Source organism: Streptomyces sp. NPDC056231 (assembly GCF_048270745.1).
In the GTDB taxonomy this organism is placed as follows: Bacteria; Actinomycetota; Actinomycetes; order Streptomycetales; family Streptomycetaceae; genus Streptomyces.
Genome location: NZ_JBLVKW010000010.1, coordinates 135217 through 176486 on the forward strand (window position 1 = coordinate 135217; position 41270 = coordinate 176486).

46 protein-coding genes and 1 tRNA gene (1 of these 47 running past the window's edge) are annotated in these 41270 nt (G+C 67.0%); 43 read left to right on the plus strand and 4 right to left on the minus strand.

Annotated features, from left to right (window positions below; genetic code table 11):
• Positions 1-619 carry the 5' portion of a pyridoxal phosphate-dependent aminotransferase gene (locus tag ACNPQM_RS11600; protein ID WP_358856892.1) on the minus strand. The gene continues 608 nt to the left of window position 1, outside the view, so only the first 619 of its 1227 coding nucleotides appear in the window; the start codon lies at positions 617-619; its stop codon lies beyond the left edge, outside the window.
• A 225-nt stretch (positions 620-844) separates the two neighbouring features.
• Between ACNPQM_RS11600 and ACNPQM_RS11605 the strand changes: the two genes are divergently transcribed.
• The 14 genes from ACNPQM_RS11605 to tuf all read left to right on the plus strand — a co-directional run bounded on the left by ACNPQM_RS11605 (position 845) and on the right by tuf (position 18384).
• Positions 845-917 (plus strand) — tRNA-Trp (locus ACNPQM_RS11605).
• A 106-nt stretch (positions 918-1023) separates the two neighbouring features.
• The gene (secE, locus tag ACNPQM_RS11610) at positions 1024-1311 is read left to right on the plus strand and encodes a preprotein translocase subunit SecE (protein WP_358856893.1); all 288 of its coding nucleotides are present in this window, start codon (positions 1024-1026) and stop codon (positions 1309-1311) included.
• Between the two features lie 73 nt (positions 1312-1384).
• On the plus strand, positions 1385-2236 hold the full coding sequence (gene nusG / locus ACNPQM_RS11615; RefSeq protein WP_358856894.1) for a transcription termination/antitermination protein NusG: 852 nt from the start codon (positions 1385-1387) through the stop codon (positions 2234-2236).
• 230 nt (positions 2237-2466) lie between these two features.
• A complete protein-coding gene (gene rplK / locus ACNPQM_RS11620) occupies positions 2467-2901 on the plus strand; it encodes a 50S ribosomal protein L11 (protein WP_358856895.1) in 435 nt (144 codons plus the stop codon).
• Positions 2902-2981: 80 nt separating this feature from the next.
• The gene (rplA, locus tag ACNPQM_RS11625; protein WP_358856896.1) at positions 2982-3704 is read left to right on the plus strand and encodes a 50S ribosomal protein L1; all 723 of its coding nucleotides are present in this window, start codon (positions 2982-2984) and stop codon (positions 3702-3704) included.
• Positions 3705-4268: 564 nt separating this feature from the next.
• The gene (gene rplJ / locus ACNPQM_RS11630) at positions 4269-4799 is read left to right on the plus strand and encodes a 50S ribosomal protein L10 (protein WP_328310989.1); all 531 of its coding nucleotides are present in this window, start codon (positions 4269-4271) and stop codon (positions 4797-4799) included.
• A gap of 111 nt (positions 4800-4910) precedes the next feature.
• Positions 4911-5294, plus strand: a complete 384-nt coding sequence (gene rplL, locus ACNPQM_RS11635) for a 50S ribosomal protein L7/L12 (protein ID WP_358856897.1) — start codon at positions 4911-4913, stop codon at positions 5292-5294.
• Between the two features lie 139 nt (positions 5295-5433).
• Positions 5434-5652, plus strand: a complete 219-nt coding sequence (locus tag ACNPQM_RS11640) for a hypothetical protein (protein ID WP_358856898.1) — start codon at positions 5434-5436, stop codon at positions 5650-5652.
• Between the two features lie 240 nt (positions 5653-5892).
• Positions 5893-9378 carry a DNA-directed RNA polymerase subunit beta gene (rpoB, locus tag ACNPQM_RS11645; protein WP_358856899.1) on the plus strand — a complete coding sequence of 1162 codons (3486 nt, stop codon included), beginning with the start codon at positions 5893-5895 and terminating at the stop codon, positions 9376-9378.
• Between the two features lie 98 nt (positions 9379-9476).
• Positions 9477-13376, plus strand: a complete 3900-nt coding sequence (locus ACNPQM_RS11650) for a DNA-directed RNA polymerase subunit beta' (RefSeq protein ID WP_358856900.1) — start codon at positions 9477-9479, stop codon at positions 13374-13376.
• A gap of 644 nt (positions 13377-14020) precedes the next feature.
• Positions 14021-14392: a 30S ribosomal protein S12 gene (gene rpsL, locus ACNPQM_RS11655; protein ID WP_003948652.1), complete on the plus strand. Its 372-nt coding sequence runs from the start codon at positions 14021-14023 to the stop codon at positions 14390-14392.
• A gap of 2 nt (positions 14393-14394) precedes the next feature.
• Positions 14395-14865 carry a 30S ribosomal protein S7 gene (gene rpsG, locus ACNPQM_RS11660; protein WP_030977935.1) on the plus strand — a complete coding sequence of 157 codons (471 nt, stop codon included), beginning with the start codon at positions 14395-14397 and terminating at the stop codon, positions 14863-14865.
• A gap of 38 nt (positions 14866-14903) precedes the next feature.
• Positions 14904-17030: an elongation factor G gene (fusA, locus tag ACNPQM_RS11665; protein ID WP_358856901.1), complete on the plus strand. Its 2127-nt coding sequence runs from the start codon at positions 14904-14906 to the stop codon at positions 17028-17030.
• A gap of 160 nt (positions 17031-17190) precedes the next feature.
• The gene (tuf, locus tag ACNPQM_RS11670) at positions 17191-18384 is read left to right on the plus strand and encodes an elongation factor Tu (protein ID WP_266358734.1); all 1194 of its coding nucleotides are present in this window, start codon (positions 17191-17193) and stop codon (positions 18382-18384) included.
• Positions 18385-18489: 105 nt separating this feature from the next.
• On the opposite strand, the gene ACNPQM_RS11675 is transcribed toward tuf, so the two are convergent.
• The 3 genes from ACNPQM_RS11675 to ACNPQM_RS11685 form a co-directional block, all read right to left on the minus strand.
• Positions 18490-20469 carry a PIG-L family deacetylase gene (locus ACNPQM_RS11675; RefSeq protein ID WP_358856924.1) on the minus strand — a complete coding sequence of 660 codons (1980 nt, stop codon included), beginning with the start codon at positions 20467-20469 and terminating at the stop codon, positions 18490-18492.
• A gap of 415 nt (positions 20470-20884) precedes the next feature.
• On the minus strand, positions 20885-23692 hold the full coding sequence (locus tag ACNPQM_RS11680) for a poly(A) polymerase (RefSeq protein WP_418083934.1): 2808 nt from the start codon (positions 23690-23692) through the stop codon (positions 20885-20887).
• Between the two features lie 2 nt (positions 23693-23694).
• Positions 23695-25347, minus strand: a complete 1653-nt coding sequence (locus ACNPQM_RS11685) for an RNA ligase family protein (protein ID WP_418083936.1) — start codon at positions 25345-25347, stop codon at positions 23695-23697.
• A gap of 537 nt (positions 25348-25884) precedes the next feature.
• Here ACNPQM_RS11685 and rpsJ point away from each other — a divergent pair.
• The 29 genes from rpsJ (at position 25885) to rpsD (ending at position 41074) form a co-directional block, all read left to right on the plus strand.
• A complete protein-coding gene (gene rpsJ, locus ACNPQM_RS11690; RefSeq protein ID WP_003948644.1) occupies positions 25885-26193 on the plus strand; it encodes a 30S ribosomal protein S10 in 309 nt (102 codons plus the stop codon).
• 13 nt (positions 26194-26206) lie between these two features.
• Positions 26207-26851, plus strand: coding sequence for a 50S ribosomal protein L3 (gene rplC / locus ACNPQM_RS11695; RefSeq protein WP_030914132.1), 645 nt, complete (start codon positions 26207-26209; stop codon positions 26849-26851).
• A 4-nt stretch (positions 26852-26855) separates the two neighbouring features.
• Complete coding sequence (rplD, locus tag ACNPQM_RS11700; RefSeq protein ID WP_358856903.1) at positions 26856-27506, plus strand: 50S ribosomal protein L4; 651 nt, start codon at positions 26856-26858, stop codon at positions 27504-27506.
• The gene (gene rplW / locus ACNPQM_RS11705; protein WP_037688005.1) at positions 27506-27829 is read left to right on the plus strand and encodes a 50S ribosomal protein L23; all 324 of its coding nucleotides are present in this window, start codon (positions 27506-27508) and stop codon (positions 27827-27829) included. The genes rplD and rplW overlap by 1 nt, the downstream gene beginning before the upstream one ends.
• 39 nt (positions 27830-27868) lie before the next feature.
• Entirely contained in the window at positions 27869-28705 is an 837-nt protein-coding gene (rplB, locus tag ACNPQM_RS11710; protein WP_266982598.1) for a 50S ribosomal protein L2, read from the plus strand.
• Between the two features lie 12 nt (positions 28706-28717).
• Positions 28718-28999 carry a 30S ribosomal protein S19 gene (rpsS, locus tag ACNPQM_RS11715; RefSeq protein ID WP_003966956.1) on the plus strand — a complete coding sequence of 94 codons (282 nt, stop codon included), beginning with the start codon at positions 28718-28720 and terminating at the stop codon, positions 28997-28999.
• Between the two features lie 42 nt (positions 29000-29041).
• The gene (gene rplV / locus ACNPQM_RS11720) at positions 29042-29389 is read left to right on the plus strand and encodes a 50S ribosomal protein L22 (RefSeq protein ID WP_004571827.1); all 348 of its coding nucleotides are present in this window, start codon (positions 29042-29044) and stop codon (positions 29387-29389) included.
• Complete coding sequence (gene rpsC / locus ACNPQM_RS11725; protein ID WP_037688007.1) at positions 29389-30225, plus strand: 30S ribosomal protein S3; 837 nt, start codon at positions 29389-29391, stop codon at positions 30223-30225. Before rplV ends, rpsC begins: the two co-directional genes overlap by 1 nt.
• A gap of 5 nt (positions 30226-30230) precedes the next feature.
• Complete coding sequence (gene rplP, locus ACNPQM_RS11730; protein ID WP_072485538.1) at positions 30231-30650, plus strand: 50S ribosomal protein L16; 420 nt, start codon at positions 30231-30233, stop codon at positions 30648-30650.
• Complete coding sequence (gene rpmC, locus ACNPQM_RS11735) at positions 30650-30874, plus strand: 50S ribosomal protein L29 (RefSeq protein ID WP_014047786.1); 225 nt, start codon at positions 30650-30652, stop codon at positions 30872-30874. Before rplP ends, rpmC begins: the two co-directional genes overlap by 1 nt.
• On the plus strand, positions 30874-31158 hold the full coding sequence (gene rpsQ / locus ACNPQM_RS11740) for a 30S ribosomal protein S17 (RefSeq protein ID WP_030977953.1): 285 nt from the start codon (positions 30874-30876) through the stop codon (positions 31156-31158). Before rpmC ends, rpsQ begins: the two co-directional genes overlap by 1 nt.
• A 106-nt stretch (positions 31159-31264) precedes the next feature.
• Positions 31265-31633 carry a 50S ribosomal protein L14 gene (gene rplN, locus ACNPQM_RS11745; protein WP_003966950.1) on the plus strand — a complete coding sequence of 123 codons (369 nt, stop codon included), beginning with the start codon at positions 31265-31267 and terminating at the stop codon, positions 31631-31633.
• Positions 31634-31635: 2 nt separating this feature from the next.
• On the plus strand, positions 31636-31959 hold the full coding sequence (gene rplX / locus ACNPQM_RS11750; protein ID WP_073786786.1) for a 50S ribosomal protein L24: 324 nt from the start codon (positions 31636-31638) through the stop codon (positions 31957-31959).
• A complete protein-coding gene (rplE, locus tag ACNPQM_RS11755; RefSeq protein WP_037688009.1) occupies positions 31959-32516 on the plus strand; it encodes a 50S ribosomal protein L5 in 558 nt (185 codons plus the stop codon). Before rplX ends, rplE begins: the two co-directional genes overlap by 1 nt.
• A gap of 2 nt (positions 32517-32518) precedes the next feature.
• Entirely contained in the window at positions 32519-32704 is a 186-nt protein-coding gene (locus ACNPQM_RS11760) for a type Z 30S ribosomal protein S14 (protein WP_003948630.1), read from the plus strand.
• A 224-nt stretch (positions 32705-32928) separates the two neighbouring features.
• The gene (rpsH, locus tag ACNPQM_RS11765; RefSeq protein ID WP_005313538.1) at positions 32929-33327 is read left to right on the plus strand and encodes a 30S ribosomal protein S8; all 399 of its coding nucleotides are present in this window, start codon (positions 32929-32931) and stop codon (positions 33325-33327) included.
• A 21-nt stretch (positions 33328-33348) separates the two neighbouring features.
• On the plus strand, positions 33349-33888 hold the full coding sequence (rplF, locus tag ACNPQM_RS11770) for a 50S ribosomal protein L6 (RefSeq protein ID WP_093897252.1): 540 nt from the start codon (positions 33349-33351) through the stop codon (positions 33886-33888).
• A 2-nt stretch (positions 33889-33890) separates the two neighbouring features.
• Positions 33891-34274, plus strand: a complete 384-nt coding sequence (gene rplR / locus ACNPQM_RS11775) for a 50S ribosomal protein L18 (protein WP_030914149.1) — start codon at positions 33891-33893, stop codon at positions 34272-34274.
• 47 nt (positions 34275-34321) lie between these two features.
• Complete coding sequence (gene rpsE / locus ACNPQM_RS11780) at positions 34322-34927, plus strand: 30S ribosomal protein S5 (protein ID WP_030914151.1); 606 nt, start codon at positions 34322-34324, stop codon at positions 34925-34927.
• Positions 34927-35109, plus strand: coding sequence for a 50S ribosomal protein L30 (gene rpmD / locus ACNPQM_RS11785; protein ID WP_358856904.1), 183 nt, complete (start codon positions 34927-34929; stop codon positions 35107-35109). The genes rpsE and rpmD overlap by 1 nt, the downstream gene beginning before the upstream one ends.
• A 1-nt stretch (position 35110) precedes the next feature.
• Positions 35111-35566, plus strand: coding sequence for a 50S ribosomal protein L15 (gene rplO, locus ACNPQM_RS11790; protein WP_037688017.1), 456 nt, complete (start codon positions 35111-35113; stop codon positions 35564-35566).
• Between the two features lie 223 nt (positions 35567-35789).
• The gene (gene secY, locus ACNPQM_RS11795; RefSeq protein WP_358856905.1) at positions 35790-37109 is read left to right on the plus strand and encodes a preprotein translocase subunit SecY; all 1320 of its coding nucleotides are present in this window, start codon (positions 35790-35792) and stop codon (positions 37107-37109) included.
• Positions 37109-37768 carry an adenylate kinase gene (locus ACNPQM_RS11800; protein WP_358856906.1) on the plus strand — a complete coding sequence of 220 codons (660 nt, stop codon included), beginning with the start codon at positions 37109-37111 and terminating at the stop codon, positions 37766-37768. The genes secY and ACNPQM_RS11800 overlap by 1 nt, the downstream gene beginning before the upstream one ends.
• 123 nt (positions 37769-37891) lie before the next feature.
• On the plus strand, positions 37892-38728 hold the full coding sequence (map, locus tag ACNPQM_RS11805; RefSeq protein WP_358856907.1) for a type I methionyl aminopeptidase: 837 nt from the start codon (positions 37892-37894) through the stop codon (positions 38726-38728).
• Positions 38729-38933: 205 nt separating this feature from the next.
• A complete protein-coding gene (infA, locus tag ACNPQM_RS11810) occupies positions 38934-39155 on the plus strand; it encodes a translation initiation factor IF-1 (RefSeq protein WP_003956442.1) in 222 nt (73 codons plus the stop codon).
• A 60-nt stretch (positions 39156-39215) separates the two neighbouring features.
• Positions 39216-39329 carry a 50S ribosomal protein L36 gene (gene rpmJ / locus ACNPQM_RS11815; protein WP_003956441.1) on the plus strand — a complete coding sequence of 38 codons (114 nt, stop codon included), beginning with the start codon at positions 39216-39218 and terminating at the stop codon, positions 39327-39329.
• A 198-nt stretch (positions 39330-39527) separates the two neighbouring features.
• Complete coding sequence (gene rpsM, locus ACNPQM_RS11820) at positions 39528-39908, plus strand: 30S ribosomal protein S13 (RefSeq protein WP_018519286.1); 381 nt, start codon at positions 39528-39530, stop codon at positions 39906-39908.
• 105 nt (positions 39909-40013) lie between these two features.
• On the plus strand, positions 40014-40418 hold the full coding sequence (gene rpsK, locus ACNPQM_RS11825) for a 30S ribosomal protein S11 (protein ID WP_003956432.1): 405 nt from the start codon (positions 40014-40016) through the stop codon (positions 40416-40418).
• Between the two features lie 29 nt (positions 40419-40447).
• Entirely contained in the window at positions 40448-41074 is a 627-nt protein-coding gene (gene rpsD, locus ACNPQM_RS11830) for a 30S ribosomal protein S4 (protein ID WP_358856908.1), read from the plus strand.
• Positions 41075-41270: the final 196 nt, after the last annotated feature.

The window sequence follows — 41270 nt, forward strand, 5'->3', positions numbered from 1 at the left end:
GGCCGTGCTCGACGGCCCACTCGCCGATCGCCCTGGCGTCGGCCTCGCTGTACACCGCACCGGTCGGGTTCGACGGGGAGACGAACAGGACGACCTTCGTACGCTCGGTGCGCGCTGCCTCCAGCTGCTCGACGGAGACCCGGTAGCCGGTGGTCTCGTCGGCCACGACCTCCACCGGGACGCCGCCGGCGAGACGGATCGACTCGGGGTAGGTGGTCCAGTACGGCGCCGGGACGATGACCTCGTCGCCCGGGTCGAGGATCGCGGCGAACGCCTCGTAGATGGCCTGCTTGCCGCCGTTGGTCACCAGGATCTGGGAGGCGTCGACCTCGTAACCGGAGTCGCGCAGCGTCTTCTCCGCAATGGCGGCCTTGAGCTCGGGGAGCCCGCCGGCGGGGGTGTAGCGGTGGTACTTCGGGTTGCGGCAGGCCTCGACCGCGGCGTCGACGATGTAGCCGGGGGTCGGGAAGTCGGGCTCGCCGGCACCGAAGCCGATCACCGGACGGCCGGCGGCCTTGAGGGCCTTGGCCTTGGCGTCGACGGCGAGGGTGGCGGACTCGGAGATGGCACCGATGCGGGCGGAGACCCGGCGCTCGGAGGGAGGAGTTGCAGCGCTCATGGGGCCCATCGTCCCAGACCCCGATCCCTGTCGGCACACGGGTTTCAGGGACCGGACAGGACTCGGACAGCATGCGGACAACATGCGGCCACGAGTTGTCGGGAGCTGTCTGTTCGACGCCGGGCCGCTGAGCACGTACACTCACCTGTCGTTGGCCTTCACCAGCCACACCGTTGCTGCACCCGGGGTATCGGGAAAGATGCGGTAGGTTGGTGGAAACCACAAAGGGTCGTAGCTCAATTGGTAGAGCACTGGTCTCCAAAACCAGCGGTTGGGGGTTCAAGTCCCTCCGGCCCTGCTACACACTCCTTCGCCAGGATGTGTGCGCATGTACGTACTTCAATGCACCGCCGTGCGGCTCCACCGGGCGCGGCACGGCCACGACCCGGAATCAGGTGAGTAGCGTGACGGACGCCGTGGGCTCCATCGACATGCCTGATGCTGAGGATCAAGTCCCCGAGTCGAAGAAGAAGACTCGGAAGGGCGGCAAGCGCGGCAAGAAGGGCCCCCTGGGCCGCCTCGCGCTGTTCTACCGCCAGATCATCGCCGAGTTGCGCAAGGTTGTCTGGCCGACTCGTAACCAGCTCACGACGTACACATCCGTGGTGATCGTCTTCGTCGTCGTCATGATCGGTCTTGTGACCGTGATTGACTTCGGATTCCAGCGGGTCATCAAGTACGTCTTCGGCTGATCCCGCGGAGGGCGCCCCAAGGGCGCCCCTTTCGCATGTTCCACCCATTTGTATCCAGGAAGAAGCAGCCACCGTGTCTGACCCGAACCTGAACGACGCCGTCGACGCGACGGCGGGCGACGTCGAGTCCGCCGAGGACGAGTTCGAGATCGTCGAGGCGGCGGACGCTGTGGAGCCGGACCAGGCCGAAGCCGGCGACGCCGCCGCGGGCGAGCCCGCCGAGCAGGCCGCCCTGCACGCCGAGGACGAGACCGACTCCGAGGACGAGGACAGCGCGTCCGAGGAGGAGGCCGAGCCGGCCGCTCCCGTCGACGCCGTCACCGCGCTCCGTGACGAGCTCCGCGGTCTCCCCGGCGAGTGGTACGTCATCCACACATACGCCGGTTACGAGAAGCGTGTGAAGGCCAACCTGGAGCAGCGCGCCGTCTCGCTCAACGTCGAGGAGTTCATCTACCAGGCCGAGGTGCCCGAGGAAGAGATCGTCCAGATCAAGAACGGCGAGCGGAAGAACGTCCGTCAGAACAAGCTCCCGGGTTACGTCCTGGTGCGCATGGACCTGACGAACGAGTCCTGGGGCGTCGTCCGCAACACGCCCGGCGTCACCGGCTTCGTGGGCAACGCCTACGACCCGTACCCGCTGACCCTGGACGAGATCGTCAAGATGCTCGCCCCGGAGGCCGAGGAGAAGGCCGCCCGCGAGGCCGCGGAGGCCGAGGGCAAGCCGGTTCCGTCCCGCAAGGTCGAGGTCCAGGTGCTGGACTTCGAGGTGGGCGACTCGGTCACGGTCACCGACGGTCCGTTCGCGACACTGCAGGCGACGATCAACGAGATCAACGCCGACTCGAAGAAGGTCAAGGGTCTCGTCGAGATCTTCGGCCGCGAGACCCCGGTCGAGCTCAGCTTCGACCAGATCCAGAAGAACTAGTGCCCCTCCCGGCTAGCTTTGCCCCGTCGGGCGAAGCTTGCCGGTTCGGCATCGGCGGTTTCCGCCGACTCCTGGACATATGCCTACCGAGCAGGTCAGAGAGGCTTCGCGGCTCCTCTGACCTGCTTGGTTTTTGGTCGCGCAGCTATACCCGTTATCGTTGTGCGGTATGCCTGCATCCGGATGACCGGATGACGGCGAAAAACTCTCACTAGGACCCGGAGAGAGCAATGCCTCCCAAGAAGAAGAAGGTCACGGGGCTTATCAAGCTCCAGATCAACGCCGGTGCGGCCAACCCGGCCCCGCCGGTCGGCCCCGCGCTCGGCCAGCACGGCGTCAACATCATGGAGTTCTGCAAGGCCTACAACGCCGCGACCGAGTCGCAGCGTGGCATGGTCGTGCCGGTGGAGATCACGGTCTACGAGGACCGTTCCTTCACCTTCGTGACGAAGACCCCGCCGGCTGCCAAGCTCATCCTCAAGGCCGCAGGTGTGGACAAGGGCTCCGGCGAGCCGCACAAGACCAAGGTCGCGAAGCTCACGAGCGCCCAGGTCCGCGAGATCGCCACGGTCAAGCTGCCCGACCTGAACGCCAACGACCTGGACGCCGCGGAGAAGATCATCGCCGGCACTGCCCGTTCGATGGGCGTCACGGTCGAGGGCTGATCAGCCCCAGTAGTCCTTCAGTGGCAGGGCCAAGCGCTGGCCCGTACCACGCCTCCACACCTGAAACCACAGGAGCAGAAGTGAAGCGCAGCAAGAACCTCCGCGCTGCGGACGCCAAGGTCGACCGGGAGCGGAACTACGCCCCCCTCGAGGCCGTCCGTCTCGCCAAGGAAACCGCCACCACCAAGTTCGACGGCACCGTCGAGGTCGCGTTCTGCCTGGGTGTTGACCCTCGCAAGGCCGACCAGATGGTCCGTGGCACCGTGAACCTCCCGCACGGCACCGGCAAGACCGCCCGGGTCCTGGTCTTCGCGACCGGTGACCGTGCTGCGGCCGCGGAAGCCGCGGGCGCCGACATCGTCGGCGCCGACGAGCTCATCGACGAGGTGGCGAAGGGCCGTCTGGACTTCGACGCCGTCGTCGCCACCCCGGACCTCATGGGCAAGGTCGGCCGTCTCGGCCGCGTGCTCGGTCCGCGTGGTCTGATGCCGAACCCGAAGACCGGTACGGTCACCCCCGATGTCGCGAAGGCTGTCAACGACATCAAGGGCGGCAAGATCGAGTTCCGTGTCGACAAGCACTCGAACCTGCACTTCATCATCGGCAAGGTCTCCTTCGATGACACGAAGCTGGTCGAGAACTACGCCGCGGCGCTGGAGGAGATCCTCCGTCTGAAGCCGTCCGCCGCCAAGGGCCGCTACATCAAGAAGGCCACCCTGGCCACCACGATGGGCCCCGGCATCCCGCTGGACGCCAACCGCACCCGTAACCTCCTCGTCGAGGAGGACCCGGCCGCCGTCTGAGCCTCCGCGCTCGCACGAAAGCCGTGTCACGTGTGACATTGACGGGCCCCGCAACCTTTCGAGGTGCGGGGCCCGTCCTCGTATCCGCCAGGGGGCGTACGAGGCGTACGGGGTGTCGCCACCACGCCGCCGACGTCGCAGGCCTACTGCGAAGGACTCCCGGCTCGACGCCGGTACGGCACCCAGGTCACGGTCGAGGAGCCTCCGGCAGCCGGCACGGTGGGCTTCTAGAGGCTCGTGAAGCAGCCCCAGCCCCGTGACGCCGCCGGCCATGTACCGGTCGGTCTAAACCTCCCGCACCGCCCGAATCGCGGCGGATTTGCTAGGCGCGACCCCGGTCGCGTACTCTCCTCCAGAAGCCAAAGACCGCTGGTCGTTGCTGCGCTCTCGCAAGAGGGGGCAGTGACCGAAGGATCCGTTGAGTGCGGGCGACCTGCGCAGGTGACTGTGGAAAGCTCCCGGACTTCGTTCGGTCGAGCTACGCCCTGGCGCCTGCGCCGGGGCGTTTCGTCTTTCCCGGCCCCTTCTGAGCGGTCCTCATCACCCGGAAGGAGGCCGACGCTCATGGCAAGGCCCGACAAGGCTGCCGCGGTAGCCGAGCTCGCGGACCAGTTCCGCAGCTCGAACGCCGCCGTGCTGACCGAGTACCGGGGTCTCACCGTGGCGCAGCTCAAGACGCTGCGTCGTTCGCTCGGTGAGAACGCCCAGTACGCCGTGGTGAAGAACACGCTGACCAAGATTGCGGCCAACGAGGCCGGGATCACTTCGCTGGACGACCAGTTCACTGGTCCGACGGCGGTTGCCTTCATCACCGGTGACCCGGTGGAGTCGGCGAAGGGTCTTCGTGACTTCGCCAAGGAGAACCCGAACCTGATCATCAAGGGCGGTGTCCTTGACGGCAAGGCGCTGTCCGCCGATGAGATCAAGAAGCTTGCGGACCTCGAGTCCCGCGAGGTTCTGCTCAGCAAGCTGGCCGGTGCCTTCAAGGGCAAGCAGTCTCAGGCTGCCTCGCTCTTCCAGGCGCTGCCGTCGAAGTTCGTCCGCACCGCGGAAGCGCTTCGCGTCAAGCTCGCCGAGCAGGGCGGTGCCGAGTAATTCGGCTCGCGCATTGATCGTCGCCCGCCAGGGCGACGGTCGCAGCGGGCCGAACGTACGCCCGCCTACATGTACATCCGGCACCAGCCGAATTAGTGGAAGGACGCCATCATGGCGAAGCTGTCCCAGGACGACCTGCTTGCGCAGTTCGAAGAGATGACCCTCATCGAGCTCTCCGAGTTCGTGAAGGCCTTCGAGGAGAAGTTCGACGTCACCGCCGCCGCCGCGGTCGCCGTTGCCGCCCCGGGTGCCCCCGGTGCCGCCGCTGAGGCCGTCGAGGAGAAGGACGAGTTCGACGTCATCCTCACCGGCGCCGGCGAGAAGAAGATCCAGGTCATCAAGGTCGTGCGTGAGCTGACCTCGCTGGGTCTGAAGGAGGCCAAGGACCTCGTCGACGGCACCCCGAAGCCGGTCCTCGAGAAGGTCGCCAAGGAGGCCGCCGAGAAGGCTGCCGAGTCCCTCAAGGCCGCCGGCGCTTCCGTCGAGGTCAAGTGACTCAGGGAGTCTGCTGACTCCTTCTGACGGCCCGTGCCGCACGGCACGGACGTCACATCACGAAGGGCGACCACCCGTATGGGGGGTCGCCCTTCGGCGTACCCGAGGCGGTTGCCTTGCTCTTCCGCGGTTGACGAGTATGGTGATCATCGCCGTACGCCTCTCGGGGCCGTCGGCCGATGCCGAGGGGCGGCGGGTGACGGTCTCGGCGGCTCTGTCCTGGCAGGGGGGCCTTGACGAACCGCACGCGGCGCGCAATTCTCAGGACGCGTCGTCACATCGATCCGAATTCGAGGCATGGATCGATGACGAAGCGGGCAGTAAAGAAGAGCGCACACCGCGCGAGGGCGATTCATAGGTGTTGAGAACAGCTGTTGCGAGCTACGAGGGTCTCTGAGAACCCGGACTGGACATCAGTGTGCCGTTTGGCTACACTGACCCTTTGCGCTGCCTGTTAGCTGCCTCCTGCCCGTCACCAGGGGCATGCCCACGCTTGAGCACCGATGACCGAACGTCTCTGACCTGGGACTTCTGTCTCCGTGTCCAACTTGGGACCGGCACGCGCGTAGTGAGTCCGAGCCCTCGGAAGGACCCCCTCTTGGCCGCCTCGCGCAACGCCTCGACCGCGAATACGAACAACGGTGCCAGCACCGCCCCGCTGCGCATCTCTTTTGCAAAGATCAAGGAGCCCCTCGAGGTTCCGAACCTCCTCGCGCTGCAGACCGAGAGCTTTGACTGGCTCCTCGGCAATGCCGCCTGGAAGGCTCGCGTCGAGGCTGCTCTGGACAGTGGACAGGACGTCCCCACCAAGTCCGGCCTGGAGGAAATCTTCGAGGAGATTTCACCGATCGAGGACTTCTCCGGGTCGATGTCGCTTACGTTCCGCGACCATCGCTTCGAGCCCCCGAAGAACTCGATCGACGAGTGCAAGGAGCGCGACTTCACGTTCGCCGCCCCGCTCTTCGTCACGGCCGAGTTCACCAACAACGAGACCGGCGAGATCAAGTCCCAGACGGTCTTCATGGGCGACTTCCCGCTCATGACCAACAAGGGCACCTTCGTCATCAACGGCACCGAGCGTGTCGTCGTGTCGCAGCTCGTCCGCTCGCCGGGTGTCTACTTCGACTCCTCCATCGACAAGACGTCCGACAAGGACATCTTCTCCGCCAAGATCATCCCGTCCCGGGGTGCCTGGCTCGAGATGGAGATCGACAAGCGCGACATGGTCGGTGTCCGCATCGACCGCAAGCGCAAGCAGTCCGTGACCGTTCTCCTGAAGGCTCTCGGTTGGACCACCGAGCAGATCCTCGAGGAGTTCGGCGAGTACGAGTCCATGCGCGCCACCCTGGAGAAGGACCACACCCAGGGCCAGGACGACGCGCTGCTCGACATCTACCGCAAGCTGCGCCCGGGCGAGCCGCCCACCCGCGAGGCTGCTCAGACGCTGCTCGAGAACCTCTACTTCAACCCGAAGCGCTACGACCTCGCGAAGGTCGGACGCTACAAGGTGAACAAGAAGCTCGGCGCCGATGAGCCGCTGGACGCCGGGGTGCTCACCACCGACGACGTCATCGCGACCATCAAGTACCTGGTCAAGCTGCACGCCGGGGAGACCGAGACGGTCGGCGAGTCCGGCCGGACGATCGTCGTCGAGACCGACGACATCGACCACTTCGGCAACCGTCGTCTGCGCAACGTCGGCGAGCTCATCCAGAACCAGGTCCGTACGGGTCTCGCCCGTATGGAGCGCGTCGTGCGCGAGCGCATGACGACCCAGGACGTCGAGGCGATCACGCCGCAGACCCTGATCAACATCCGGCCGGTCGTCGCCTCCATCAAGGAGTTCTTCGGCACCAGCCAGCTGTCTCAGTTCATGGACCAGAACAACCCGCTGTCGGGTCTCACCCACAAGCGCCGTCTGTCGGCACTTGGCCCGGGTGGTCTCTCCCGTGAGCGGGCCGGCTTCGAGGTCCGTGACGTGCACCCGTCCCACTACGGACGCATGTGCCCGATCGAGACCCCTGAAGGCCCGAACATCGGTCTGATCGGTTCGCTCGCCTCGTACGGACGTGTCAACGCGTTCGGCTTCATCGAGACGCCGTACCGCAAGGTCGTCGAAGGCCAGGTCACCGACGAGGTCGACTACATCACCGCTGACGAGGAAGACCGCTTCGTCATCGCCCAGGCGAACGCGACCCTCTCCGAGGAGCTGCGCTTCACCGAGCCCCGCGTCCTGGTCCGCCGTCGTGGCGGAGAGGTCGACTACGTGCCGCCGGCCGAGGTCGACTACATGGACGTCTCGCCGCGCCAGATGGTGTCCGTCGCGACCGCGATGATCCCCTTCCTGGAGCACGACGACGCCAACCGTGCCCTCATGGGCGCGAACATGATGCGTCAGGCGGTGCCGCTGATTAAGTCGGAGGCTCCGCTCGTCGGCACGGGCATGGAGTACCGCTGCGCCACCGACGCCGGTGACGTCCTGAAGGCCGAGAAGGACGGTGTGGTCCAGGAGGTCTCCGCGGACTACGTCACCGTCACCAACGACGACGGCACGTACACCACGTACCGCATCGCCAAGTTCTCGCGCTCCAACCAGGGCACCTCGGTCAACCAGAAGGTCGTCGTCTCCGAGGGCGACCGGGTCATCGAGGGCCAGGTCCTCGCCGACGGGCCGGCCACCGAGAACGGTGAGATGGCGCTCGGCAAGAACCTGCTCGTGGCGTTCATGCCGTGGGAGGGTCACAACTACGAGGACGCGATCATCCTGTCGCAGCGCCTCGTGCAGGACGACGTCCTCTCCTCGATCCACATCGAGGAGCACGAGGTCGACGCCCGTGACACCAAGCTCGGCCCGGAGGAGATCACCCGGGACATCCCGAACGTCTCCGAAGAGGTCCTCGCCGACCTCGACGAGCGCGGCATCATCCGTATCGGTGCCGAGGTCGTCGCCGGTGACATCCTCGTCGGCAAGGTCACGCCCAAGGGTGAGACCGAGCTGACCCCCGAGGAGCGCCTGCTCCGCGCGATCTTCGGTGAGAAGGCGCGCGAGGTGCGCGACACCTCGCTGAAGGTGCCGCACGGTGAGATCGGCAAGGTCATCGGCGTCCGCGTCTTCGACCGCGAAGAGGGCGACGAGCTGCCGCCGGGCGTGAACCAGCTGGTCCGCGTCTACGTCGCGCAGAAGCGCAAGATCACCGATGGTGACAAGCTCGCCGGCCGTCACGGCAACAAGGGCGTCATCTCGAAGATCCTCCCGATCGAGGACATGCCGTTCCTGGAGGACGGCACCCCGGTCGACATCATCCTCAACCCGCTGGGTGTCCCGTCCCGAATGAACCCGGGACAGGTCCTGGAGATCCACCTCGGCTGGCTCGCCAGCCGCGGCTGGGACGTCTCCGGCCTCGGTGACGAGTGGGCCAAGCGCCTGCAGGCCATCGGCGCCGACCAGGTCGCCCCCGGCACCAATGTCGCCACCCCCGTCTTCGACGGTGCGCGCGAGGACGAGATCTCCGGCCTCTTCGAGGCCACGATCCCGAACCGCGACGGCGACCGCCTGGTCCAGCCCTCCGGCAAGGCCAAGCTGTTCGACGGCCGCTCCGGTGAGCCGTTCCCGGACCCGGTTTCGGTCGGGTACATGTACATCCTCAAGCTCCACCACCTCGTCGACGACAAGCTGCACGCTCGCTCGACGGGTCCGTACTCCATGATCACCCAGCAGCCGCTGGGTGGTAAGGCTCAGTTCGGTGGACAGCGCTTCGGTGAGATGGAGGTGTGGGCGCTGGAGGCATATGGCGCCGCTTACGCCCTCCAGGAGCTGCTGACGATCAAGTCCGACGACGTGACCGGCCGCGTGAAGGTCTACGAGGCCATCGTCAAGGGCGAGAACATCCCCGAGCCGGGCATCCCTGAGTCCTTCAAGGTGCTCATCAAGGAAATGCAGTCGCTCTGCCTCAACGTGGAGGTGCTCTCCTCGGACGGCATGTCCATCGAGATGCGCGACACGGACGAGGACGTCTTCCGCGCGGCGGAGGAGCTCGGTATCGACCTGTCCCGGCGCGAGCCGAGCAGCGTCGAAGAGGTCTGACGGGCCGGCCGGCCGCCCCGTCGAGGGGCGGCCGGCTCTCCCCGGACCCGTTCAGACCATTGATTGAGACTCGACCCCGAAAGAGGGATTGACGACAAGTGCTCGACGTCAACTTCTTCGACGAGCTGCGGATCGGCCTTGCCACCGCGGACGACATCCGGACCTGGTCGCACGGCGAAGTGAAGAAGCCGGAGACCATCAACTACCGCACGCTCAAGCCCGAAAAGGACGGACTCTTCTGCGAGAAGATCTTCGGTCCGACCCGGGACTGGGAGTGCTACTGCGGCAAGTACAAGCGTGTCCGCTTCAAGGGCATCATCTGTGAGCGCTGTGGCGTGGAGGTCACGCGCGCCAAGGTGCGTCGTGAGCGCATGGGCCACATCGAGCTTGCCGCTCCCGTCACTCACATCTGGTACTTCAAGGGCGTCCCGTCGCGCCTCGGCTACCTGCTCGATCTCGCGCCGAAGGACCTCGAGAAGGTCATCTACTTCGCCGCGTACATGATCACGTTCGTGGACGAGGAGCGCCGTACGCGTGACCTGCCCTCGCTGGAGGCGCACGTCTCCGTCGAGCGTCAGCAGGTCGAGAACCGTCGCGACTCCGACCTGGAGGCCCGCGCCAAGAAGCTCGAGGCCGACCTGGCCGAGCTCGAGGCCGAGGGCGCCAAGGCCGACGTACGCCGCAAGGTGCGCGAGGGTGCCGAGCGTGAGATGAAGCAGCTGCGCGACCGTGCGCAGCGCGAGATCGACCGTCTCGACGAGGTGTGGAACCGCTTCAAGAACCTCAAGGTCCAGGACCTCGAGGGCGACGAGCTGCTCTACCGCGAGCTGCGTGACCGCTTCGGCACGTACTTCGACGGCTCCATGGGTGCCGCTGCCCTGCAGAAGCGCCTGGAGTCCTTCGACCTCGACGAGGAGGCCGAGCGCCTCCGCGAGATCATCCGTACCGGCAAGGGCCAGAAGAAGACCCGTGCGCTCAAGCGCCTCAAGGTCGTCTCCGCGTTCCTGCAGACCAGCAACAGCCCCAAGGGCATGGTGCTCGACTGCGTGCCGGTCATCCCGCCGGACCTGCGTCCGATGGTGCAGCTGGACGGTGGCCGCTTCGCGACCTCCGACCTGAACGACCTGTACCGCCGTGTGATCAACCGCAACAACCGCCTGAAGCGTCTCCTTGACCTCGGTGCCCCCGAGATCATCGTGAACAACGAGAAGCGGATGCTGCAGGAGGCCGTCGACGCGCTGTTCGACAACGGCCGCCGTGGTCGCCCGGTCACCGGTCCGGGCAACCGCCCGCTGAAGTCCCTGAGCGACATGCTCAAGGGCAAGCAGGGTCGTTTCCGTCAGAACCTTCTCGGTAAGCGTGTGGACTACTCCGCGCGTTCCGTGATCGTCGTCGGTCCGCAGCTGAAGCTGCACCAGTGCGGTCTGCCGAAGGCGATGGCGCTGGAGCTCTTCAAGCCGTTCGTGATGAAGCGCCTGGTCGACCTGAACCACGCGCAGAACATCAAGTCGGCCAAGCGCATGGTCGAGCGCGGCCGCACCGTGGTGTACGACGTCCTCGAAGAGGTCATCGCCGAGCACCCGGTGCTGCTGAACCGTGCACCGACCCTGCACCGCCTCGGCATCCAGGCCTTCGAGCCGCAGCTGGTCGAGGGCAAGGCCATCCAGATCCACCCGCTCGTCTGCACCGCGTTCAACGCGGACTTCGACGGTGACCAGATGGCCGTGCACCTGCCGCTCTCCGCGGAGGCGCAGGCCGAGGCCCGCATTTTGATGCTGTCCTCGAACAACATCCTGAAGCCGGCCGACGGTCGTCCCGTCACCATGCCGACCCAGGACATGGTGCTGGGCCTGTTCTTCCTCACCACGGACGAGGAGGAGCGCAAGGTCATCGGTCAGGGCCGTTCCTTCGGTTCCACGGCCGAGGCGATCATGGCCTTCGACGCCGGCGAGCTGTCGCTCCAGGCACAGGTCGACATCCGCTTCCCGGTGGGCACCATCCCGCCGCGTGGCTGGGTGCCGCCGGTCGCCGAGGAGGGCGAGCAGGAGTACCAGCAGGGCGACACGTTCCGGCTGCGTACGTCCCTGGGTCGCGCGCTCTTCAACGAGCTGCTGCCCGAGGACTACCCGTTCGTCGACTACTCGGTGGGCAAGAAGCAGCTCTCCGAGATCGTCAACGACCTGGCCGAGCGCTACCCCAAGGTCATCGTGGCGGCGACGCTCGACAACCTGAAGGCGGCCGGTTTCCACTGGGCGACCCGCTCGGGTGTCACCGTGGCCATCTCCGACGTCGTCGTGCCCGAGGCCAAGAAGGCCATCGTCGCGGGTTACGAGGCTCAGGACGAGAAGGTCCAGAAGCAGTACGAGCGCGGTCTGATCACCAAGGACGAGCGCACGCAGGAGCTCATCGCGATCTGGACCAAGGCGACCAACGAGGTCGCCGAGGCGATGAACGCGAACTTCCCCAAGACGAACCCCATCTTCATGATGGTTGACTCGGGTGCCCGAGGAAACATGATGCAGATGCGTCAGATCGCCGGTATGCGTGGTCTGGTGTCCAACGCCAAGAACGAGACCATCCCGCGTCCGATCAAGGCGTCCTTCCGTGAGGGCCTCACCGTTCTGGAGTACTTCATCTCCACGCACGGTGCCCGTAAGGGTCTGGCGGACACCGCCCTGCGTACCGCCGACTCGGGTTACCTGACCCGTCGTCTGGTGGACGTCTCGCAGGACGTGATCATCCGCGAGGAGGACTGCGGCACCGACCGTGGCCTCAAGCTGAAGATCGCCGTCAAGGGTGCGGACGGTGTGCTCCGCAAGACGGAGGACGTCGAGACCTCGGTCTACGCCCGCATGCTCGCCGAGGACGTCGTCGTCGACGGCAAGGTCATCGCGCCTGCCAACGTCGACCTCGGTGACGTCCTGATCGACGCCCTGGTGGGCGCCGGCGTCGAGGAGGTCAAGACCCGTTCGGTCCTGACCTGTGAGTCCGCGGTCGGCACCTGTGCCTTCTGCTACGGACGCTCGCTCGCCACCGGCAAGCTGGTCGACATCGGTGAGGCGGTCGGCATCATCGCCGCCCAGTCCATCGGTGAGCCCGGTACCCAGCTGACGATGCGTACCTTCCACACCGGTGGTGTGGCCGGTGACGACATCACCCAGGGTCTGCCCCGTGTCGTCGAGCTCTTCGAAGCCCGTACGCCCAAGGGTGTCGCCCCGATCTCGGAGGCGGCCGGCCGCATCCGTATCGAGGAGACCGAGAAGACCAAGAAGATCGTCGTCACCCCGGACGACGGCAGCGACGAGACGGCGTTCCCGATCTCGAAGCGTGCCCGTCTGCTCGTGGGCGAGGGCGACCACGTCGAGGTGGGCCAGAAGCTCACCGTGGGTGCCACCAACCCGCACGACGTGCTGCGCATCCTCGGTCAGCGCGCGGTCCAGGTCCACCTGGTCGGCGAAGTCCAGAAGGTGTACAACTCGCAGGGCGTGTCGATCCACGACAAGCACATCGAGATCATCATCCGGCAGATGCTGCGCCGCGTGACGATCATCGAGTCCGGCGACGCGGAGCTGCTGCCGGGCGAGCTGGTCGAGCGGTCGAAGTTCGAGACCGAGAACCGTCGTGTGGTCACCGAGGGCGGTCACCCCGCCTCCGGCCGTCCGCAGCTGATGGGTATCACCAAGGCCTCGCTCGCCACCGAGTCGTGGCTCTCGGCGGCGTCCTTCCAGGAGACGACCAGGGTTCTGACCGACGCGGCGATCAACGCCAAGTCGGACTCCCTGATCGGTCTCAAGGAGAACGTCATCATCGGTAAGCTCATCCCGGCCGGTACGGGCCTGTCCCGCTACCGCAACATCCGGGTCGAGCCGACCGAGGAGGCCAAGGCCGCGATGTACTCGGCCGTCGGCTACGACGACATCGACTACTCGCCGTTCGGCACGGGCTCCGGCCAGGCCGTTCCGCTGGAGGACTACGACTACGGTCCGTACAACCAGTAAGCGAGTCGCCTGATCGACCGGAGGGCGGTCACCCCGTTGCGTACGGGGTGGCCGCCCTCCGGCGTGTGCGGGGTCGGCGTCCGGGCTGCGGCCCGGAATGCCGTGGCTCGCCGGACGCCGGCGGGGCCGTGCGCCCGGTCCAGCCGGTCCCCTGTACGGCCCCGCCCGGGCGTCCAGCGGCAGCTGTGGCGGCGCGGGGTTCTGCGGGGCCCACCCGGGAAGCAGCTGGTTCGGAACATGGCTCAGGCCCGCAGAGCGAGCGTCTTCGACCCCTCACGCTCGTAGCTCTCCGTCGCTGCCGGCCGGTGGGGCGAGAGGCTGATGAAAGTGACCGTGGCATGTGCGAGGAACGACTGGTTTGTGCCAGGTGGTGAACGGGACGCAACGCTCTGTCCCGCGCATCCCGGCGGACAGCATTTGTTTTGACCGGAGTCCGTGAGGTAGGTACGCTCAGACCTTGTGCCTGGGGTGTGCCTGGGCTCGTGTGCGTGTCCTCAACCGCACGGCGAGCCCGTCAGTGGCCACCGCGATCTGTGCCCCTTCTGCCCTCGGGCGGGAGTCCGCAGCATTCGACACACCCGACCGCGTGGGTCGGTGACGTTCCAGGTTAGTTTCACGAACGGCACACAGAAACCGGAGAAGTAGTGCCTACGATCCAGCAGCTGGTCCGGAAGGGCCGGCAGGACAAGGTCGAGAAGAACAAGACGCCCGCACTTGAGGGTTCGCCCCAGCGCCGCGGCGTCTGCACGCGTGTGTTCACGACCACCCCGAAGAAGCCGAACTCGGCCCTCCGTAAGGTCGCGCGTGTGCGTCTGACCTCCGGTATCGAGGTCACGGCCTACATCCCGGGTGAGGGACACAACCTGCAGGAGCACTCCATCGTGCTCGTGCGTGGTGGCCGTGTGAAGGACCTGCCGGGTGTTCGTTACAAGATCATCCGCGGCTCGCTTGACACCCAGGGTGTCAAGAACCGCAAGCAGGCCCGCAGCCGCTACGGCGCCAAGAAGGAGAAGTAAGAATGCCTCGTAAGGGCCCCGCCCCGAAGCGCCCGGTCATCATCGACCCGGTCTACGGTTCTCCTCTTGTCACCTCGCTGATCAACAAGATCCTGCTCAACGGCAAGCGTTCCACCGCCGAGCGGATCGTGTACGGCGCCATGGAAGGCCTCCGCGAGAAGACCGGCAACGACCCGGTCATCACGCTGAAGCGCGCGCTTGAGAACGTCAAGCCCTCGCTCGAGGTCAAGTCCCGCCGTGTCGGTGGCGCCACCTACCAGGTGCCGATCGAGGTCAAGCCCGGTCGCGCCGCCACCCTCGCGCTGCGCTGGGTCGTGGGTTACTCCCGCGCCCGCCGCGAGAAGACGATGACCGAGCGTCTCATGAACGAGCTGCTCGACGCCTCCAACGGTCTTGGCGCTGCTGTCAAGAAGCGCGAGGACACCCACAAGATGGCCGAGTCCAACAAGGCCTTCGCGCACTACCGCTGGTAGTCGCTACCCACATCGAGACCGAGAGAAGATTGAGCCTTATGGCCACCACTTCGCTTGACCTGGCCAAGGTCCGCAACATTGGGATCATGGCCCACATCGACGCGGGCAAGACGACCACCACTGAGCGGATCCTCTTCTACACCGGCGTTTCGTACAAGATCGGTGAAGTCCACGACGGCGCTGCCACGATGGACTGGATGGAGCAGGAGCAGGAGCGCGGCATCACGATCACGTCGGCCGCGACGACCTGCCACTGGGCGCTCAATGATGTTGACCACACCATCAACATCATCGACACCCCGGGTCACGTCGACTTCACCGTCGAGGTGGAGCGTTCGCTCCGCGTCCTCGACGGCGCTGTCACCGTGTTCGACGGTGTCGCCGGCGTCGAGCCGCAGTCCGAGACCGTCTGGCGTCAGGCGGACCGCTACGGCGTGCCGCGTATCTGCTTCGTCAACAAGCTCGACCGCACCGGTGCCGACTTCTTCCGCTGTGTCGACATGATCACGGACCGCCTCGGCGCGACCCCGATCGTGATGCAGCTCCCGATCGGTGCCGAGGCAGACTTCACTGGTGTCGTCGACCTCGTGACGATGAAGGCGTTCGTCTACCCGGTGGAAGCCACCAAGGGCGAGGCGTACGACATCGTCGACATCCCCGCGAACCTCGTGGAGAAGGCCGAGGAGTACCGCGCCAAGCTCCTCGAAGCCGCCGCGGAGAACGACGAAGCTCTCATGGAGCTCTACCTGGAGGGCGAAGAGCCTTCCGCGGAGCAGCTCTACGAGGGCATCCGTCGCATCACCATCAACTCGGGCAAGGGCGGCGAGACGACCGTCACCCCCGTGTTCTGCGGCACCGCGTTCAAGAACAAGGGCGTTCAGCCCCTGCTCGACGCCGTCGTGCGCTACCTCCCCTCCCCCCTGGACGTCGAGGCCATCGAGGGCCACAGCGTCAAGGACCCGGAGGAGGTCGTCAAGCGCAAGCCGTCCGAGGACGAGCCGCTCGCGGCCCTCGCGTTCAAGATCATGAGCGACCCGCACCTCGGCAAGCTCACCTTCGTCCGGGTCTACTCGGGCCGCCTGGAGTCCGGCACCTCGGTGCTGAACTCCGTCAAGGGCAAGAAGGAGCGCATCGGCAAGATCTACCGCATGCACGCGAACAAGCGTGAGGAGATCGAGTCGGTGGGCGCCGGCGACATCATCGCCGTCATGGGCCTGAAGCAGACCACCACCGGTGAGACGCTGTGCGACGACAAGAACCCGGTGATCCTGGAGTCCATGGACTTCCCGGCGCCGGTCATCCAGGTCGCCATCGAGCCCAAGTCCAAGGGTGACCAGGAGAAGCTGGGTGTCGCCATCCAGCGTCTCTCCGAGGAGGACCCGTCCTTCCAGGTGCACTCGGACGAGGAGACCGGCCAGACCATCATCGGTGGTATGGGCGAGCTTCACCTCGAGGTGCTCGTCGACCGGATGAAGCGCGAATTCCGCGTCGAGGCCAACGTCGGCAAGCCCCAGGTCGCGTACCGCGAGACGATCCGCAAGGCCGTCGAGCGCATCGACTACACCCACAAGAAGCAGACCGGTGGTACCGGTCAGTTCGCCAAGGTGCAGATCGCGATCGAGCCCATCGAGGGCGGCGAGGCCTCGTACGAGTTCGTCAACAAGGTCACCGGTGGCCGCATCCCCCGTGAGTACATCCCCTCGGTGGACGCGGGTGCTCAGGAAGCCATGCAGTTCGGCATCCTGGCCGGTTACGAGATGGTCGGCGTCCGCGTCATCCTTCTCGACGGTGGCTACCACGAGGTCGACTCCTCCGAGCTGGCGTTCAAGATTGCTGGTTCGCAGGCGTTCAAGGAGGGTGCCCGCAAGGCGTCCCCCGTGCTCCTCGAGCCGATGATGGCCATCGAGGTGACCACGCCCGAGGACTACATGGGCGATGTCATCGGTGACATCAACTCCCGCCGTGGCCAGATCCAGGCCATGGAGGAGCGCAGCGGCGCTCGCGTCGTGAAGGGCCTCGTGCCCCTTTCGGAGATGTTCGGCTACGTCGGAGACCTCCGCAGCAAGACCTCGGGTCGCGCAAGCTACTCGATGCAGTTCGACTCCTACGCCGAGGTTCCGCGGAACGTCGCCGAGGAGATCATCGCGAAGGCCAAGGGCGAGTAACTCTCCCGAGCTCACGCTTTAGGCTTGTCACCGGAGCCTGATGGGGCATTCGTCGCAGAGCGCAAGCAATGCGGTGAATGCCCCTGGCCCCGGCATCCCAGCAAAGATCACCTGGCGCCGATGAAGCAAGGCGTACAGAACCACTCCACAGGAGGACCCAGTGGCGAAGGCGAAGTTCGAGCGGACTAAGCCGCACGTCAACATCGGCACCATCGGTCACATTGACCACGGTAAGACGACCCTCACGGCCGCCATTACCAAGGTGCTGCACGACGCGTACCCGGACCTGAACGAGGCCTCGGCCTTCGACCAGATCGACAAGGCTCCCGAGGAGCGCCAGCGCGGTATCACGATCTCCATCGCGCACGTCGAGTACCAGACGGAGTCGCGTCACTACGCGCACGTCGACTGCCCGGGTCACGCGGACTACATCAAGAACATGATCACGGGTGCCGCGCAGATGGACGGCGCCATCCTCGTGGTCGCCGCCACCGACGGCCCGATGCCGCAGACCAAGGAGCACGTGCTCCTGGCCCGCCAGGTCGGCGTTCCGTACATCGTCGTCGCCCTGAACAAGGCCGACATGGTGGACGACGAGGAGATCCTGGAGCTCGTCGAGCTCGAGGTCCGTGAGCTCCTCTCCGAGTACGAGTTCCCGGGCGACGACCTGCCGGTCGTCAAGGTCTCGGCGCTCAAGGCTCTTGAGGGCGACAAGGAGTGGGGCCAGACCGTCCTCGACCTGATGAAGGCCGTCGACGAGTCGATCCCGCAGCCCGAGCGCGACGTCGACAAGCCGTTCCTGATGCCGATCGAGGACGTCTTCACGATCACCGGTCGTGGCACCGTCGTCACCGGTCGTATCGAGCGTGGTGTCCTGAAGGTCAACGAGACCGTCGACATCGTCGGTATCAAGCAGGAGAAGACCACCACCACGGTCACCGGCATCGAGATGTTCCGCAAGCTGCTCGACGAGGGCCAGGCCGGTGAGAACGTCGGTCTGCTCCTCCGTGGCATCAAGCGCGAGGACGTCGAGCGCGGCCAGGTCATCATCAAGCCCGGTTCGGTCACGCCGCACACCGAGTTCGAGGCCCAGGCCTACATCCTGTCGAAGGACGAGGGTGGCCGTCACACCCCGTTCTTCAACAACTACCGCCCGCAGTTCTACTTCCGTACCACGGACGTGACGGGCGTTGTGACCCTCCCCGAGGGCACCGAGATGGTCATGCCGGGCGACAACACCGTCATGAACGTCGTGCTGATCCAGCCGGTCGCCATGGAAGAGGGCCTGAAGTTCGCCATCCGTGAGGGTGGCCGGACCGTGGGCGCCGGCCAGGTCACCAAGATCGTCAAGTAATTACTTGATTGTCTGACCTGGTTGCTCCGCACAGAGCACCAAGAAGGGCCCCGGCCCGCCGCGCAAGCGGTGGACCGGGGCCCTTTGCCATGTCCCGGTGCGGTGTCACGGGCGCCAGAACCAGGGGCGGGCATCCGGCCCCAGCCCCACCACCGCCGGGCGCCGCATGCCCTCCGCGTACAGCGCGGGACCGTCGAGGGCCACTGGTCCCCGGGTGCGTACGGACAGTCCAGCGCCCGTACGGAGCTGGATCAAGCCCTTCTCGGTGCGGCCCAGCAGCACCTGCCCGAACGGCGAACCGGCCACGGTCACCGGCCCGTACCCGTCGAAGTCGGTGTGTTCCTCCGCCGCCCCCGCGCGGACGACCATCAGTGCGGCCCGCGCGGCCGCCCGGTACAGCAGCTCCACGGACCCGTCCGCGACGACCTGTGCGGCCGGCCCGTCGCCCGGCACCGGCGCCCCGTCGATCTGCGGACGGGCGGTCAGTTCGGCTCCGGGTGTCTCCTGAGTCCAGTGGTGCACCGCGTGATGCCCGGCGGCGAACACATGGACCAGGCCCTGTCCGTCCACCACGGCGCTCAGCCCGTCCTGGACCTCGCCCCCGCCCATGTCCCGCCACCCGCTCCACCGGCCGTCCGTGTCCCGTGCCCGCGTACTGAGGCCCTTCTCCGCGTTCCGTACGAAGAGATGGACCCGCCCGTTTGGCGCTGTCACCGCCACCGGGACGCCGATCCTGCGGCCGCGGTCCTGGTCCCGCTCCGGGTTGCCCAGCCCCCGCCAGGCGCGGAAGGCGCCGCCCGGGGAACTCTGTTCGAGGAGCACGATCTCCCGCTCGTCGGCTGCCCCGTGCCCGCCGAGCGCCGCGAAGCGCAGCCCGAACAGCAGCTGCCTGCCGTCCGCCGTCGTCGCCCCGCCGAGCACCGGGGCCAGCGGTCCGCCGCCGAGATCGTCGGGATCGCCCCAGACCCCGCTGCCGGGTGCCCTCTCGCGCCACCGCACCGCCCGCAGTCCGAGGACTCCGTACGCGGTGAGCCGCCCGTCCTTTCCGGTGGCGAGGGTGGGGCGGGGGCCCGGGTAGCGGTAATGGGTGGAGCGGACCCAGCCCTTGCGGTTGGTCAGCGGCCTGTTGCCGCCCACGTTGTAGTCCCCGCAGCCCGCCACGTTCCCGCACCGCCAGTCGGCTTCGCCCCCGTACGGGACGAGATGCGCCGCCTTCTCCTTCAGCACGCGGTACGGCAGGTTCTTCGGCCAGTGCCGGTTGTAGTAGCCGCGGTACGCCGTGGTGACGAAGCGCGGCACGGGCCCACCGTCCCCGGTGGCGCGGGCCACCCACCGGATCAGTGCCGCCCAGGTGAACGAGGCAGCCGCGGTGTGGTCGGGGTGGTCGGAGTAGCCGGGCTGCTCGCTGTCCCGGCGGCGGACGGCCTCGGTGCTGTGCTGGGTGTCCGGGTCCGGATCCATGGTGTGGACGAGGGTCGGCCGGTAGTGGGCGAGGAGCCCGACGAGGACGTTGATCATCGTGTCGTACGTGTACGAGCCCACCTGTTCCAGCGGTGAGCCCTCGGCTACGACGGTGGGCAGGCCGAGCTCCCGGTCGCGCCAGAGGCTGGGCAGCCCCAGGCGGCCGCGGCCGGTGTGCATCGCCGTGTTGAGGAAGATCAGCTCGACCCGGCGGCCGCCGTGCGTCAGGGTGTTGATCTCGGCCCGGAGCCCGCCCGCCAGCGCGGTGACGGACTTCTGCCAGGCGGTGAACATCGGCAGCCCGAGCTGGACCGCGTACGACTGGCGCAGCCCCTGGTGCCGGGCGGAGGAGTACGCCGCCTTGTCGGCGGCGGGCCGCGGCGCTCCGGGAATCCGGTTGAGGCCGACGGCCTCACCGGCGGTGAGGTACACACAGACCACCGGGGTCCCGGCGTCCAGAGCCTGCTGGGTGTCCGGGTTCATGAAGTACAGGTCGTCGTCCGGGTGGGCGAGGATCTGCATCAGCAGGGACTGCCGGGCATCGCCGATCACCATTCCGGGCGCCGGATTGGCCATGGTGTCACTGCGCCGGGGGGCCGGTACGGAACAGGCTCCGACGCCCATCAGGGCGGCTGCTGCGGCGGCTGCCACGACGCTGCGCCGCCGCACCCCGGCACGGCCCGGTTCCAGGCCGAATCGATCCTCCACGCCCCGTGCTCCGTCCGCTCACTCCGTGGAAGCAGCCGGTCAGTGCCGCTTCCCGCGGCAGGTTAGACGGGGATCGGAGCGGTCGCGTTGCTTGTCGCGGCTACACGCCGGAGCGGCGCACCGTAAGACCGACGGGCACATGGGAGGCGGCGTCGCGGGGCCGGTTGCGCACCTCTGCGGCGTTGTCGTCGGTCGACAACGCTCCGCGTTGCCTCCCTCCTCCGCCTTGCAGCCGCACGCACCCAGCCCCGTTCCTACTCCCACCCCCCATGTGCCCGTCGGTCTGAGACCGACCCGCACATGGGAGGCGGCGTCGCGGGGCTGGGTCCCGTCAGTGCAGGGTCGGCACGGCCCCGCCGTCGACGTGCGTGAGCGTGACCCCGGTGAGTCCCCGCAGCCGGCGCTCCGCGATCTCTTCGACCAGTGCGCGGTCCGGAGGGACCGGACCGAGACCGATCGCGTAGCGGACCGGGTCCGTGTCGAAGGGGCGGGGCCAGGCGTGGCACTCGGGGGCCATGTCCGACAGGTCGCCGATCAGGGCGCGCATCCGGCCGCACACTCGGCCCTCGTCCGGTCCCGGGGGTACGGCCACGACCGCCCAGGCCGCGTGGCGGCGGTGCAGCGGCGGCGGCGACAGCAGCCCGGGGGAGCCCGTCTCCAGCAGCTCCCAGGCGCGGAACAGCTCCTGGGTGAGCAGGTCGCGCATGCCCGGCGTGACCTGATCGGTGCAGGGGCGTACGGGCTCCGACGGAGTCGTGACCGTGACCGGCCCTTCCGGTGCCTGCGGTCCGGCCGTACCCACCGGCACGCGCCAGTCCCAGGCCGCCCAGGTCGCGAAGAAGTGCCGCAGCAGCGCGTCGGGCGACAGGTCATCCGCCCCGCGGACCGTACGGGCCGCCAGGACGGACCACGCCAGTCCGGGAAGTCCGCCGAAGGGTGCCGAGTCCAGGCCGCGTGCCTTCGCCCACGCCTTGACCTCCCGGGCCAGTCGCGCGAAAGCCTCCTGCCGGTCGCCCGCCAGGGCGAGCACCGCCTCCGCGTCGCTCACCGCGCTGAGCGCGACCGCCGCCGGCCCGCCCAACTCCGCTCGGTGCTCCACCGCATCGGCCGGGTCCATCGTTCCGGTGGGGACCACGACCAGGTCCACGCGCAGGCCGTCGACGTCCGTCCGCAGACCGGGGACCCGCGCTCCGGTCACCTCCCGGACGTCCGCCGCCTCCGGCAGGGCCGTCGCCAACCGGGCTCGTACAACGGTCAGTTCGGCTTCGCCCGGCAGCGCCGCCACCAGATCCAGATCGGCTCCGGGCAGGGCGCAGCCCATGCGCCGGGAGCCGACGACATGGACGACCCCGTCGGCCAGTGCCTCGCGGACCCGGCGTACGACACCGGTGGCGTCCGCGACCGGGTGGGCGCCACCCGGGGCCGGGCCGGGGTTCCCGTGGCCGGGCGCGGGGAGTTCGTCCGGCGACTGTGCGTCCGGTACCCAGCGCACCTCGCCCGTTCCCAGCGCCACCGTCGCCCGTACCCGCATCGGCTCGTCGCCGCGGCGCGACAGAAGCGCCAGCTCCCCGACCCGGACCGGCATCGGATCGAGCCGCCAACCGCACTCGGCGGCCAGGGCGTGCGGGTCCGTGGTCCGGCCCAGGCTGAGGTGCGGGGTGAAGCCCCCGTGGTGGCCGCGGCAGGCGGGGAACCGCCGCACCAGCTCCTCCCACAGGCCGGCCCACGGCTCCTCGCCCGCGGCCGCCGGGTCCAGCCACACCGTGGCCCCCTCGCGGTGCCCGAACCACTGCACACCTGCCAGCCGCGCATCGAAGGGCGCACACGCGGCGGCTGCGGCGGCGAGCAACGGGGCCGCCTGCTCGAAGGCGTACTCGGGGACGAAGCCGAAGAGCAGATTGACGTGCGGCGGCCAGCGGCGGATCTGCGGGTCGTGGTCCCGCCGGATCGCCTGCAGCGGCGGCCAGAGTTCCTGCGGCGGGATCCATGCCAGTGCTGTACGGGGCGTGGGCGGTACGTCCAGGACCTCGGCGCTCTCCGTGACCACAGCGGCCAGTTCGGCCAGCACGCCGTAGTGGTCGGAGATGTACAGGCCCTCGGCCGTGGGGACATCGCCGCGGAGTTCGGCGCGCCGCACCCGCAGCCCGTCCGCGCGCAGCAGCACCCGGTCCAGCCGGGACGCCCGCCCGCTCAGCGAGGAGACCGCGGCCAGCGGATTGACGCGCGGGTCGAACGTCGGCGTCGCGTCGTCCGGGCCGTGGGCCTCGCTCCACGCGTCGCGCATCCCGAGCACCGTGCCCGGCGCCTCGGTGCCGTCGTTGAAGTCGCCCATGAGGACGACGTCGCCGTCGAGGGTTGCCAGACCCTCGGCGATCCGGGCCAGTTCGGCGTCCCGCCGCTCTGCGCCGTTCTCCGAGTGGTTGCTGCTCAGATGGGTCGCGGCGACCGTGACCGGACCGGCGCCGGTCTCCACGACGAGGGCGACCACCGCCTTGTGCGGCCCGAGCGCGTGGTGTCCGGCCTCCCGCACGGGCAGTCTGCTCAGCAGCAGCACACCGCACTCGTCGACGTCCCGCGAGGCCGGCTCCGTCCCCAGGGTGTACGTCTCACGCACCCACTGCTCCTGGAGCAGCAGCGTGAGCAGCGAGGGCTCCACCTCCTGGAGCGCGACGATGTCGGCGTCGGCCTCGCGCAGTGCGGTCATCAGCAGCGGTCTGCGTACGGCGGTGCCGATGCGGTCGGCGTCGTAGCGGTCCCACAGGGCGTTCCAGGTCAGCACGCGCAGCCGTCCCGCGGGCCCGGCAGCCCGGGGTGTCCGCGCGGGGATCCAGTCGGCGCCGTCCCAGGCGTACGGCGTGCGGGCCGCGAAGAACGGCGCCCGCAGCCGGCGTGCGTTCCGCACCCTCCCGGCGTCCGTGTCGTCGATCCGGTCGACGCCCGTGGCCCGGCTCCATACGACCTCGCCGTCTGCCTCGAAGAACAGCACCCGGTGCCAGGGGATCTCGCCGCCCGGCACGAACGCGGGCAGCGGGATGCGCTCGGGCGGGGCGCCGCGCTGGTTGATCCCGACCACGAAACGGGCGGGGTCGAAGCGCGCGTCCCAGCACACCCGGTGGTAGATCTCTTCGCTGGTGCGCACGGCTACGCCTCCTCCTCGATGGTCCCACTCGCCCCGATGTACCAGGTGCGGTGCGCCTGGCCCGGGTACGGCGGGCCGAAGCGGTGCAGCTGGGCGGCGAGGACGCGGGTCGGTACCGGGTGCTCGCGTGCGGCGTTGCGCCGGGTCAGCTCGTCCTCGTCGACGAGCACCACGGTGTGGGTGACGAGTGCGTCCCGGCGCCGGGCGACGGAGTGCACCAGGGAACGCTGCTGCTGATTGAGTGAGGTCGCGTCCCACACCACGGTCCCGCCGGAGGCCAGCGCGGCGTCCAGCCGGTCGAGTCCGGTGCGCAGGATGTCCGCGTTGGCCTTCTGGTCGGCGCGGGAGCCGCGGGCCTCGCGCAGGTCGTCGAGGGAGACGAGGGCGTCCACCCCGGCCAGCTCCCGGGCGAACGTGCTCTTTCCGCTGCCCGACGGGCCGACCATCTGGATCAGCTTCGGGAAGGCGCCCGACCGCCACCGCCAGGTGGCCGCGACCGCTTCCCCGGCGGTGCGGATCCGTCCGAGCGCGTACGCCTCACGCGCCTCGGCCAGGCAGCGGGCCGAGGCGTCGGTGTCCAGCCCGGCGAACACCTCCCGCAGCCCCGCGAGCGGTCCGGCGTCCTGGGCGTGCAGCGCGGACCACTCCACCTGCTCGCGTGCCTCGTGGTCCCGGGCGGTCGCGCGCGCGACGGCATGGAGGACGCCCAGGTCGGCGGCGTACGACAGGCGCACCAGGCCGGCGCGCCGCTCCTCGTCCGGGTAGGGCCGGTGCAGGGCCGGATGCAGCCCGACGAGGTCGGCGACGCGCCTGGCCAACGGCATGCCCAGCGTCGGGGCGAGCGTCGGCGCGAGCCACGACCGCCGACTGCCGTGCAGCAGCGCGGCCAGTACGCCGGAGAGCCGGACGTCCCCCGACTGCCCGACGGCCTCCAGCCGCCCGAGGGCCTCCGCGTCCCCGCCGGGCACACCCAGCGCGGCGGCCAGAGCCTGCGCGTCGGCGGCGGCGCCCGCGCGCACCGCCCACAGTGGCGCGTGCCGGCCCAGACCGTTCTGGACGACGGCCGCGTGCATCCAGTGCGTACCGGTGCGTACGTGGTTGGGCCTGACCCACTTCGCGACCCGCCGCCCGAAGTCGTCGTCGGTGAATCCTTCGACGGTCCGGACGACGTATCCCTCCTGGCGGTCCTGGTCGACCCTGAGCGCCCGCAGCGCCCGCTCGTCGAACGTGCCCCGCCACAGCACCCTGGGCACGGGGATGCCGAGTGCGCGCAGACAGCTCACGGTCTCGTCCCAGCCGAGGCAGCGCCCGTCCGCCTCCCACACGGAGAAGCCGTAGAAGTAGCTGTCCAGGTCCTCGTACGCGATCGAGTGCCGGGCGTACATGTTCTCGCCGCACACCCGCCGGCCCGCGGGGATCGCGTGGCCGATCCGCCCCTGCAGGGCCTTGACCCAGGTCCTGGACGGGTGAGGCGCCGAATCCGGCGAACGTGCGTGCAGACCGTCGGCGTACAGGGTGGTGTTCTCGCCGTCGAGCTTCTCGGTGACGACGACCTCGCGGCCACGGAACCCGGACAGGCCGGTCACCCGTACATCGTCCGTGGTCGCCCCTGGAGACCACGGCAGATGCGGTGTGCGTGGATAGGGCGTACGCATGACGGTCGAGGCCCCCGTGTCGATGACGTGGTCAGCGTAGGAGGGCGGGGGAGCGGCGTTCCAGCGGATATTCCCCCTGCGCATCTTCCGGCGTCCGGACGCCGCGTCGCAGGGCGTCGGGTGAGGCACGGTTTGACACGCAACACCCGCGGGGTAATCTCTTCGGCCGGATTGGCCAGGCTCCCGCCGCGTATGGCACACTGACCAGGTTGCTCGGTTGAGTGTCAATGCTGCGCGCCTCCCGCCGGGAGGACCGGAAGCGAGTCCCACAGTACTCGTCGGCCCCATGTGGGCCGGACGTACGGGAATCTTTCGGGAAGCGTAAGTGGGGCGCCGACCAGGCACCCGGCGGGTGTTCCACCCCCGACGCTCTTAATTGAGCACAGCGCGGTCCACGGCCCGCACCCCCTTGGTTGGGAAATCCTTCGGGAGATCTGCGTAGAGGGGATGCGACACGCCCGACCGCGTGGGTCGGAGGAGGAGTCACGAGAACCCCCGGGTTCCAGAGCGTTACGAGAGACAGGACTACTAGTAGCCATGGCGGGACAGAAGATCCGCATCCGGCTCAAGGCCTACGACCACGAGGTCATCGACTCCTCGGCGAAGAAGATCGTCGAGACGGTGACCCGCACTGGTGCGTCGGTCGCGGGCCCGGTGCCGCTGCCCACTGAGAAGAACGTGTACTGCGTCATCAAGTCGCCGCACAAGTACAAGGACTCGCGCGAGCACTTCGAGATGCGCACGCACAAGCGCCTCATCGACATCCTCGACCCCACGCCGAAGACGGTTGACTCGCTGATGCGTCTCGACCTGCCGGCCGGCGTCGACATCGAGATCAAGCTCTGAGGTGACGCGCGAGATGGCTAAGAACATTAAGGGCGTCCTGGGCGAGAAGCTCGGCATGACCCAGGTCTGGGACGAGAACAACCGGGTCGTCCCGGTGACCGTCGTCAAGGCCGGGCCCTGCGTCGTCACCCAGGTCCGCACCAACGACAGCGACGGTTACGAGTCGGTCCAGATCGCCTTCGGCGAGATCGACCCGCGCAAGGTGAACAAGCCCCTCAAGGGTCACTTCGCCAAGGCCGACGTCACCCCGCGCCGCCACCTGGTGGAGCTCCGCACCCCTGACGCCAGCGAGTACACGCTGGGCCAGGAGGTCACTGCCGCAGTGTTCGAGTCCGGCGTCAAGGTTGACGTCACGGGCAAGAGCAAGGGCAAGGGCTTCGCCGGTGTGATGAAGCGTCACAACTTCAAGGGTGGCAAGGCGTCCCACGGTGCCCACCGTGTGCACCGTATGCCCGGCTCCATCGGTGGCTGCGCCACCCCCGGCCGTGTCTTCAAGGGCATGCGCATGGCGGGTCGCATGGGCAACGAGCGTGTCACCACCCAGAACCTGACCATCCACGCGGTTGACGCGGAGAAGGGTCTGCTCCTCATCAAGGGCGCAGTCCCCGGCCCGAACGGCGGCCTCGTCCTGGTCCGTACCGCGGCCAAGGGAGCTTGAGGTTATGAGCACCATTGACATCCTTTCGCCGGCAGGCGACAAGGCCGGTACCGTCGAGCTCCCCGCGGAGATCTTCGACGCGAAGACCAGCGTTCCGCTGATCCACCAGGTCGTTGTCGCTCAGCTGGCTGCTGCCCGGCAGGGCACGCACAAGACCAAGCGTCGCGGCGAAGTCCGTGGTGGTGGCCGCAAGCCGTACCGCCAGAAGGGCACCGGCCGCGCCCGCCAGGGTTCGACCCGCGCACCGCAGTTCGTCGGCGGTGGCGTCGTCCACGGTCCGCAGCCGCGTGACTACTCGCAGCGCACCCCGAAGAAGATGAAGGCCGCCGCCCTGCGCGGTGCCCTCTCCGACCGGGCACGCCACTCCCGTATCCACGTCGTCACCGGCGTGGTCGACGGTGCAGTCTCCACGAAGGCCGCGAAGACGCTGCTCGGCAAGATCTCGGAGCGCAAGAACCTGCTCCTGGTCGTCGACCGCGCCGACGAGGCCGCGTGGCTGTCCGCCCGCAACCTGCCCCAGGTGCACATCCTGGAGCCGGGCCAGCTCAACACGTACGACGTGATCGTCTCTGACGACGTGGTCTTCACTCAGGCCGCTTTCGAGTCCTTCGTGTCTGGCCCCAAGGCCGATGAGACCGAAGGGAGCGACGCCTGATGAGCGAGGCGACCGTAACCAGCAAGACCTTCACGGACCCGCGCGACGTTCTCGTCAAGCCGGTCGTTTCCGAGAAGAGCTACGCGCTGCTCGACGAGAACAAGTACACGTTCATCGTCGCGCCCGGCTCCAACAAGACCCAGATCAAGCAGGCCGTGGAAGCGGTCTTCTCGGTCAAGGTCACCGGGGTCAACACGATCAACCGGCAGGGTAAGCGCAAGCGCACCAAGACCGGTTTCGGCAAGCGCGCTGACACCAAGCGCGCCATCGTGACCCTCGCCGAGGGCGACCGTATCGACATCTTCGGCGGCCCGACCTCCTGACGGAGGTCGAGTCGTCCGGAATCGGACGAGGACTGAGAAATGGGTATCCGCAAGTACAAGCCGACGACCCCGGGCCGTCGTGGCTCCAGCGTCGCCGACTTTGTCGAGATCACGCGGTCCACGCCGGAGAAGTCGCTGGTCCGCCCCCTGCACAGCAAGGGCGGCCGTAACAACGCCGGTCGTGTGACCGTTCGCCACCAGGGCGGTGGCCACAAGCGCGCCTACCGAGTGATCGACTTCCGTCGTCACGACAAGGACGGCGTGCCGGCCAAGGTCGCGCACATCGAGTACGACCCCAACCGCACCGCGCGCATCGCGCTCCTGCACTACGCGGACGGCGAGAAGCGCTACATCATCGCGCCGCGTGGACTGACGCAGGGCGACCGGGTCGAGAACGGCCCGACGGCCGACATCAAGCCCGGTAACAACCTGGCGCTGCGCAACATCCCGGTCGGTACGACCATCCACGCCATCGAGCTGCGGCCCGGCGGCGGCGCGAAGTTCGCCCGTTCCGCGGGTGCCTCCGTGCAGCTGCTGGCGAAGGAGGGCACCATGGCCCACCTTCGTATGCCGTCGGGTGAGATCCGCCTGGTCGACGCCCGCTGCCGCGCCACGATCGGCGAGGTCGGCAACGCCGAGCAGTCGAACATCAACTGGGGCAAGGCCGGCCGTATGCGCTGGAAGGGCGTTCGCCCGACCGTCCGCGGTGTCGCGATGAACCCGGTTGACCACCCGCACGGTGGTGGTGAGGGCAAGACCTCCGGTGGTCGCCACCCGGTCTCGCCGTGGGGTCAGAAGGAGGGTCGTACTCGCTCGCCGAAGAAGGCATCGAGCAAGTACATCGTCCGCCGCCGCAAGACGAACAAGAAGCGCTAGGAGCGGGTTTAGATGCCGCGCAGTCTCAAGAAGGGGCCCTTCGTCGACGGCCACCTCATCAAGAAGGTGGACGTACAGAACGAGGCAGGCACCAAGAACGTCATCAAGACCTGGTCCCGTCGCTCGATGATCGTCCCGGCCATGCTGGGTCACACCATCGCGGTGCACAACGGCAAGATCCACGTCCCGGTGTTCGTCACCGAGTCGATGGTCGGCCACAAGCTCGGCGAGTTCTCGCCGACTCGCACCTTCCGCGGCCACGTCAAGGACGACCGGAAGTCGAAGCGCCGCTAACCGCGGAGTGGAACGACTATGACTTACACCGAAGGGACAACCATGGAAGCCAGGGCCCAGGCGCGGTACATCCGCGTCACGCCCATGAAGGCCCGCCGCGTGGTGGACCTCATCCGTGGCATGGATGCCACGGAGGCTCAGGCGGTCCTGCGTTTCGCCCCGCAGGCCGCGAGCGTGCCGGTTGGCAAGGTGCTGGACAGCGCCATTGCCAACGCTGCACACAACTACGACCACACCGACGCCTCTTCGCTGGTCATCAGCGAGGCGTACGTGGACGAGGGCCCGACCCTGAAGCGGTTCCGTCCGCGTGCTCAGGGCCGTGCCTACCGGATCCGTAAGCGGACCAGCCACATCACCGTGGTCGTCAGCAGCAAGGAAGGAACCCGGTAATGGGCCAGAAGGTAAACCCGCACGGGTTCCGACTCGGCATTACCACGGACTTCAAGTCCCGTTGGTACGCCGACAAGCTGTACAAGGACTACGTCAAGGAAGACGTCGCCATTCGTCGCATGATGACGAAGGGCATGGAGCGGGCCGGTATCTCGAAGGTTGAGATCGAGCGCACCCGCGACCGCGTCCGCGTTGACATCCACACCGCCCGCCCGGGCATCGTCATCGGTCGCCGTGGCGCCGAGGCCGACCGCATCCGTGGCGAGCTGGAGAAGCTGACCGGCAAGCAGGTCCAGCTGAACATCCTCGAGGTCAAGAACCCCGAGGTGGACGCTCAGCTGGTGGCCCAGGCCGTCGCCGAGCAGCTCTCCTCCCGCGTCTCCTTCCGTCGTGCGATGCGCAAGAGCATGCAGAGCTCGATGAAGGCCGGCGCCAAGGGCATCAAGATCCAGTGCGGTGGCCGCCTCGGCGGCGCCGAGATGTCCCGCTCGGAGTTCTACCGCGAGGGCCGCGTGCCCCTGCACACGCTCCGTGCGAACGTCGACTACGGCTTCTTCGAGGCCAAGACGACCTTCGGCCGCATCGGCGTGAAGGTCTGGATCTACAAGGGCGACGTCAAGAACATCGCCGAGGTCCGCGCCGAGAACGCTGCTGCCCGCGCAGGCAACCGCCCGGCCCGTGGCGGCGCTGACCGCCCGGCCGGCCGCGGTGGCCGCGGTGGCGAGCGTGGCGGTCGCGGCCGTAAGCCGCAGCAGTCCGCGCCGGCAGCCGAGGCCCCCAAGGCCGACGCTCCCGCCGCCGCTGCTCCGGCTGAGAGCACCGGAACGGAGGCCTGACCGAAATGCTGATCCCCCGTAGGGTCAAGCACCGCAAGCAGCACCACCCGAAGCGCAGCGGTATGTCCAAGGGTGGCACGCAGGTTGCGTTCGGCGAGTACGGCATCCAGGCGCTGACCCCGGCGTACGTGACGAACCGCCAGATCGAGGCAGCTCGTATCGCGATGACCCGCCACATCAAGCGTGGCGGCAAGGTCTGGATCAACATCTACCCGGACCGTCCCCTGACGAAGAAGCCCGCCGAGACCCGCATGGGTTCCGGTAAGGGTTCTCCCGAGTGGTGGATCGCGAACGTCAAGCCGGGTCGGGTGATGTTCGAGCTGTCCTACCCGAACGAGAAGATTGCTCGTGAGGCGCTCACCCGCGCTGCTCACAAGCTTCCGATGAAGTGCCGCATCGTTCGGCGCGAGGCAGGTGAGGCGTGATGTCGGCCGGAACCAAGGCGTCCGAGCTGCGCGAGCTGGGCAACGAGGAGCTGCTCAACAAGCTCCGCGAGGCCAAGGAAGAGCTGTTCAACCTCCGCTTCCAGGCGGCGACCGGACAGCTCGAGAACCACGGTCGGCTCAAGTCCGTCCGTAAGGACATCGCCCGGATCTACACCCTGATGCGCGAGCGCGAGCTGGGCATCGAGACGGTGGAGAGCGTCTGATGAGCGAGAAGACTGTGACTGAGACGAACACCGACCGCGGTTTCCGCAAGACCCGTGAGGGTCTCGTCGTCAGCGACAAGATGGACAAGACTGTCGTCGTCGCTGTCGAGGACCGCGTCAAGCACGCCCTGTACGGCAAGGTCATCCGCCGTACGAACAAGCTGAAGGCTCACGACGAGCAGAACGCTGCGGGCGTCGGCGACCGTGTCCTCCTCATGGAGACCCGGCCGCTGTCTGCGACGAAGCGCTGGCGCGTCGTCGAGATCCTCGAGAAGGCCAAGTAATTCCTGAGGGGCATTCCCCTCAGGCAAGTTCCGCCAGGCTCGGTGGGGTTCGACCCGTTCAGGGTTCGAACCCCACCGGGAACCGGCAGACGATCAGGAGATAGACGTGATCCAGCAGGAGTCGCGACTTCGCGTCGCCGACAACACGGGTGCGAAGGAAATCCTCACCATCCGTGTTCTCGGTGGTTCGGGTCGCCGCTACGCGGGCATCGGTGACGTCATCGTCGCCACCGTCAAGGACGCGATCCCCGGTGGCAACGTGAAGAAGGGTGACGTCGTCAAGGCCGTCATCGTTCGCACCGTCAAGGAGCGTCGTCGTCAGGATGGCTCGTACATCCGCTTCGACGAGAACGCCGCCGTCATTCTGAAGAACGACGGCGACCCCCGCGGCACCCGTATCTTCGGCCCGGTGGGCCGTGAGCTGCGCGAGAAGAAGTTCATGAAGATCATCTCGCTCGCGCCGGAGGTGCTGTAAGCATGAAGATCAAGAAGGGCGACCTGGTTCAGGTCATCACCGGTAAGGACAAGGGCAAGCAGGGCAAGGTCATCGTGGCCTACCCCGCTCAGGACCGCGTCCTCGTCGAGGGTGTCAACCGGGTCAAGAAGCACACCAAGGCCGGTCAGACGGCTCGCGGTTCGCAGACCGGCGGCATCGTCACCACCGAGGCCCCGATTCACGTCAGCAACGTTCAGCTGGTTGTGGAGAAGGACGGCAAGAAGGTCGTCACCCGCGTCGGCTACCGCTTTGACGACGAGGGCAACAAGATCCGCGTTGCCAAGCGGACCGGTGAGGACATCTGATGACTGCCACCACTGCGCCGCGTCTCAAGACGCGCTACCGCGAGGAAATCGCCGGCAAGCTGCGTGAGGAGTTCTCGTACGAGAACGTCATGCAGATCCCCGGCCTGGTCAAGATCGTGGTCAACATGGGTGTGGGCGACGCCGCCCGCGACTCCAAGCTGATCGATGGCGCCGTGCGCGACCTCACCACGATCACGGGCCAGAAGCCGGCCGTCACCAAGGCCCGCAAGTCCATCGCGCAGTTCAAGCTGCGCGAGGGTCAGCCGATCGGCTGCCACGTCACCCTCCGCGGTGACCGGATGTGGGAGTTCCTGGACCGTACGCTGTCGCTCGCGCTGCCGCGTATCCGTGACTTCCGTGGCCTGTCGCCGAAGCAGTTCGACGGCCGTGGCAACTACACCTTCGGTCTCACGGAGCAGGTCATGTTCCACGAGATCGACCAGGACAAGATCGACCGGGTCCGGGGCATGGACATCACCGTGGTCACCACGGCGACCAATGACGACGAGGGTCGTGCCCTCCTTCGTCACCTCGGCTTCCCGTTCAAGGAGAACTGACCGTGGCGAAGAAGGCTCTGATCGCTAAGGCCGCCCGTAAGCCGAAGTTCGGCGTCCGCGGGTACACCCGCTGCCAGCGCTGCGGCCGGCCCCACTCCGTCTACCGCAAGTTCGGCCTGTGCCGCGTGTGCCTTCGTGAGATGGCTCACCGTGGCGAGCTGCCGGGCGTGACCAAGAGTTCCTGGTAAATCTCCTTCGCCCTTTGGGCGTTGGAACTACCCGGAAGCTCTCGGTAAGCATCTGGTCGGCAGGAGTCCGGCTCTTCATGCCGTAGGCTTGAAGGGTTGGGCGCCTGCCGCCCTGGACCGACTTACTACGCCGTAGGTCCCCGCACCGCACCCGTCCCGCCAATGAGTGGGGAGAGGGATGGCGCATACAGGAAACCCCGGCGAGAGAGGCCGAAGGCCAATTCATGACCATGACTGATCCCATCGCAGACATGCTCACGCGTCTGCGTAACGCGAACTCGGCATACCACGACTCCGTCGTGATGCCGCACAGCAAGATCAAGTCGCACATCGCGGAGATCCTCCAGCAGGAGGGCTTCATCACCGGCTGGAAGGTCGAGGACGCCGAGGTCGGCAAGAACCTCGTCCTCGAGCTGAAGTTCGGCCCGAACCGCGAGCGTTCGATCGCCGGCATCAAGCGCATTTCGAAGCCGGGTCTGCGTGTATACGCAAAGTCCACCAACCTGCCGAAGGTCCTCGGCGGCCTGGGCGTGGCGATCATCTCCACGTCCCACGGTCTCCTGACCGGCCAGCAGGCTCAGAAGAAGGGCGTAGGTGGGGAAGTCCTCGCCTACGTCTGGTAGTCGGGAACGGAGGAATAGCTCATGTCGCGAATCGGCAAGCTCCCCATCCAGGTTCCCGCCGGTGTGGACGTCACCATCGATGGCCGCACGGTCGCGGTGAAGGGCCCCAAGGGCACCCTCACCCACACCGTCGCGTCGCCGATCGAGGTCACCAAGGGTGAGGACGGCGTCCTGAACGTCGTCCGCCCGAACGACGAGCGTCAGAACAAGGCCCTTCACGGCCTGTCCCGCACGCTGGTGGCGAACATGATCACCGGTGTGACCCAGGGATACACCAAGGCGCTCGAGATCAGTGGTGTCGGTTACCGCGTCCAGGCGAAGGGCTCCAACCTGGAGTTCGCCCTGGGCTACAGCCACCCGATCCTGATCGAGGCCCCGGAGGGCATCACCTTCAAGGTGGAGTCCCCCACGAAGTTCTCCGTCGAGGGCATCGACAAGCAGAAGGTCGGCGAGACCGCGGCCAAGATCCGCAAGCTGCGGAAGCCTGACCCGTACAAGGCCAAGGGCGTCAAGTACGCCGGCGAGGTCATCCGCCGCAAGGTCGGAAAGGCTGGTAAGTAGCCATGGCATACGGCGTGAAGATCGCCAAGGGCGACGCCTACAAGCGTGCCGCCCTCAAGCGTCGCCACATCCGCGTCCGCAAGCACATCTCCGGTTCGCCGGAGCGTCCCCGCTTGGTCGTGACGCGTTCCAACCGCCACATGGTCGCTCAGGTCATCGACGACATCGCGGGCCACACGCTCGCGTCGGCGTCGACCCTGGACGTGTCCATCCGTGGTGGCGAGGGTGACAAGAGCGCCCAGGCCAAGCAGGTCGGCGCCCTGGTCGCTGAGCGTGCCAAGGCCGCAGGCGTCGAGGCCGTCGTGTTTGACCGCGGTGGTAACCAGTACGCCGGGCGGATTGCCGCTCTGGCTGACGCCGCCCGTGAAGCCGGGCTGAAGTTCTAAGCCCCGGTTCCTACGCACAGCGGACGTAACAGAGAGAGGTAAATCCAATGGCTGGACCCCAGCGCCGCGGAAGCGGTGCCGGTGGCGGCGAGCGGCGGGACCGGAAGGGCCGTGACGGCGGCGCAGCTGCCGCCGAGAAGACCGCGTACGTTGAGCGCGTTGTCGCGATCAACCGCGTCGCCAAGGTTGTGAAGGGTGGTCGTCGCTTCAGCTTCACCGCGCTGGTCGTGGTGGGCGATGGTGACGGCACCGTCGGTGTCGGTTACGGCAAGGCCAAGGAAGTTCCCGCGGCCATTGCCAAGGGCGTGGAAGAAGCCAAGAAGAACTTCTTCAAGGTTCCGCGTATCCAGGGCACCATTCCTCACCCGATCCAGGGCGAGAAGGCTGCGGGCGTCGTCCTGCTGAAGCCTGCTTCCCCCGGTACCGGTGTTATCGCCGGTGGCCCGGTGCGCGCCGTTCTGGAGTGCGCCGGCGTTCACGACATCCTGTCGAAGTCGCTCGGCTCCGACAACGCGATCAACATCGTGCACGCGACCGTGGCGGCCCTCAAGGGCCTGCAGCGTCCCGAGGAGATCGCGGCTCGCCGTGGTCTGCCGCTCGAGGACGTCGCCCCCGCGGCTCTGCTTCGTGCACGTGCGGGAGCGGGTGCGTAATGGCTCGCCTCAAGATCACGCAGACGAAGTCGTACATCGGCAGCAAGCAGAACCACCGCGACACCCTGCGTTCGCTCGGGCTCAAGCGCCTGAACGACGTGGTTGTCAAGGAGGACCGTCCCGAGTTCCGCGGCATGGCTCACGCCGTCCGCCACCTCGTGACGGTTGAGGAGGTCGACTGACATGGCGGAGAACAACCCGCTGAAGGCCCACGACCTCCGGCCTGCCCCGGGCGCCAAGACCGCCAAGACCCGTGTGGGTCGTGGTGAGGCGTCCAAGGGTAAGACCGCTGGTCGTGGCACCAAGGGCACGAAGGCCCGCTACCAGGTTCCGGAGCGCTTCGAGGGTGGGCAGATGCCCCTCCACATGCGTCTCCCGAAGCTCAAGGGCTTCAAGAACCCGTTCCGCACCGAGTACCAGGTCGTGAACCTGGACAAGCTCGCGACGCTCTACCCCGAGGGTGGAGAGGTCACCGTGGCCGACCTGGTCGCCAAGGGTGCGGTGCGCAACAACCACCTCGTCAAGGTCCTCGGACAGGGCGAGATCTCCGTGGCGCTGCAGGTTTCGGTTGACGCCGTCTCCGGCTCCGCCAAGGAGAAGATTGCCGCCGCCGGCGGCACCGTCACTGAGCTCGTCTGAGACAACTCGGACAACTCGATGGCTTGAACATCCGACCGGGGATGCCTCTTATTTGGGGCATCCCCGGTTGGTCGTTCCTAGGTGGGCATGGTCGCCGGTAAGGTGGCGTGCGTTGTTGCTGTGGTAACCCCTGGGCGCATGCCCAGGAATCTTTGACTCTTTCGTATTTGTCGATCCTCAAGACCGTCACCTCTCGCTCTGCGCGGGGGTCGCAGGAGGCACCGTGCTCACCGCGTTCGCCCGGGCGTTCAAGACGCCCGACCTGCGCAAGAAGCTGCTCTTCACGCTCGGCATCATCGTGCTTTACCGGCTCGGGGCACACATCCCGGTACCGGGAGTGAGCTACGAGAACGTCCAGACCTGTGTTGACCAGGCAAGCAAGGGCAACAACAGCCTCTTCGGCCTGGTGAACATGTTCAGCGGTGGTGCACTGCTGCAGATCACGATCTTCGCGCTCGGCATCATGCCGTACATCACGGCCAGCATCATCCTTCAGCTGCTGACCGTGGTCATTCCCCGACTCGAGGCGCTCAAGAAGGAGGGGCAGTCCGGCCAGGCCAAGATCACGCAGTACACGCGTTATCTGACCGTCGCGCTCGCCATCCTCCAGGGCACCGGCCTGGTGGCCACCGCCACCAGCGGCGCGCTGTTCAGCGGCTGCCCGGTCGCCGACCAGATCGTCCCGAACCACTCCATCTTCACGACCGTCGTCATGGTGATCACCATGACCGCGGGCACCGCTGCCGTCATGTGGCTCGGTGAGCTCATCACCGACCGCGGCATCGGCAACGGCATGTCGATCCTGATGTTCATCTCGATCGCTGCCAGCTTCCCGGGCTCCCTGTGGGCCATCAAGCAGAGCGGCAAGCTGGCGGACGGCTGGATCGAGTTCGGCACCGTCATCCTGGTCGGCTTCGTCATGGTGGCCCTCGTGGTCTTCGTCGAGCAGGCCCAGCGCCGTATCCCGGTTCAGTACGCGAAGCGCATGATCGGCCGCAGGTCGTACGGCGGTACGTCCACGTACATCCCGCTGAAGGTGAATCAGGCGGGTGTGATTCCCGTCATCTTCGCTTCTTCGCTGCTCTACATCCCGGCCCTGATCGTCCAGTTCTCCAACTCCACTGCGGGCTGGGCCACATGGATCAAGGACAACTTCGTCAAGGGCGACCACCCGTACTACATCACGGCGTACTTCCTGTTGATCGTCTTCTTCGCCTTCTTCTATGTGGCGATTTCGTTCAACCCCGAGGAAGTCGCCGACAACATGAAGAAGTATGGTGGGTTCATCCCGGGTATCCGGGCTGGTCGACCTACCGCCGAGTACCTGAGCTACGTGCTCAACAGGATCACTTGGCCGGGCTCGCTGTACCTGGGTCTGATCGCTCTCGTGCCGACGATGGCGTTGGCAGGCTTCGGCGGCGCTAACCAGAACTTCCCGTTCGGCGGGACGAGCATCCTCATCATCGTGGGTGTGGGTCTGGAGACCGTGAAGCAGATTGAGAGTCAGCTCCAGCAGCGCAATTACGAAGGGTTCCTCCGCTGATGCGAATCGTCCTCGTCGGGCCGCCCGGTGCCGGCAAGGGAACGCAGGCTGCGTACCTTGCCAAGAACCTGTCGATTCCGCACATCTCCACGGGCGATCTCTTCCGCGCCAACATCAGCCAGGGCACTGACCTTGGCAAGCGGGCCCGCGCCTACATGGACGCGGGGCAGCTGGTGCCGGACGAGGTCACCATTGCGATGGCCAAGGACCGCATGTCCCAGCCGGACGCCGTGAACGGCTTCCTGCTCGACGGCTTCCCGCGCAACGTGGGCCAGGCCGAGGCGCTCGACGAGATGCTCAAGAGCGAGGGCGTGACCCTGGACGCGGTTCTCGACCTGGAGGTCCCCGAGGACGAGGTCGTCAAGCGCATCGCGGGGCGGCGCATCTGCCGCAACGACAGCGCGCACGTCTTCCACGTGACGTACAACCCGCCGAAGACCGAGGGTGTCTGCGACACCTGCGACGGCGAGCTGTACCAGCGCGACGACGACACCGAGGACACGGTCCGGACCCGGCTCGAGGTCTACCACACCCAGACCGAGCCGATCATCGACTACTACCGGGCCCAGGGCCTGGTGGTGACGATCTCGGCGCTCGGCAAGGTCGAGGACGTGACCAAGCGGTCGATGGAAGCCCTCAAGAAGGTCCGCGAGGACTGAGGAACACACGTAATACCTGTACAGACGGCCGCGGCGTCCTTGGGCGCCGCGGCCGACTGTTTGCGCCGTATCGTGGAGTACGCCGCATACCCGTTCCCGTTCGATGCAGAGAGGCGCCGCGCAATGGTGCAGATCAAGACCCCCGAGCAGATCGCGAAGATGCGTGAGGCGGGGCTGGTGGTCGCTGCCATTCATGCCGCCACCCGCGAGGCAGCGGTGCCCGGCGCCACCACTCACGACCTGGACCAGGTCGCACGCAAGGTGATCGCCGATCACGGTGCGAAGTCGAACTTCCTCGGGTACGGCGGGTTCCCCGCGACCATCTGCGCCTCGGTCAACGAGGTCGTCGTGCACGGCATCCCGGACGAGAAGACTGTCCTCAAGGACGGCGACATCATCTCCATCGACGCCGGCGCGATCGTGGACGGCTGGCACGGCGACGCGGCGTACACGGCGTTCGTCGGCACCGGTCATGCTCCGGAGCTCATCGAGCTGTCCCGGGTGACCGAGGAGTCCATGTGGGCCGGGATCGCGGCGATGAAGGTGAACAACCGCCTCGTCGACATCTCGAAGGCGATCGAGTCCTACATTCGCCGCCAGCCGCGTCCGGCCACCGGCAAGTACGGGATCATCGAGGACTACGGCGGCCACGGCATCGGTACCGAGATGCACATGGACCCGCACCTGCTGAACTACGTCGCGCGCAAGCGCGGCAAGGGCATCAAGCTGGTTCCCGGCGTCTGCCTGGCCATCGAGCCGATGGTGTCCCTCGGTACGCCGCGGACCGAGGTGCTCGAGGACAACTGGACGGTCATCACGACCGACGGCACCTGGTCCTCGCACTGGGAGCACTCGATCGCCCTGACCGAGCAGGGGCCCCTGGTCCTGACGGCCCCCGACTGCGGCCGCGCGAAGCTGGCGGAGTACGGGATCCAGGCCGCGCCGGACCCGCTGGGCTGAGCGCCCCACCCGCTGAGAACGCGCCCCTGGGCCGGTCCAAGACCGGCCGGCACACGGGGGTCTAAGGATCTCCTCCAGTGGGCAAACTTGACGGATTCGTCTTTTGGGGTCCGCTGACGTAGACTGACTCGTCGGCTCTTGTGCATCCGTGTGTCCGCATATGGAGCGAAGAGTCGATCAAGGTAGCCGATTCGAAAGGCGAAGCGTGGCCAAGAAGCAAGGTGCCATCGAAATTGAGGGCACCGTGATCGAGTCCCTCCCGAACGCCATGTTCAAGGTGGAACTCCAGAACGGTCACAAGGTCCTCGCGCACATCAGCGGCAAGATGCGGATGCACTACATCCGTATCCTCCCGGATGACCGGGTCGTGGTGGAGCTCTCTCCGTACGACCTGACGCGTGGCCGGATCGTCTACCGATACAAGTAGATCTTGCCCACGCCCTGCTGCGGCGGGGTGATGGCACTGACCCGGAGAACCTGACATCCCATGAAGGTCAAGCCGAGCGTCAAGAAGATCTGCGACAAGTGCAAGGTGATCCGCCGTCACGGCCGGGTCATGGTCATCTGCGACAACCTGCGCCACAAGCAGCGCCAGGGCTGACGCACGACCCCCTGCATCTCGCAGCACTTCGCGCGACGCACGTAATACGTACATACGCAGTGCCCGTCCAAGCTTCGGCTGACGACACCTCCGGCGGGGGCCGGGGACCCGGACGTACCACCGCTTCCCTTCCGGGAGCGGTCGGCGGCCGGGAGTGGTATTGCGGAAGACCCCCGAAATAACAACTGGAGCCATTCAATGGCACGCGTTTCAGGTGTTGACATCCCGCGCGAAAAGCGCGTGGAGGTTGCCCTCACCTACGTCTTCGGTATCGGGCGCACCCGGTCCAAGGAGATCCTCGCCACCACGGGTGTGAACCCGAACACGCGCGTTCGCGACCTGGCCGAAGAGGACCTGGTCAAGATCCGCGAGTACGTGGACGCCAACCTCCGCACCGAGGGTGACCTCCGTCGCGAGATTCAGGCCGACATCCGCCGCAAGGTCGAGATCGGCTGCTACCAGGGTCTGCGCCACCGCCGCGGCCTGCCGGTCCACGGCCAGCGCACCAGCACGAACGCTCGTACCCGCAAGGGTCCGCGTCGCGCGATCGCCGGTAAGAAGAAGCCGGGCAAGAAGTAGTCCTCAGCGGACGCACTGCGGCAGTCCGGAACCCCGGGCCGTTGCAGCATCCAGCGGTCTTCGCTGTAGGACCGATCACCTCCCCTCTCCATCTGGAGTAAAGACATGCCCCCCAAGGGACGTCAGGGCGCAGCCAAGAAGGTGCGTCGCAAGGAAAAGAAGAACGTTGCTCACGGCCACGCGCACATCAAGAGCACGTTCAACAACACGATCGTTTCGATCACGGACCCCTCGGGCAACGTGATCTCCTGGGCCTCTGCCGGCCACGTCGGCTTCAAGGGCTCGCGCAAGTCCACCCCCTTCGCCGCGCAGATGGCCGCCGAGTCGGCCGCCCGCCGCGCGCAGGAGCACGGCATGCGCAAGGTTGACGTTTTCGTCAAGGGTCCCGGCTCCGGCCGCGAGACCGCGATCCGCTCCCTCCAGGCCACCGGCCTCGAGGTCGGTTCGATCCAGGACGTCACCCCCACTCCGCACAACGGATGCCGGCCGCCCAAGCGCCGTCGCGTCTGACGCACTGAAGCAACGGAGACAACTGGAAAATGGCGCGATACACCGGGGCCGACTGCAAGCGTTGCCGTCGGGAGAAGCAGAAGCTGTTCCTTAAGGGCAGCAAGTGCGAGAGCGCGAAGTGCCCGATCGAGATCCGTCCTTACCCCCCGGGTGAGCACGGACGCGGGCGCACCAAGGACAGCGAGTACCTTCTTCAGCTTCGTGAGAAGCAGAAGTGCTCGCGGATCTACGGTGTCCTTGAGAAGCAGTTCGTGAACTACTACAAGGAAGCGAACCAGAAGACCGGCAAGACCGGTGAGAACCTTCTGCGCATCCTTGAGACCCGCCTCGACAACGTGGTCTACCGGGCCGGCTTTGCCAAGTCCCGCGACCATGCGCGTCAGCTGGTGCGTCACGGACACATCGCCGTCAACGGCACGAAGACCGACATTCCGTCGGCCCGCGTCGCCGTGAACGACGTCATCGAGGTCCGCCAGAAGTCCAAGGCCCTGACCCCCTTCCAGGTGGCCCAGGCCGAGGCCGGCGAGCGCACCGTCCCGGCATGGCTCGAAGCCGTGCCGTCGACGCTGCGGATCCTCGTGCACTCCCTGCCCGAGCGCCAGGTGATCGACACCCAGGTGCAGGAGCAGCTGATCGTCGAGCTCTACTCCAAGTAGGAGAGCTCGCGGGTCCGGGCGGTACGGCTCTTTCGGGTCGTGCCGCCCGTACCCTTGTCAGTATCTGGGGGCGTCAAATAGTGGGCGCCCACGACTGAAGGACCACAGCATGCTTATCGCTCAGCGTCCGTCGCTGACCGAAGAGGTCGTCGACGAGTTCCGCTCCCGGTTCGTGATCGAGCCGCTGGAGCCGGGC

Excerpts from the sequence above, each read along its gene's own strand:
- rplB (WP_266982598.1), top strand. The coding sequence starts at position 27,869 with ATGGGTATCCGCAAGTACAAGCCGACGACCCCGGGCCGTCGTGGCTCC.
- rplD (WP_358856903.1), top strand. The coding sequence starts at position 26,856 with ATGAGCACCATTGACATCCTTTCGCCGGCAGGCGACAAGGCCGGTACC.
- ACNPQM_RS11640 (WP_358856898.1), top strand. The coding sequence starts at position 5,434 with ATGGTGATCATCGCCGTACGCCTCTCGGGGCCGTCGGCCGATGCCGAG.
- rplE (WP_037688009.1), top strand. The coding sequence starts at position 31,959 with ATGACTGCCACCACTGCGCCGCGTCTCAAGACGCGCTACCGCGAGGAA.
- rpsJ (WP_003948644.1), top strand. The coding sequence starts at position 25,885 with ATGGCGGGACAGAAGATCCGCATCCGGCTCAAGGCCTACGACCACGAG.
- rpsG (WP_030977935.1), top strand. The coding sequence starts at position 14,395 with ATGCCTCGTAAGGGCCCCGCCCCGAAGCGCCCGGTCATCATCGACCCG.
- rpsM (WP_018519286.1), top strand. The coding sequence starts at position 39,528 with ATGGCACGCGTTTCAGGTGTTGACATCCCGCGCGAAAAGCGCGTGGAG.
- rpsS (WP_003966956.1), top strand. The coding sequence starts at position 28,718 with ATGCCGCGCAGTCTCAAGAAGGGGCCCTTCGTCGACGGCCACCTCATC.
- fusA (WP_358856901.1), top strand. The coding sequence starts at position 14,904 with ATGGCCACCACTTCGCTTGACCTGGCCAAGGTCCGCAACATTGGGATC.
- rpsD (WP_358856908.1), top strand. The coding sequence starts at position 40,448 with ATGGCGCGATACACCGGGGCCGACTGCAAGCGTTGCCGTCGGGAGAAG.
- rpsK (WP_003956432.1), top strand. The coding sequence starts at position 40,014 with ATGCCCCCCAAGGGACGTCAGGGCGCAGCCAAGAAGGTGCGTCGCAAG.
- rplR (WP_030914149.1), top strand. The coding sequence starts at position 33,891 with ATGGCATACGGCGTGAAGATCGCCAAGGGCGACGCCTACAAGCGTGCC.
- rplK (WP_358856895.1), top strand. The coding sequence starts at position 2,467 with ATGCCTCCCAAGAAGAAGAAGGTCACGGGGCTTATCAAGCTCCAGATC.
- rplF (WP_093897252.1), top strand. The coding sequence starts at position 33,349 with ATGTCGCGAATCGGCAAGCTCCCCATCCAGGTTCCCGCCGGTGTGGAC.
- rpmC (WP_014047786.1), top strand. The coding sequence starts at position 30,650 with ATGTCGGCCGGAACCAAGGCGTCCGAGCTGCGCGAGCTGGGCAACGAG.
- ACNPQM_RS11800 (WP_358856906.1), top strand. The coding sequence starts at position 37,109 with ATGCGAATCGTCCTCGTCGGGCCGCCCGGTGCCGGCAAGGGAACGCAG.
- rplX (WP_073786786.1), top strand. The coding sequence starts at position 31,636 with ATGAAGATCAAGAAGGGCGACCTGGTTCAGGTCATCACCGGTAAGGAC.
- rplV (WP_004571827.1), top strand. The coding sequence starts at position 29,042 with ATGGAAGCCAGGGCCCAGGCGCGGTACATCCGCGTCACGCCCATGAAG.
- ACNPQM_RS11675 (WP_358856924.1), bottom strand. The coding sequence starts at position 20,469 with ATGGGCGTCGGAGCCTGTTCCGTACCGGCCCCCCGGCGCAGTGACACC.
- rplO (WP_037688017.1), top strand. The coding sequence starts at position 35,111 with ATGGCGGAGAACAACCCGCTGAAGGCCCACGACCTCCGGCCTGCCCCG.
- rplP (WP_072485538.1), top strand. The coding sequence starts at position 30,231 with ATGCTGATCCCCCGTAGGGTCAAGCACCGCAAGCAGCACCACCCGAAG.
- rplJ (WP_328310989.1), top strand. The coding sequence starts at position 4,269 with ATGGCAAGGCCCGACAAGGCTGCCGCGGTAGCCGAGCTCGCGGACCAG.
- rpsE (WP_030914151.1), top strand. The coding sequence starts at position 34,322 with ATGGCTGGACCCCAGCGCCGCGGAAGCGGTGCCGGTGGCGGCGAGCGG.
- rpmJ (WP_003956441.1), top strand. The coding sequence starts at position 39,216 with ATGAAGGTCAAGCCGAGCGTCAAGAAGATCTGCGACAAGTGCAAGGTG.
- rpsH (WP_005313538.1), top strand. The coding sequence starts at position 32,929 with ATGACCATGACTGATCCCATCGCAGACATGCTCACGCGTCTGCGTAAC.
- rpsQ (WP_030977953.1), top strand. The coding sequence starts at position 30,874 with ATGAGCGAGAAGACTGTGACTGAGACGAACACCGACCGCGGTTTCCGC.
- map (WP_358856907.1), top strand. The coding sequence starts at position 37,892 with ATGGTGCAGATCAAGACCCCCGAGCAGATCGCGAAGATGCGTGAGGCG.
- ACNPQM_RS11685 (WP_418083936.1), bottom strand. The coding sequence starts at position 25,347 with ATGCGTACGCCCTATCCACGCACACCGCATCTGCCGTGGTCTCCAGGG.
- rpsC (WP_037688007.1), top strand. The coding sequence starts at position 29,389 with ATGGGCCAGAAGGTAAACCCGCACGGGTTCCGACTCGGCATTACCACG.
- rplW (WP_037688005.1), top strand. The coding sequence starts at position 27,506 with ATGAGCGAGGCGACCGTAACCAGCAAGACCTTCACGGACCCGCGCGAC.
- rpmD (WP_358856904.1), top strand. The coding sequence starts at position 34,927 with ATGGCTCGCCTCAAGATCACGCAGACGAAGTCGTACATCGGCAGCAAG.
- rplL (WP_358856897.1), top strand. The coding sequence starts at position 4,911 with ATGGCGAAGCTGTCCCAGGACGACCTGCTTGCGCAGTTCGAAGAGATG.
- rplC (WP_030914132.1), top strand. The coding sequence starts at position 26,207 with ATGGCTAAGAACATTAAGGGCGTCCTGGGCGAGAAGCTCGGCATGACC.